Here is a 49,411-nt window from a genome sequence, read left to right on the forward strand (position 1 = left end):
CGGTCCAACCCCCGAACCCACCGCGGCGGAACTGGCGGCGCTGAGGGCGCTGGATCCCGATGGCACATTCGAAGCGGATGCCGCGGTCCGAATGCCGGAGCTGGCCGCATGAGTGATTTCGTTACCGACCTCGCCGAACAGGCACGACTCCGCCCGAATGCATGCGCCTTGAGTGCCGAAGGGCAATCACTGACCTTTTCCGAACTGTTCACGGCCGTCCTAAACCAAGCTGGGGGCCTGCTGGATGCCGGGGCGCGATCGGGACAAAGGGTCGCGCTGCTGCAGGATCGCCACGTCGGTCTCTGTACCGACCTTCTGGCCTGCCTTGTGGCTGGTCTACCGGTTACCGTGCTGAGCCGCAGCGAGGCGCCCAGATCGGTCATGGACAAGCTGAAAGATACTGGTTTTTCTTACATTCTCGCGGATGATGCCAACGCATCGGCCGCGGATGCGCTTGCGCAGTCGGGTGCACAAGCGGTTGTGCGCCGGAGCGCGCTTACCTCGCGGAAATTTTCCGGCTCGGCGCCGTCGCCTGACGACGAGGCGCTGCTGATCTTCACCTCCGGATCGAGCGGACGCCCCAAGGCCGTTCGCCTGTGTCACCGCAACATCGCGGCAAATACCGACGGGCTGGCCGCTCTTACGCCGGTGGGGGCCGATGACCACTACCTGCACATGATGCCGTTAAGTCATACCAATGGCATTCTGAACCAGCTGCTTTACCCGCTGTCGCAGGGAGCGCAGGTGACCTTGTTGCCGAGGTTCACGCCAGAGATCGCGATGGAGGCAATCGCGTTGCTGCGGCCAACGGTCGTTACCGGTGTGCCCACGATGTTCCAGCGGTTGCTGGATCATCCGGTGCCCGCGGGAGCGACCGATAGATTGCGGATGCTGCGCTGTGGCTCGGCGGCGCTTCCGGTGGAGATTCAGGACCGGATCGAGGCCCACTGGGGGTGCCCTGTCCTTGTGAGCTATGGCCAGACCGAATTCACCTGCACGTCGACGGCAAATCCGCCGGACGCAGCGGTGCGCGGTTCGGTCGGGCGTGCGCTTCCGGGGGGCGAGGTCGCGATTCTGTCGCCTGGCGGCGAGGATATACTGCCCACGGGTCAACGCGGTGAGGTTGCCTTTCGCGGTCCTTCGACCGCCCTTGGATATGTCGGCCATCCGCCGTTCGACCGGGACGGATGGGTGCGGTCGGGCGATATCGGGTATCTCGACGAGAGGGGGTACCTGTTTCTGACCGGACGTCTGAAGGAGATCATCATCCGGGGCGGTGAAAACCTGGCGCCCGTGCAGATTGAGGATGTCCTGCTGGCCTGTGGTGGCATCGAGGCGGCCTGTGTCGTACCGGCGCCGCATGCCGACCTGGGCGAGGTACCTTTTGCCTTTGTCGAGAAATCGGGCCAGATTGCTGAGCTCAGTGATCTTAACGCCCGTATCACCGAAGTGCTGGGACGTTCGCACTGCATCTCGGGTATCGAGGTACTGGAGCGGCTACCGGAAAACCATGTCGGCAAGATCGATCGCAAATCCCTGACCGCAGAGATGGCGCGTCGGGTGAACGCGCAGGAATTGCGGACCGGCTAGCGACCGGTCCGGGCGTCATATGCCGTCGATCACTGCAAGCAGGGCTTCCACGGCGCGGGTGCGGTGCCGTTCGGGATGCGGAAGAACCTTGAATGCCCACGTCGGCCGCAGCGCCTCGGCCGCCCGGGTCATGCGGTTTCGTTCCGCCACGGCCAGGGAAACCTGCAGTTGGTCCAGGGGCATCAATAAATTCTTTCAATTGGTTTAATCAAAGTCAGTGGATTTGTTGTCGCTGTGCAGGCGCGAAAAAGGCGGAAATCCCTGAAAGCGAGACAACACAATGCAGTCCTACGCGATATTTGCAGGCCGCGAGGCAATCTTCAGGAACCGCTTTGGCAGACATCTTACCGGCTTGGGGCTGGTGGCGCTGATCACGCTGATTGCGACTACCCTGCAGCGGGCGGCGGGATCGCGGCGCTCAGTCTGCTAGGTATAGCGCTGTTGCTGGGAGCGGCGGCCTGGATCTTCATCGCGGTGGTCGGGTTCGGTCTGGCGGTCTGGGACGTCACTGGCTGAGGTGGGCAGGGCTGACCACCGTCCGTGTTCGGGTCCCTGGGCGCAGGTCGCTGACGATGGCGTCCGAAGCCCATGGAACAGGGGAGAGGGGTCCTGAAGGGGCGTATCCCTGCTCTGACGGCTTGCGGATCGGGGCGGGCTCTACGGATACTCTCAAGGGATGAGTCCGCATAGCGGCTTGAATGGCGTCAAGGGTGCATCCAAGGCGATACTGGGTGTTTGGCAAATTGTCCCCGCGGCGGCCTTGGAAAGAGCCGCCGCGGGGCATGACTGTTATCCTACAGGAGCAGCAGACCGCCGCCAAACACCACGAACAGGAAGGCCATCAGTACGATCGTGTAGCCAAGGACCTGCCCTGCGCGCAGACCTGAAATTCCGAGAAGCGGGATCAGCCAGAGCGGTTGCGCGAGGTTTGTCAGAGACTCGCCCAGCATGACGCTCATTGCCGGGACGTCGATGGGCAGTCCGAGTTCCTGTGATGCCGTGACCGCAATCGGCCCCTGGACAGCCCACTGGCCGCCGGCGGACGGGATCGCGAAATTCAGGACGCCGGCGCTGATCATCTGCCAGAGAGCGAATGTGTTTTCGGTCGAGATCGCCACAAACCCGCTTGCGACGATGTCGACCAGCCCGCTGTCGCGCATCACCCCGAGGACGCCGCCGTAGAACGGGAAGAGCAGGACAATGCCTGCCGCCGCGAGGGCGCCTTTGGTCAGGGCGTTGGAATAGCTTTTCAGGGAGCCGTGCAGCAGTATCCCCAGCATCAGGAAGAAGAAGTTCAATACGTTCAACTGAATCCCGATGATGCCCTGTTCCATCATTTCCTGCAGGATGAACACGATACCCACGAGACCTATGAGCCAAGCGAGCATTGGCATATTGTCGAGCCGTTGGCCGGGCGTCCGGGCCGTTTCGCGCGTTTCGTCACCGCCGAAGGGCGACGATGCGTTCTCGTCCATTTCCTGCGTGTTCTTCTGACTGGGATGGAGATAGGTGAGCACGATGGCCGCCGTGAGCGTCGCGGCCACGACGATCATGATGTACTGTGGCCGGAAAATGGTGTCCGTAAGTGGAACGAGGCCGATCGAGTCTTCGAGAAAATGTCCGGGCGTGTTCATCAGCAGGGCTGCCGAACTGGACAGGCCGACCATTGCGACAGCCGTCCCGCTGTAGGCCGAGGCGACCAGCAAAGGAAAGTGGCAGCGGATGCCGCGGGTCTTGAAAGACTTCGCGATTTCGACGGCGAACAGGCAGGACAGGATCGTCCCGAGGCCCCAGTGGACGTAGGAAATGACTCCCGAAAGAAGGGCGGTGACCGCGATCGCCGCGCTTGCCGAGCCGAGCTGTGCCGCGATGCGCGCCAGAACGCGCTTGACGGGGGGCGCGACGGCCAGGGCATAACCAGTCACGACGATCAGGACCATTTGCATCCCGAATGTCAGAAGCGACCAGAACCCGCCGTACCAATACTCGACGATCTGAACGGGTCGGGTCTCGGTGCCAAGCCAGGCGCAGAGAAACACGATCACCGTTACCAGTACCGCGAAGGTGAATGTTTCTGGCATCCAGCGAATGCTGATTTCGGCGGATTTCTCGCCCAAGGACTGGGCCCGCAACTGAAGGCGTTCCCTGAATGGCTTGGGTTGTGTCTTGTCCGTATAGCTGTCCGTCATTTCCCGCGTCCTCCCAATATGCAAGTTATGAAAGCGGTCTCCTCAAACCACTTTGATCGATTGGCGTTCACTATATGGAAACGCCATTCAGGCATTACGGATACTAGTCACCCTATTTGTCCCATGTCAAGCGCGCGAACGTCTGTTTTTTAAAGCTCCGCACGGGGTGGCGCCGCTGGAAAGTTTGATGCGGTCACAATCACCTTGACGGCATATCCAATTGTAAATATCCCATACATGAATAGCGATCTGTATATGGGAACGGGAGTGAAGGGAGTTTCTGGCGCATACTTCGGCTGCGGATATGCCTCGGCGAGACGCGCTACAGAGAGGAGCAAGCGTGGCAGATTTTCTTTCGGTATTTGACCGGCCTTTCCCTGGTCGGGATGGCGCCTGCGCCTCCGGGTGAAAACAGCAACGTGTCATATGCAGTGATGATCCCGGCCTCACGGTGTCGGAAATTGTCGCTGCGCAAGCAAAGGGGGGGGAGATGACCCAGGAATACGACTTCATAATTGTAGGTGCGGGCTCTGCCGGATGCGTGCTGGCCAATCGTCTGAGCGAAAATGGGCGTCATTCCGTGTTGCTTCTGGAGGCCGGACCGGAGGACAAGTCGCCCTGGATCCATGTTCCCCTAGGATATGGAAAGGCCGTCTACGACGAGCGGATCGCGCGCCAGTTCACGACGGCGCCAGAGGTTTCGATGGCCGGGCGCGAAATGGTTTGGCCGCGCGGCGTCTGCATCGGCGGTTCGAGTTCGATCAACGGGCTGATTTGTATCCGCGGCCAGTCGCAGGACTATGACCGCTGGGCGCAGGCGGGCAACACCGGCTGGGGCTGGGATGACGTGCTGCCCTATTTCAAGCGCATGGAAACCAATACGCGGGGCGCCGACGACTTTCATGGCGGCGAGGGGCCGGTCACGATCTCCGACCCGGCCGGGCAGATCCCGTTTTTCGAGGATGTGTTTTCCGCGTCCGAGGCGCTCGGGATCCCGCGGAACCCGGATTTCAACGATGGGGACCAGGAAGGATGCGGATACTATCAGTTCTTCATCCGCAATGCGCGCCGGTGCAGCGCAGCCGTGGCCTATCTGAGGCCGGCGCGCAGCCGTGCCAACCTGACGGTCATCAGTAGCGCCTATGCCGAGCGGGTCATCGTGAAGAACGGCCGCGTGAGCGGTGTCGCCTATCGCAAGAATGGCCAGGCCCGGATAGCGCATGCCAATGGCGAGGTGATCCTGTCGGCGGGCGCGATCCAGTCGCCGCACATCCTTCAGCTTTCGGGGATCGGCCCGGGCGAGGAATTGCGTTCGAAAGGGGTCGAGGTCACGCATGAGCTGCGCGGCGTCGGAGGGAACCTGCAAGACCATCTGAACGCACGCAACGTCTACAAGGTGAACAAGCCGATCACCATCAATGACAGCATGAAGAGCTTGTATGGCCGGATGAAGCTGGGCTTGGACTATGCCCTGTTCCGCAAGGGGCCGCTGGCCTGTTCGGCCACCCCGGCGGGGATATTTGCCAAGGTTCTTCCCAATTCGGAAACACCGGACATCCAGTTTCACTGCGGTATGCTTTCGGCCGAGCAGGTGCGCTACAAGCCGCACGATTTCTCAGGCATCACGCTTTATACCTGCCAGCTTCGGCCCGAGTCGCGCGGCACGGTGCGGCTGTCCTCTCCCGACCCCAAGGCCCAGCCGGATATCCGCCCGAACTACCTGTCGACGGAAACCGACCGTATCTGCATGCTGGAAGGCCTCAAGCTGTCCCGCCGCCTGGCGCGGACAGAACCGTTGGCTTCGCATATCGTCGAGGAATACCAGCCCGGCGAGTCCGTGCAGGACGATGCCGCGCTTCTGGATTTCATCCGCGAGACGGCGGGGACGATCTTTCACCCTTCGGGGACCTGCAAGATGGGGCAGGACGCCGATGCCGTTGTCGATTCCCAGCTCCGGGTTCACGGGCTGGAGGGACTTCGCGTCGTCGATTGCTCAATCATGCCGACGTTGATCTCCGGCAACACCAACGCGCCGACGATGATGATCGCCGAAAAGGCCAGCGACATGATCCTCGCCGACGTAAATCTTCGCAAATCAGCCTGAGGAGAGAACATGTATCCTACTCAAAGCCTATTCATCGATGGTGAGTTCATCGGTCCGAGCAGCTCGCGCAAGGGGGAAGATATCCTCAACCCCGCTACCGGCGAGGTGCTGGGTCAGCTTCCCCATGTGACGGAAGCCGAGCTGGATCGCGCCGTAGACGCGGCCGAACGCGCCTTCAACGAATGGCGCACCACGTCGCCGATGTTGCGCAGCGAGATACTGCGTCGCGTGGGGCAGCTGGCCCGAGAGCGTGTCGAGGACATTGCGCGCAACATGACACTGGACCAGGGCAAGCTGCTGGCTGAGGCGCGGGCCGAGGTCATGGCTTGCGCGGAACATGCAGAATGGCACGCCGAGGAGTGCCGCCGCATCTATGGGCGTGTGATTCCTCCGCGATTTTCCAATGTGCGCCAGTACGTGATGCACGAGCCGGTCGGCGTTTGCGCCGCCTTCACGCCGTGGAACTTTCCGTTCAACCAGGCGATCCGCAAGATGGTCGCCGCGATCGGCGCCGGTTGTACGATCGTGTTGAAAGGTCCCGAGGACTCTCCAAGTGCGGTTACGGCGCTGGCGCAGCTTTTCAAGGATGCCGGACTTCCCGACGGGGTTTTGAACATTGTCTGGGGTGTGCCGGCAGAGGTGTCGACCCGACTGATTGAATCGCCCCGCGTGCGCAAGGTTTCCTTCACCGGGTCCAGCGCGGTCGGCAAGTCGCTGGCATCGCTGGCAGGCAAGCACATGAAGCGCGCGACGATGGAACTGGGCGGGCAAGCGCCCTTTATTATTTCTGAGGACGCGGACCTGGACAAGGCAGCGGACCTTCTGAGCGCGTTGAAGCTGCGGAATGCGGGGCAGGTGTGCGTCGCCCCCACGCGGGTGTTCACGCATGAAAGCCTTCATGGTGAGCTGGTCGATCGGATGGTCGCCAAGTTCGAGAAGGTGCGTGTCGGTGACGGTCTGGACTCCGAGTCGGGCATGGGACCTCTTGCACATGGGCGCCGGCTGTCTGCCATGACCGATTTCATCGCGGATTCTGTCCAGCGCGGCGGCAAGGTGGCCGTTGGCGGGGAAGCGATCCAGTCGCCCGGAAACTTTTTCAGCCCCGCCATCGTCACCGATCTCGACGACGACTCGCGGGTTATGAGTGAGGAAACCTTCGGACCCATTCTTCCCTTGGTCAGCTATCGTACGCTGGATGAGGTCATCGAGAGAGCCAATCGCTCGCCATATGGGCTGGCGGCCTATGCTTTTGCGCGGGACAACGCGATCGTGCGGCGGCTGGCGGACGAGATCGAGGTGGGGATGATGAATATCAACCATTTCGGCATGTCGCTTTCGGAAACGCCGTTCGGTGGCGTCAAGGACAGCGGCATGGGCCGCGAAGGCGGGGCGGAAACCTTCGAAAGCTATCTCAACACGAAATTCGTGACTGAGGCCGCCTAAGCGGGGACGCTTCGCCGTCTTTTTCAGCTTGTTTTGCCCGAAGCGGGCAAGGCGCCCGGTGGGGGATGACCCCGCCGGGCCGCACTCGTTCGGCCTGATGCGTCTTGCGAGGCCTGCAGGCCTTGTCCGTGAGGAAGCGGAAACCGGTCGGCTGTTCTGCAGGTCGCAGCCCGAAATTCAGTTCGGATGAAATATGGAAGTGAGCTGCGAGTTGTGCGGACGCCGCACCTCTCGGCTTGTCTAACGCGAAAATTCGGATCCGCGCGTTCAATTTAGGTGAACAAAATTCATAGGATAGAAATTTTCTTCTCAATCTGCGGCCTCGAGACCTTGACGGAAAATGTGCATTGTGGGAGCGTTCTATCTATTGGACCTGTGTTCACTATGTGTGAACAAAGTCAGGACCAAGATCCGGCGTTTTGAGGAGGACGCCGATAATCAGGGAGGAAAAAAATGCTGCAAAGACTTGCAGAGATATTCGCGGGCTTTGCCCGGCAATTCATGCCAACGCCATTCGCCTTCGCTATCATCCTGACCGGGTTGGTGTTCGGGCTCGGTGTCGCGTTGACGCCCTCAAGCCCGATGCAGATGGTCGACTACTGGTACGATGGCTTCTGGGGATTGTTACGCTTCACCACGCAGATGGTTGCCATCCTGCTTTTCGGCTATGTCTTCGCAGAAGCGCCGCCCATGAAACGGGCCATCCTGGCGCTTGGCAGCCTGCCCAAAAGTGCAACGGGCGTCGTCGCCATGGTCTGCGCACTGTCCATCAGCCTGTCTTTCCTGAACTGGGGGCTTGGCCTGATCGTCGGCGCCGTCGCGGCGCGGGAATTCTGTCGCCAGGCGCGGGACCGGGGCATCCAGGTGCACTATCCGCTGACTGTCGCCGCCGGCTTTGCCGGGGGTACGACGTCGCAGGGCGGGCTTACGTCCAGCGCGTCGTTGCTGGTTAATACGGAAGGCCATTTCCTGGCAGATCAGATTGGCTTGATCCCGCTCGTCGAAACGATATTTTCGCCGCTGAACCTGATCGTTGGCGCGACGTTCATGATCCTGCTGCCAGTGGCGGCGGCGCGCATGCATCCGGCCGAAAAGGTGCGCGAGATCAGCGACAGGGAAGCAGGGCTGGACGCCGACGATGCGCCGGAGGACGAACCCGTTGTTGCCACCGCGCCCGGCAAAGCCTCGCTAAGTGCCGCCGCAGTACCGGAAACCGCACCGACCGTTGCCGAGCGGATCGAGAACTCCCGCATTCTGACCGGGGTGATCCTGGCCATCGGCTTTACCTATGTCGGGAACTTCATTCTGCAGAACGGGCTGGACCTGAACCTCAACGTCCTGAACCTGACCTTCCTGCTGTTGGGGCTTCTGGCCTACGGGACGCCTATCGCCTATGTCCGTGCCATCGACCGCGGCATCCGCACCTGTAGCCAGATCATTTTGCAGTTCCCGTTCTATGCCGGGATCATGGGGATGATGAGCGCCTCGGGCCTGCTTGCCCTGTTTGCCAGCGGACTGGCGAGTATATCCAACGCGTACACCCTGCCTTTCACCAGCATGCTCAGCTCGGCATTCGTGAACCTGATGGTACCCTCGAACGGTGGCCAATGGGCCGTGCAGGGGCCGATGCTGGTCGAGGCGGCACAGATGCTCGAGGCCGACATCTCGACCGTGGTCATGGCGTTTTCCTATGGCGATCAGCTGACGAATGGAATTCAGCCCATGTGGATGCTGCCTCTGCTCGGGGTCACGGCGCTGAAGGCGCGTGACATCCTCGGGTACACCGCGGCGCTCATGCTCGTGTCCTTCGCGGTGGTCTCGATCGCCTTGCTGACCCTGCCGGCGGTCTTCGCGTGATGATCGCGCAACAAGGAGAGCTTCCATGCGAATAGAAGAGAACACGGTGGCCCTGGTCACAGGTGGGGGGAGCGGCATCGGCCGCTCCCTTGCCCGGGAGGTCGCCGCACGCGGAGCAACAGCGATTTGCGCCGACATGAACCAGGAGAGCGCGGAAGAAACCGTCACGTCGATCCGCGCCGACGGCGGCCGCGCGCTGGCGATATCCCTCGATGTCGCCGACCGGAAAAGCTGGGCGGGTGCCTGCGACGAGATCCTGGGCAAAGTCGGGCATGTCGACATCATTTTCAACAATGCCGGTGTGACTGTCCCCAAGACGGCGCTGAGCGAACTGCCGCCCGAGCAATGGGACCGGCTGAGGGCGGTAAACCTCGACGGTGTTTACAACGGGATTCATTACTTCATGTCGCGCCTGCACGGCGGAGGCCGGGGGAATATCGTCAACACGGCATCGATCTGTGGGCTGGTGACCTGCGCTGGTAGTGGCGCCTATATTGCGTCGAAATTCGCGGTGCTGGGCCTCAGCGAAGCGCTGAGGTTCGACCTGGAAGACAGCGACGTCGGCGTATCGGTGCTTTGCCCAGGCTTCGTTCGTACCGGATTGGCGGGCAGCGCGGGCGACGCCGCGGCGACCAACCATGCGGCGCTGGAAAACGGTATGGCCCCCGAAGATATAGCGCGGATCGCGCTCGACGGGGTGGAAGCCGACCATTTCTATCTTTTGACACATGGTGAGTATGCCGGTGTCGTGGCCAACCGCAACAGGACCATCGAATACGAACTGGCCGCTGCGACGCGCAGCGATGGACGCTGCGATGATGTCGATGTCCTTGCTGCTCATTGGAACCGGGAGAAAGCCAGTGTCTGATCAAAATTCTATCGACGGACGCGTGTTTGTCATCACCGGCGGGGCGCGCGGCATGGGTGCCGAGATGGCAAGACGGCTGGTTGCGCGCGGTGCCCGTGTCGTCGTAGGCGACCTGCGCGCGGATGAAGGCGCCCGCCTTGCCGAGGAGATCGGAAGCGCCTGCACTTACGTGACGCATGACGTGACCGATCCGGAAGGGTGGAACGGGATTGGCGAGGCTGTGGATGCGCTTGGGCGTTTCGACGGGATCGTGAACAACGCCGGGATATTTGATCCGCGCATCATAGACGAAACGGATGTCGAATTTTTCAACAAGACGGTCGCCGTGAACCAGCTCGGGACGTTCCTTGGTATTCGATTTGCGGCGGAGCGCGCCGGTGCAAGGCAGCTTTCGGTGGTGAACATGTCCTCGGTATCGGGGCTTCGGGGCAATGGCGGCATCGCCTATGTCGGGGCCAAGTGGGCCGTGCGCGGAATGACCAAGATGGCCGCCAAGGAGCTCGGACCGAAAGGCGTGCGCGTGAACTCTGTTCATCCAGGTCTGATCGACACGAGCATGATGGAGGCAATTCCGGCCGATCGCCTGGAAGAGCGTACTGCCACGATTCCCATGGGGCGCCGTGGCCAGCCGGAAGACGTCGTCGATGTGGTGATCTTTCTGCTGTCCGACGGCAGCCGGTACATGACGGGCGCCGAACTGACGGTTGATGGCGGGCTTACGGTCTGAGGGGATCGCGATGCTGAGTGAAGCAAGTAGCGCCGTACTCGACTATCGCATTGCCGAAGGGCTTGGCCCGTTCGAGGCGTATTCCGTGGCCGAGGCAAGGGCGATGGTCGAGCGCAAGATGCCCGGCCTGACCGATCCGGCGGAAGGCTGGGCCGATGGCGTGGTCCAGCGCCTCGGCCCGGACGGGGACGTTGCCGGATTTCTTTTTCGTCCGTACGCCGGAGACGCCGCCGGTGGGGCCTTGCCCGTGGTTGTCTACGTTCACGGTGGCGGCTGGGTGTTCGGCGAGCTTGCGTCGCACAGGCTGCTATGTGCCCGCATGGCGGCGGGGGCCAATTGCGCGGTGCTGTCGGTCGATTACCGGCTTGCGCCGGAGAACCGATGTCCCGCGCAACTGGAGGATTGCCAGCGCGCCATTTCCTGGGTCGTGAAGAACGGCCCCGCGATGGGGCTGGACCCGTCGCGCATGTTCCTGGCCGGTGACAGTGCCGGAGCGGGGTTGGCAGCCGCGATGGCCGCGGAGAAGTCGGGCGCGGGGGCAGGGTGTCCCGCGCCGCTTGGCCAGATCCTGATCTATCCCGCCCTTGATCAGGCGGGCGCCTATCCGTCGCACCGGATAGAAGAGCCCGGCATGGCGCTCACCGGGCGCACGATGGAATGGTTCCGGGACCACTATTTCCATGCCGACACAGATCGGGCCGATCCGGCGGTCTCGCCTCTTCGAGGAGGGCTGGAAGGGCCGCCGGCGTTGGTGATCACCGCGGGCTACGATCCCCTGCGGGATGAGGGGGCATCATATGTCCGCCTGCGCCGCGAGCGGGGCATGGAGACCGCCAACTGCGTCCATCTACATTATCCCGGCGAGTTGCATGGGTTCATGACCGTGACGCCGGACAGCCCTGCCGCAGCCGATGCGCTGACCGGGGTTCTGCGATTCATCAATAATCAAACGGGAGTAACTTAATGACTGACGATGTAGCCCAATTTGACGCCTTGATCGTGGGCGCCGGATTTGCCGGTATCTACGCGCTGCACAGGCTTCGCAAAATGGGCCTGGAGGTGTGTACGGTTGAAGCGGGGGCCGACGTTGGCGGCACGTGGTACTGGAATCGATATCCGGGTGCGCGGTGTGACACCGAGAGCATGCAATATTCCTATTCGTTCTCTGAAGAGATTCAGCAGGAATGGGAATGGACGGAACTCTACGCGGCGCAGCCCGAGATACTTTCCTACATAAAGTTTGTCGCCGACCGCCTGGAATTACGTCAGCACATTACCTTCAATACAAGGGTTGATGCGCTCAACTGGGATGACGATGCGTCGCTGTGGACCGCGACGTTCAGTGACGGGCGCAAAGTGCGCGCACGCTATTGCATCATGGCGACCGGTTGCCTGTCCGTGGCGAAAGAGCCCGACATTTCCGGTTTGGAGGACTACAAGGGGCGTCTTCTGAAGACCTCCGACTGGCCTGCGGAAGAGCCCGATTTTCTGGATGAGCGTGTAGGGTTGATCGGTACCGGGTCATCGGGCATTCAGACATCGACCACGATCGCGCCCGGTTGCGGCAACCTGACGGTTTTTCAGCGTACGCCGAATTACTCGGTCCCGGCCAACAACCGCCCAATGAGCGCGCATTACGTGGAGTCATGGAAATCCAACTATCCCGAACGCCGTGCCGCGCTGCGCCAGAGTCGGAATTACACGCTGTACAACAACCCCGGCATGCGGTCCGGTCAGGAGCTGACAGAGTGTCAGCAGAAAGCGCTTCTGGAGGCCGAATGGCAGATCGGGGGCATCGGTTTCATCTATACGTTCAATGACACGACGAAGGACCGTGAGGTCAACACGGCGGTGGCCGACTTTGTACGGCGCAAGATCCGGGAGACCGTCGAGGATCCGCAAACGGCCGAGGTGCTGTCCCCCGGAGACTACCCGATCGGAGCCAAGCGCATCTGCGTGGACACCGGCTATTACGAGATATTCAACCGGGACAATGTCGACCTGGTCGATATTCGCGCCGATCCGGTCGAGACCGCCACAGCGAATGGTCTGAAACTGAAAAGCGGACAGGAGATCGAGCTTGATACGATGATCCTGGCAACCGGGTACGACGCGATGACCGGAGCGCTCAATCGTATTGACATCAGTGGTCGCGAGGGGCGGACGTTATCGCAGGAGTGGGATGCCGGGCCGCAGACCTATCTGGGTCTCATGGTGGCCGGGTTCCCCAACATGTTCCTGGTGACGGGGCCGGGCAGCCCCTCGGTTCTGTCCAACATGGTTCCGTCGATCGAAGAACATGTCGAGTGGATTACTGATACCATAGGAGACCTTCACGACCGGAACGAGAGCGAACTTGAACCGGTGCGCGCTGCGCAACAGGATTGGATGGCGGAGGTCGACGCCGTCTCGCGCAAGTCCCTGATGCGCGAGGCCGCGTCTTGGTACATGGGGGCCAATGTTGACGGGAAAGCGCAGGTATTCATGCCCTACGCCGGTGGTTCGGTGACATATGCCCAGATCTTGGATCAGCGGACATCCGATGGAATGCAAGGGTTCGTTTACAGGTGACTCGAAAAACGCGGCTGTAGCTCCCGGCAAATTCTTCAAGCCATACGAAATCTTGAGAAAGAGCATGCACCTGATCAGCCCACCTGAGTGGGCTGATTTGATTGTTAGTGCATGACTGGACTTGGATCCATCTGGACGATGGTTTCAGGGGCCGGTGGTCGGCAGCCCGGAGCATTGTGAGGGCGTTTTTTTGTAATGTTTCCTCCCTCTTCGATCAGGATTTGGGCTTCTCGCAGGCTGTAGAAGACCTCACCGTTCAAGAACTCATCGCGGACCCGGGCATTGAAGCGTTCGCAATATCCGTTCTCCCAGAGGCTGCCTGGCTCGATGTAAGCCGTCTTTGCTGCTTTCGTTCTCTGGCGCTTGGCTCCTTGGCCCAGCGAGGGCGTCCGGATGCAGAAAGCCAGGAAAGTTTCCAAAGGTGGCCGGCCTTCGCGCCACCTATTCCCGAGTGGACTCCGAATTCTCCAGAAACAGAGAGATCAGCAGGCTTGAATCAGTGGGACGGTAAGTGAGTGGTCAAAGGATGAGACTCGCTTGTCGCTCCAAGTCTGCATCGTCTCTTTCCAGTCGGCATGCTCTCGTCTTCCGAAGGCTGCGGACGACTGTAAAAATGAATAGGTTCGGCCAAAAATCGCAGTGGGGGAAATTCCGGTGATCAGGCAGCAATCCCAAAAAAAGATACGCAGTCGCGCGTGGGAGAGCGATCCGATGCGCACGTTGCCGGGCTCATCTCATGTAGCGCCGTTTGCCCGTACGCACGTTTCGAATGTCATTGATTTAGCCATTTGCGCAGGCCGTCAGTCACAGGGTCAACGACACTAATTCACTGGCGAGTCAAAGTTGTTGGAGGATCTTTGTAAAGTAACGGGTACTTGCCACTCCATCTTTGCAACACTGAATCAGACCTCCCAGTAGTACGCGAAATATCCCTGGTCCGCATCAAGCCCGAGCTTGTGTCGAAACCTTGCTTTCGCATCTCGGACAAGGGATTTTTCGGCGGCGACCCAGACATACCGGTCGGGTCCCGGGGGCAAGGGCGCTTGCGACAGATGATCCCACAGCCTCTCGCGTCGCTGTCTGACGCACCAGGTCAGGTCGATCCCGTCGGGCCGGGCCAGGTCGCAGATGTCGTCGTCCGTGCCGACTTCGAGGATGGCGTGACCCCGCCGGTCGGGTGCCGATGTCTTCAGGATACGGCGGATCGCCGGAAGAGCCGTCTCGTCCCCGGCGATCAAGATGTTCCGCCCGTTCGGAAACCCGCCACTGCCGGGGCCACTGATGCCGACAATGTGGCCGGGCCGCGCCGTTCGGGCCCAACGTGTCGCCCGTCCGCCGTCGTGCTCGAACACGTCGAACGTGAACTGCCCCTTGCCCGGATCGAGCTCGACGAAGGTATAGGCCGCGCGATGCAACTGATCGTCGCCGACGGGCATCCTTGTACGTCCATTGGCGTCGAGGTGCGGCCAGATGGGCGTGCGGCCCTCCGGAGGCAGAAGAAGGGAGAAATGCATTCCTCTTTCCTCCGACAGGCGCAAGGTGTCGGCGCAGTCGAGCGTGACCCGCAGGAAATGCGGTCCGACGCGCCGGACATCTTGAACCGTGGCCTTGCAGAAGTTGAGCGGTGCGCGGTTGCGCTGGATATCGCCTTCCCACTTTGCGGATTGGGTCAGGCCGGGCGCGACGTGATCCAGAATGTGATGCAAGTAATCGCGAATGTTTTGCAATGCCGCCGCGTCCGCGGCCTCGACATGTACCTGCAGGCCCGCGCGGTTAACCTCGAGCGATACGGATGCGAGAGGTGGTCTCACCAGCAGGCCGGCCTCGGTCTCTTCCACGGGAAGTTCGACCTCGCGGGCATGGGCCGAGATGTGCGGAATGGCATCGTCCGGCAAGGTGCCCCGGAACAGCGCGTTGGCGTGCAGGATTTTACTCATGATGCGACCTCTTGACGTTCCGGTGCGGGGCTGGCCCGGTGGCGGCCCACTGGCAGCATCATCGGCTTGCCCGAGGTGGGGTCGGGCATGACCCGGCAGGCCACGCCGAAAACCTCCTGTACCATGCGTTCCGTCAGAACGGTGTCCGGTGCGCCCGCGGCGTATACATTGCCGCCGCGCATTGCGATCAGGTGGTCGGCATAGCGGGCGGCGAGATTGAGGTCATGCAGGACCATGATAATGGTCGTGCCGCGGGCCTGGTTCAGATCGACCAGCAGATCGAGGACTTCGATCTGGTGCGCGACATCCAGAAAAGTCGTTGGTTCGTCGAGCAGCAGGATATCCGTTTCCTGTGCCAGCGCCATGGCGATCCAGACCCGCTGGCGCTGTCCGCCGGACAGTTGGTCGACCTCCCGCTCGGCAATATCGGTGGTCCGGGTCGCATCCAACGCGGCGGCGATTGCCCTGTCATCGGCATGTGTCCAGCGCGACAGGAGGCCCTGATGGGGATGGCGGCCATGACTGACGAGATCCGCCACGGTGATCCCGTCCGGGGCGATGGGCGATTGCGGCAAAAGGCCCATGCGGCGGGCCAATTCGCGTGTCGGGATGTCGCGCACCGAGCGGCCATCAAGCATGACCCGCCCGGCGCTCGGTCGCAGCAGCCGCGAAAGGCATCGCAGCAGCGTGGATTTACCGCACGCATTGGCCCCGACAATCGCAGAAATGCCCCCCGGGGGCACCGCGACATCGAGACCGGTCAGAATCTTTCGCGTGCCGTATCCGGCCTCCAGTCCTGCCACGTTTAAAGTGCTCATGAACCGCCTCCGCTGCGATGGGATCGGATGATCAGATATACGAGGTATGGCGCGCCCAGGGCCCCGGTGACTACGCCCACGGGATAGCGCCCCGACAGAAGGTGCTGGCCTGCGTAATCGCCCAGCAGGACTAGCAAAGAGCCCACAATGGCGGAAGCCAGTAAGGGTGTCCGGCCGGTGCCTGCAATTCTCGCGGCAATCGGGCCCGACAGGAACGCGACGAAGGCGATCGGACCGGACACGGCCGTCGCCACCGCGATCAGCCCGACAGCGGCCATGACGAACACGAGCTTTTCGAAACGCAGAGGCACGCCAAGCGCCGCGGCGGTGTCATCTCCAAGTCGCATCGCCTCGAGATTGTCGCGCCGGACCAAAAGCGGTCCGCCCAGCAGGACCAGCGACAGCAGAACAGGCATCGCTTCGGACAAGGTCGCGCCGTTGACGCTCCCGGTCAGCCAGCGCAAGGCATCCTGCAGCGACCACGCCGGCGCGCGCGACAGGACATAGGCGATCATGCTGTCGACCATGGCAGAGATCCCGATGCCGATCAGTATCAATCGTGCGCCCGACACCCCGTCACGCCAGGCCAGCAGATAAATCAGCAGCGCTACGATCATCCCGGCAACGACTGCGGCGACCGAGACGGCCAGCCCGCTCCAACCGAGAACGACGATGGTAAACACGGCCGCCGCGCTGGCGCCGGCGCTGATTCCGATGATGTCGGGGCTCGCCAGTGGGTTGCGCAGCAACGTCTGGAAAATCACACCGCCAAGTCCGAAGCTCATTCCGGCAAGGATCGACAGCACCGCCCGGGGCAGGCGCAGTTCGAGGATGCTGAAACTTGCGCCCGGCACATCGTGCCCGGTCAGCACGCGCAAAAGGTCCGAGGGCGGGGTCATGGTCGGCCCGGTGACCAGCGTCAGCCCGACGCCCGCGACGACGATCCCCAGCATGATCGCAACAAGCCGCAGGCGGGCTTTGCGCCGCGACGCGCGCAACGCCCCGACCCACGCGGCCGCGTCGGTATGCGCGAGGTTGCTCATAAGTCCCGAACTCGCCGCTTGCGCACGATCCAGATGAAGACAGGCGCGCCGATAAATGCGGTGACAATGCCCACATCCATCTCGGACGGACGCGCCACGATGCGTCCGATGACGTCCGCACCGATCAGAAGAATCGCACCGGTCAGGGCCGCGAAGGGCAGGAGCCAGCGGTGGTCCACGCCCACAAGCAACCGGCAGACGTGCGGCACGACCAGCCCGACGAAACCGATCGGCCCGCAGATCGCTGTGGTCGCCCCGCAAAGCAGCACAGCCCCAAGTGCCGCGCTGGCCCGCGCTACAACAACATTCGCGCCCAGGCCGGCCGCCGCGTCGTCGCCCAGGGCCAGCAGGTTCAGGCTGCGAGCCGACAAGAGGCACAGGATCAGGCCGGCCAGCAGAACGGGCAGGCACGGCAGGATGGCGTCGAAGCTGGCCCCGCCGATGCCGCCGACCTGCCAGGACCGCACGCCTCCGGCAATATCGTTGCGTGGCAGGATGATCGCGATCGTGAACGAGGATGTTGCGATGGCCGTCGCCGCCCCGGCCAACGCCAGTTTCAGCGGTGTCGCGCCGCCCCGCCCGAGCGACCCGATAGCGTAGACGAAACAGGCCGCCAGTCCGGCCCCGAGGATCGCGGTCCAGAGAAACGCGTCGAGCGTCTGCATCCCGAACCACGCGATGCCGATCACCACGGCCATTGCGGCACCCGCGTTGACGCCCAGTATGCCGGGATCGGCCAGCGGATTGCGAGTGACGCCCTGCATGACGGCACCGGCCAGCCCAAGCGCCGCCCCGGCGAGGACCGCAAGCACCGTGCGGGGCACGCGCACGGCGACTACCGCCTGCGCAATCGTTTCGGTCGAGCCGGTCACGCCCGCCAGGATGTCGGCCCATCCAACCGCGCGCGTGCCGAGGCTGATCGATACGAGGCAGGCCATTCCAAGCACCGCCAGAACGACGATCAGCCAGGCAAGCCGGGTGCTCCGGGGGCGCCGCAAGGCGTCAAGGGTCGTCTCTTTGGGGACTGCGTCGGTCATTCCGCCTTGCGCGCTGCGTCTGCCAGCCGTGCAACGTAGTCCTCCAGCACGAAGGGAATCGACAGGGGCGTGGGGTTGGCGGCCGTCCCCACCGGATCGTTCCCCAGAAGCACGGCCGCTCCGGTCTTGATGGTCTTCATGCGCGAGGTCAGCGTGTTTTCCGCGACGCGCGCCATCAGGGTCTCGCCGCCGTAGGTGACAAGGATATCGACGTCATCAAACATGTCGATCTTCTCGGCGCTCACCTCTCCCGCATAGCGCCCGGGTTCGGTGGCATCCGCGACCGCCTGCGGCGAGGTCAGGCCGAGGTCTTCGAGGAAGCGGACACGCGGATCGTTCGCGGAATAGAAGCGGATCACGCTTAGGTCCCGGACATCTAGATGCGTGACGAACATCGCGCTCTTCCCTGCGATTTCGGGGTGGCGTGCGGACACCTCGGCGATGCGCGCCTCGAGATCGGCGACGAGCGCGTCCCCTTCGGTCGCCATGCCAAGTCCGGCGGCATTCAGGCGGATCATTTCGCGCCAGCCGGTCGACCAGGGTCCGTCCGTATAGGCGACGGTCGGGGCGATCCTGCTCAGGATGTCATACTCGGATTGCGACAGGCCGGAATAGGCTGCCAGGATGATGTCGGGGCGAGTGGCCGCCACCGCCTCGAAGTCGATGCCGTCGCCTTCGTCGAACAACTTTGGCGTATCGGCGCCCAACGCCTCCAACCGCTTGGCGACCCAAGGCAGGATCCCGTCTCCGTCGTCATCCCCGAAATTCGCCCGGGCGAACCCGACCGGAACGATGCCCAATGCCAGGGGCACTTCGTGATTGGCCCAGGCGACAGTTGCAACACGCTCGGGCCGCGACGGCACGGTAGTCGTGCCGAAGGCATGGTCGATCGTGACAGGAAACTCCTGCGCGGCCGCGGGCGGCACCAGGGCTGCGGCAAGCCATAGGGCAAGCACGGCGACACCGATTTTCATACGTCTGAGCATTGGATTGCTAAGCCTCCGGTCGCTGCAGTCAGGGGACGAGAACTGCCTTCGGCTAGTCGTTTCCGCTTCGTGCCGTCAAGCAGAGCACGTGGTCTGAAGCCGCAAATCCGACAAATTCTGTCAATTTTGCAGAGAATCTGACAAAAACAATCGGAAAATACAATACACCTCCGCACTATCCTGCTCTATGTGCCATCGACGCCTGACCCGGCCGGATGCATCCGGGCTGGGGTTTGGCAAAGAACAGCCAGCGGGACTCCGGGCACGTCCTTGGGTGCCTGCAGCACCATCGCAACGTCGCGGTGCACAGCACGCCAGCACGCAAGAAACGTCAGAAGAATGGAAGCACGTTATGGGGGCACTTTTGAGAACACATCGATCATCTTTTCCACGCCCGGCACGTGTGACCGCGGCACTCCTTGGCTGCACGGCGCTGGTGGCGTTCCCGTTAGCAGCCACGGCGCAGGACGGCACTGGCGGCGAACCCTACCGGCTTGGAACGATCTTCGTCGATGCCGGCGCCGAGGCGGATGACGACGCCAATTCAACCATCGCCAAGGAGCTTTGGACTGGCGGCAAGGTCGCGACCAGCGTTCTTGACACGCCCGCGTCGGTGTCGGTCATCACGCAGAAGGAATTCGAAGAACGCAACGTCGACAAGGTGGAAGACCTGCTGGAATATACCCCCGGCATCGTCACCGATTATTTCGGGACCGACGATCGCAATGACTACTACCTCGTGCGCGGTTTCCAAGCCTCCACCTATCGCGACGGCCTGACCCTCGGATCGATGCGCGGCGTCCGCGAGGAACCATACGCGTTCGAGCGGGCCGAGGTGATGAAGGGCGGCAACTCCACCTTGTTCGGCACGTCCGATCCCGGCGGCACACTCAATTTCGTGACCAAGACACCGAAATTCGAACGGTTCGGCGAGGTCTACGGCTCTTACGGCACCAACAATCACACCGAGTTGGGCTTCGACTTCGGCGATGTCCTGAACGAGGACCGGACGCTGGCCTACCGTTTCGTCGGGAAGGTGCAAGACTCAGAGCTGGATTATGATTTCTCTCGGGACGACGAGACGTTCTTGCTCGGATCTTTCGCGTGGTCGCCAAGCGAGGATACCAAGCTGACCTTCACGGTGGATTATCTCGACCGCGACTCCACACCGAACAGCGGCGGTTACCCGATAGACCGGGAATACGACCGCAGCCAGTTCTTCGGTGAGCCGGGTTTCAATTATCACGATGTAGAGCGACTGACGGTGTCGGCGGGGTTCCAGCACGATTTCCGCAACGGTCTGCGGCTGAACGCAAACCTGCGCTACAGCGACCTCACCGACGACTTCGGATATGTCTACATCTCCGACAACGCGGCGCGCGTCGGTACCATGGTCGATCGCTTCTATTTCGGCACTGACAGCACCGCGGAAGAGGTGATCGGCAACGTGATCCTGCAATACGACACCAGCTTCGGCAGTGTCGACAGCAGCACGCTGGCAGGGCTGGAGTTTCGTGACGCGTCGACCACCAGCGCGTCGATCTTCGGGGCCTACACGCCGATCGACGTCAGCAACCCGGTCTATTCCGGTGCGCCGACCGGGTTTGTACCCTACAGCGGCGAGGCCAACGATTTTGCCACCCAATCGGTGTTTCTGCAGCAGAACCTGTCGTTCGCGGACCGGTTCATCGTGACCGCGGGCGTGCGTCATGACTGGCTGGACATCACCAACACCGACCGCCTGACAGCGACGACCACCAGTGCCGATTTCTCGGAAACCTCATGGCGGGGGGCGCTGACCTACAAGATTACGGACCAGATTTCGACCTATGCGAGCTATGTCCAGTCGGTCGCACCGCCCGCCATCGGCACCGAGCCCGAACGTGGCGAGCAATACGAGATCGGGGTCAAGTACCAGCCGCAGAGCATCAACGCGCTGTTCACCGCATCGCTTTATGATTTGACCAAGAAGAACGTCGTGGTGCCGGTTGTCCTGCCCAGCGGCGTGATCGAGCGACAGACCATCGGCGAATCCCGCGTTCGCGGTCTGGAACTGGAAGCGCGCGCCGAGCTGACGCAGGGCCTGACCCTTTCCGGCGGATACAGCTATCAGGATTCCGAGTTCGTGCGCGGCAATGTCCGTGGCGTGACGGTGGACGGGAACCAGTTCGCTTCTGTGCCCGAGCACATGGCCTCGCTGTGGCTGACCTATGACATTCCGACCGGCGGATCGCTGGGGGACATGTCTGTTGGCCTAGGGGCGCGCTACGTGGGCAGCTACTATTACAATGCCTACAACAACAATGGCAAAAGCCCCGACCAGTTCCTGTTCGATGCGTCCTACTCATACGAGTTGGCGGAGAACACGGAACTGCAGGTCAATCTCAGCAACATCTTTGACGAGCAGTATGTCGTGGGACGAGGGACGGCGGATTTCTACAACCAGGGCCGGACAATCACGGCTGCCCTGCGCCGCAGTTGGTAATCGGTCAAGCACATCGGCGGCAGGGTCCGGCTCCCTGCCGCAGTTGGCTTCGGCCGTCAGCGCCTCTTCTGATCCCGCCGCCAGCTTCCGGGTGTTCTGCCGACAAGCTGGCGGAACGCGCGGGTCAGATGAGCCTGGTCGGAAAAGCCCAGCCGATCCGCGATGTCCGCCACGCTGAGATCGGTGTCGGCCAGAAGGGTCCGCGCCTGTTCAAGCCGCTTGTTCAGCTGCCACTGGTGCGGCGACATACCGGTCGTATTCTTGAACACCAGCGAGAACCAGCTTTCCGACAGGTTCACCGACTCGGCCATCTGCGCAATGCTGAGCCTGTGACCGCGCGCTTCCTCGAGGCGCAGCGCGACCCGGCGCATCTGCGCGGCGGTCAGTCGGGCGTTGCCGGTTTGCGTGCTGCGCCGGTCCATGTCCAGCAGAGCTGTAATCAGGCAATTGACCAGGCTTTCGACAAACAGTGCATGCCGGGTGGGACTGGATATTTCCGTGACCAGCAGTCGCGCCAGCGGCTCGATATCCGTGACATCGTCGCGCTCGACCGGATTTTCCAACACCTCGATCGCGGTGGACCGGGGGATCGCACTGGACAGGAACTGGATCGCCCAGGCGTAATCCATGTGAATATCGACATGGGTAAACCTGAGAGGTTTGGAGAAACGGGTGCGAAGTTCCATGCCCGCCGGCACGAAGATGGCGCGGGCCAAGCTGCCGGTGCCTTTCCCCGTCGTGGTCGAGATCGAGCTCATATCATCGAAGAAGATGCTCAGTCGTGGATTGGCCGAGACATAGCGCCCAGTGGCGCCCTGGTCGCCGCTGGCTTCCCAATGCGCGACCAGGGCGTTGTCGAACTGGCGCCACTGGACCGGGCGGATGCAATGCAGCTTTTCTGTGTGCCCGGAAAAGTCGTGACTATAGCCCATGCGTATCAGGCTCCGCGTGCGAGATGTCAGGATGTGGCTATCCGGTGCGAAAGGGCCGGGCCGTCACGCATGCCAGAATGGCTTGAGATCGCATTATGAGGTGCAAACTGCGCGATCACAAGCCACGGCTCCACAAGGTCCTCAAACTCCGCCTTGCTGGACGGCGGCGAGCACCTCTCCTAAACGGTATTTGCCGAGGCAATCTGCCGGGCGGCTCACCGGCAAAAACGCTCTGAAGGAAATTCCCATGCTGCGTCAGTTTTTCGAGTATTACCGCCCGCATATGGGCCTCTTTTGGCTGGACTTCGGCTGCGCGGTGATCTCGGGCTTGCTGGAACTGGCCTTTCCGCTGGCCGTGGCGGGATTCATCGACCATCTGCTGCCGCGCGGTGAGTGGGCGCTGACCATGTGGGCCGCAGTAGGGCTGGTGGTGGTGTACCTGATCAACGCGGGCCTCATGGCCGTGGTGATCTACTGGGGTCACAAGTTGGGCATTAACATCGAGACCGAGATGCGGGCGAAGGCCTTCGACCACCTGACACGCCTGAACTGGGGCTGGTTTGACAAGGCAGAGACCGGCAAGCTGGTGGCGCGCGTCACCCGCGACCTCGAAGAGATCGGCGAGGTGGCGCATCACGGCCCCGAGGATCTGTTCATCGCGATCATGACCTTCATCGGGGCCTTCGCCCTGATGCTGTGGCTGCATGTGCCGCTGGCGTTGATGACAGCCGTGATCGTGCCGGTGATGGTCGTGCTACTGGCCGTCTATGGTGGGCGTATGACCCGGGCATGGCAGGCGATCTATGGCCGGGTGGGCCAGTTCAACGTGCGGCTGGAAGAAACGCTGGGCGGTATTCGCGTGGTGCAGGCCTTTACCAACGAGGCGCATGAACGCGAACTTTTCGCGGATGCCAACCGCGGGTATCGCAAGACCAAGCTGGAGGCCTACCGCATCATGGCGGCGCTGACGACGCTGCATTACATGGGCCTGCGCTCGGTTCAGGTGATCGTGATGGTGGCGGGCGCGGGCTATGTCTTTTCCGGCTCGCTGTCGACGGGCAGCTTCGTGGCCTTCCTGCTGCTGGTGGGCGTGTTCTTCCGCCCGCTGGAAAAGATCGCGGCGGTGGTCGAGACCTATCCGCGCGGCATCGCCGGGTTCCAGAGGTTCCAGGCGCTGCTGGCAGAGCGGGCCGAGATTGCCGACGCGCCGGACGCCAGGCCAGCGCCGGACCTGACCGGACGGATCGAGTTCGACGACGTGACCTTTACCTACGACGGCGCGCGCGGCGTACTGCATGGCGTGTCCCTCTCCGTCGAGCCGGGCCAGACGGTCGCGCTTGTGGGGCCGTCCGGCGCGGGCAAAAGTACGCTGATGGCCTTGCTTCCACGCTTTTATGCACCGACGTCGGGCGAAGTCCGGATCGACGGCCAGGCCGTCGCGGACATGACCCTGGACAGCCTGCGGCGGCAGGTGGGATTGGTATCGCAGGATGTCTTCCTGTTCGGCGGCACCCTGCGCGACAACATCGCCTACGGGCGGCTTGACGCATCAGACGAGGAGATACTGCACGCCGTTCAGCAGGCACAGTTGTCCGAGATGGTGTCGGAGCTGCCCGATGGTCTCGACACGATGGTGGGCGAACGTGGCGTCATGCTCTCGGGAGGACAGAAACAGCGCGTGGCCATCGCGCGTGTCTTCCTGCGCGACCCACCGATTCTGCTTCTGGACGAGGCGACCTCGGCGTTGGACCGGGGCACCGAGCGCAAGGTGCAGGCGGCGCTGGATACGTTATCGAAGGGGCGCACGACGCTCATCATCGCGCACCGCCTACAGACCATCCGTCACGCCGACCGCATCGTCGTTCTGGACGAAGGCCGGATTGTGGAGGCGGGCACGCATGAAGAACTGGTGGATCGACAGGCGAATTACTTCTCAATGATGGACTGAACCGTTTTGATGCGGGAGATCACCAGGCCTGACAGCCTCGACCACGATGACCTTGCACAGGCGCTCTGCATTGAGACAACGCCTTTCGGGCGACGACGCTTGTAGGACGACAGATCGTTGGATAAGCTCGGCGCACTGGTGGAATACTAGGCATCAGGCTGGCCCCTGAAACCCGCAGCACCGAACCCTAAGCCGTTTCTCGCGCTTGAAAGACTAATCCTATGGGGCTGCGATCTCCTGTCATGATTCCGTTCACCAAGAGTTCTTTCGGCGCCACGCGTCGCAGCTTTATTCTCGGAAGCTTTGCGACGCTGGTGGCGCCGCGCGTCGCCAGAGCACGTCAGGCAATCAGGATTCCCCATGTCTGGGGCGAAACGGTTCTAGAGCGTCCGGCCGAGCGGGTCGTGTCCTTGGGATACACCACTCAGGACCCGTTGCTGGCACTCGGGGTGGTGCCGCTGGCAGTCCGTTACTGGTTCGGAGACCAGCCGCATGCAGTCTGGCCATGGGCGCGGGAGCGACTGGGCCACGCGGAGCCGACCGTTCTGACCGGCGAAGTGTCGATGGAACTCGTCGCGGGGTTGTCGCCCGATCTGATCGTTGCCATCGGGTCGGGTATCTCACGGGCCGAATACGCGTTGCTGAGTGAGATCGCGCCGGTGCTGATGCAGGGGGCCGACGACCCCGTCTTTGGCACGCCTTGGCAGACCGATACCAGGCGCATCGCGCGCGCATTGGGCACGCCGCAGCGGGCCGAGGCGTTGATCGGGGACGTCGAAGGGCAATTCGAGAGCGTAAGGGCCGCGCATCCGGATTGGCAGGGCAAGACGGCGGCGGCGGCCTGGCAGAACGGCAGCGAGACCGGCGCCTTCATGGCCCAGGACAACCGGGCGCGGTTTCTGCATAACCTCGGGTTCCAGATGCCGGAAAAGCTGCGCGACACGGCGGCTGCAGACGGATTCTACACCACGTTTTCACCTGAGGACATTTCGCCGATAGATGCGGATCTCCTGCTGTGGATCTCGTCTATCGGCGGGGCGCGGGAAATCGCCCGGCTACCGATGCGGCGGACCTTGCGTGCCGAGCAGGAAGGGCGGGAGGTCTATGCCGACACCCTGATCTCCGGAGCGTTGTCCTTCGGCAGCGCGCTGTCGCTGCCCTATGCGCTTGAACGCCTGGTCGGGGAGTTCGAGCTGGCGCTCGACGGGAGACCGGAGACGGTCGTGCCCTCGGCGCTGAAGGCGGGGCTGGTGCGCTGATGCGGGGGCTGTTCCTCGCCTGCCTTCTGATCGGAGCCGTGGCCATGTCGCTGGGCGTTGGCGTCAGACCGGTTGCGCCCGGCGTGTTCCTGGAGGCGTTGCTGGGATACGATCCGCGCGACCCGGCCCATGTGACGATCGCGGCGATCCGGTTGCCGCGCACTGTGGCGGGCCTGGCGGCGGGTGCGGCGCTGGGCATCGCGGGGACGGTGATGCAGTCGCTGACCCGCAACCCGCTGGCCGATCCGGGCATTCTGGGGATCAACGCGGGTGCTGCCTTTGCGCTTATCCTCGGGGTTACGCTGTTCGGACGATCCGACCAGGCGGCGGTGGCTTTGTTCGCCTTTCCCGGGGCCGCGCTGGCGGCGCTGGCGGTGTTTGCCTTGGGTGGCGGGTTCCGGGGCGATTCCGGACCGGTGCGCCTGACGCTGGCGGGGGCCGCCCTGAACGCGCTGCTGTTATCCCTGGTCACGGCGGTTGTCCTCGTCCGGCAGGAGTCGCTGGATGTCCTGCGGTTCTGGGTGGCCGGCTCGCTGACCGACGCGGCCTTCAGGCCGGTTGTGGAAATGACGCTGGTCATCGGGTTGGCCGCTGTGCTCGCGTTTGCCATCGCTCCGCTGATCGAGGCGCTGTCGCTTGGTTCCGACCTTGCGCGGGGGCTTGGAACCCGGCCGTTGAGAGCGCAGGCCGGCGCGCTGACGGTGGTCACCTTGGCGACCGGGGCGGCGGTGGCCATTGCCGGACCGATCGCTTTCCTGGGGCTGATGGCGCCGCACCTGGCTCGGATGTCGACAGGATATGCGCTGCGGCCGCGGCTGGCGGTGTCGGCGGCCTATGGCGCCCTGACACTGACGTTGGCGGATACGGTGGGACGGCTGGTTCTGAGCAGTGGAGAAGTGCGCGCCGGGATCGTCGTGGCGATGATCGGGGGGCCGGTCTTCATCTGGGTCGCGCGCAGGCTGAGACCGGGTGCGATGGCATGAAGGGGTACGTGCCGTTGTCTCTTCTGATCTTTCTCGCCACGAGCGCGGCGCTCTTGACCGGCCAGGTGGATGCGAGCCCCGGTGTGTTGTGGTCCGGCCTGGTGACAGGTGAAGGGCCCGGGGCGCTGATCCTGGACACGATCCGGGGGCCACGGGTGGCGACCGCGCTGGGGGCGGGCGCGGTGCTGGGGATGTCGGGGGCGCTTTTCCAGATGCTCTTTCGGAACCCGCTGGCGTCACCGGATATCCTTGGATTCAACGCCGGTGCGGGATTGGCGATCATCGCCGGCATCGCATTCGGCATTGCGATGCCGACAGCGGTGATGGCGGCGCTTGGCGGCGTGGCGATGGCGCTGGTGATCGGTGGGCTGGCCTTTCGCGGAGGCGGTGGGACGCCGGTGTTGACGATCATCCTGATCGGAATTGGCGCGGGTTTCACGGCGACGGCGGTGTCGACCTTCCTGATGACGATCTTGCCGGGAACGACCGCGTCCGAGGCGCAGCGCTGGTTGACGGGCTCGCTCGCGGCGCGCGATTGGAGCCATGCCGCGCAAGTTCTGGGCATCGGGGCGATGCTGGCAAGCCTGGCCCTCGGGCAGGCACGGATCCTGTCGGCGCTGGAACTGGGCGACGGGCTGGCGGCAGGGCTGGGGCAAAGGCCCGAGGCGGCCCGGTGGTGGCTTTCGGCAACGGGCGTGTTGCTGGCCGCCACGGGCGTGGCCGTGGCGGGGCCGGTGCCCTTCGTGGCGCTGATGGCCGGGCCCCTGGGGATGCGTTTGACCGGTGCCCTTACGTCGGCGGGGCGCATGGTCTCGGGTGCAGGGGCCGGCGCACTGGTGTTGGTGTTGTCGGACCTTCTGGCGCGCGTGGCCGTGCCCGGCCTGCAATTGCCCGCCGGGGTCGCGACCGGCCTTCTGGGCGCGCCCTACCTGCTGTGGCGGCTGTCGCGGGAAATGGAACGAGGAGACTTGTGATGCTGAGAACGGAGGCGCTGAGCCTGTCTTATGACGATGTGCCCGTCATCAGCGACCTGGACCTGGAGCTGCCCTGCGGGCGTGTCACCGCGATCATCGGTCCGAACGGCTGCGGGAAATCCACGTTGCTGCGTGCGCTGGCGCGGCTGATGCCGCCGGCATCCGGCCGGGTGACGCTGAACGGCGAGGACATCAACCGCATTCCGCCCAAGCGCCTGGCGCGGCAATTGGCCATCCTGCCGCAAACATTGCGCGCGCCGGACGGGATCAGGGTTTCGGATCTTGTCATGCGGGGCCGAATCCCGTGGCGCACGTTCCTGAGCCCGTGGAACGAGGCGGACAAGACGGCCTGCGAGGCCGCGCTGGAGGCGGTCGGAATGACCGGGTTTGCCGACCGGGAACTGTCGGAGCTGTCGGGCGGGCAGCGGCAGCGGGCGTGGCTGAGCCTTGTGCTCGCGCAGCAGACGCCTTGCCTGCTGTTGGACGAGCCGACGACCTATCTGGACCTGACGCACCAGATGGACGTTCTGGCCCTGCTGCGGCGGCAGAACCGGCAGTCCGGGCAAACGATCGTCAGCGTGCTTCACGATCTGAACCTTGCGGCCCGCTATTCGGACAACCTTGTGCTGTTGGCGAACGGTCAGGTGGTCGCTTCGGGCGCGCCCGAGCAGGTCCTGACGCCTGATAACCTGTTGTCGGCTTTCGATCTGGAGGCACGGGTCATTCCGGATCCGGTGACGGGGACGCCGATGGTTGTGCCGCTGGAGCCGGCAGAGCCTGTCCTCTCCGCTGGAGTGTGACCTCCGCCCGAGCGCGGAATGAAAAAAGATGCGGCATCGCTGCCGCATCTCCATCCTTCGGATTCGGTTCCGGTTCTCAGAAGCGGGAGGTGACCGACAGGCTGATCTCGCGCCCGGAGCCGTAGGAGCAGGTATAGAGATCCTGGCAGCCGGTGACGTAGCGCTTGTCGCCGATATTGGTGACGGCAAGATTGGCTTCGAGTCCGTCGCGTACCTGGTAGGTTGCGAAAGCGTCGTAGAGGGTTGCGCTGGACACCTTGAACGTGTTGGTCGGGTCGGCAAAGCTTTCGCCCTGGTGACGCACGCCGGCCCCGACTTTCAGGCCGTCAAGCGGACCCGCGAAATCGTAGCTGGCAAAGAGCGACAGCTCGGTCTCGGGAATGAGCGTCGGTGTCGTGCCGACAAGGGCCGGGTTCGCGTCCTCGCGGATTTCCGCGTCGATGAAGCTTGCGGCAGCCTGGAGGTAAAGCCCGTTGCCGAAGTCGTATTCCGCCTCGAACTCGAGGCCGCGCGAGCGCACCTCGCCCAGCTGTGTCTGGTTGGGCGCGACACCGACGACAACCCCTTCGCGATCGATCTGGAACGCCGCGCCGGTGAACGAGAAATTGCCGTCCAGAGGCGCCCATTTGAACCCGAGCTCGACCTGGTCGCCGGTTTCCGGGCGGGTCACGCCGGCGGCGGGCGATGCGATCAGCGGATTGAAGAACGTCGAGTAGGAGAGATAAGGTGTGAAGCCCGACGCGGCTTCATAGGAGATGGCCACGCGCCCGGACGTTTCGCTGTCGCTGCGGCTGAAGTTGGTCGAGCCACGCTGCTTGGTTTCAACGAAGTCATGCCGCAGGTTGAGTGTGCCGATCCATCCACTGCCCCAGCGCATCTGATCCTGCACGTAGAAACCGATCTGACGCTGGGTGGTCGTGGCGTCCTGGTAGGGCGCGCCGATGACCGGCGTTCCGGGGGGCGTCGGATTGACCACGGTATTGCTGCCAAGGCCCGAGGCCTGGATTTCGTCGATCTCGTAGTAACGAGCGTCAAGGCCGAAGAGGAGGTCATGATCGACCGACCCGGTCGAGACCGTTCCGTAGTAGCGCAGATCGGTCTGGGCGGTGTAGACCTGCGTGTCGTGCTCGAAAGCTATGAGGCTGAGCGTGCCCTGCGGATCACTGGGCGCGGTGGCAAACCCATTGTACCCGAAGGGATAGTAGTAGCGCTCGTGGACATCGGCATAGCCCAGGCGCCCGATGCCGGTGAAGGTAAAGCCGTTGTCGAGTTCGCGTTCCACGATGGCAGAAAACGAGGCTTGCCGCCGTTCGTACTTGTCCCAGTCCGGGTCCGAGAAGTTCGCGTCGGGATCGATATAGCCGAATTGCGGGGTGGGCACGACCGTGCCCTGATAGGGCAGGAACGTGCTTCCGTTGTGGTGTTCGTCGGCGATGTGGATGTTGGCCAGCAGGGTGACCTCGGTGCCACCATCGGTCCTGAACCGATAGGCCGGCGCGAAGGTGCCGCGCACGCCATCATTGAACGCATCGTACTTGTCGCCGCCTTCGAGGCGCCCGGTCAGGCGATAAGAGCTCGAGTCGCCGATGTCGTCGCCGTAGTCGAACTCGACCCAGCCGGCGGTCGCGTCGTTGACGCCGAATGTCAGTTCCCGGATCCGGCCGCCCGGGCGCTTGGACACGTAATTGACGATGCCGCCCGGGTTCGAGCCACCGTAGAGAGCCGAGGATGCGCCACGCAGGACCTCGACGCGTTCCAGCGTGTAGGGGTCGATGAAGAAGGAGCCGAAGGCGAATGAGAGGTTCTGCGCGTTGTCGAGATAGATCCCGGTCTGGTCGGCCTGGAAGCCTCGAATGCGCAGCCAGTCATAGTCATTGTCGTCGCCGAACACGTCCGCTGTCACACCCGCGGAATAGCGCAGGGCCTCGCTGACGCGGTTGGCGCCGAAACGCTCGATCTTCTCGCGCCCGAGAACAGAGACCGACTGCGGTATCTCGTTCACGGTGAGCGGTACCTTGCTGCCCGTGACGGTTGGCGGGTTCTTGTCCTCGCCCACGGGACCGGTGGCGTCTTCCTGGTTGCGCAGGGTGATCGTCCCGAGATCCAGCGTTTCATCAGCGGGCTGGGCGTTTGAAACCGCAGCGGTTCCCAGCAGCATCAGCGCTGCGCTGCTGAGCCTGGCCATGCCAAGGCGGCGGTTTATCGTTTTGGCCATATCGGCATCCTTCTCTTTCAGATGTCACGTCGGGTCACCCATCCTCCCGGGCGGGGAAGAGGGAGCGCGCAAAGTGCTTCAGGATACCCGATTAAAATTATCAGGAAGAATTGTCTTGAATAATCGGACCATCCTGCCCGGGCGGATTCGCCTTTGCCCATGCTCCCGGTGATTGGCCGGTTCCCAGCTTGAAACTGCGGGAAAAGTGGGCCTGGTCGGCGAACCCGGTTACGTTTGTCACCTCGGCAAGCGGCAGTCCGCGGCACAGGAGGCGCTTGGCGTAATCGATCTTGATCCCTGTGACCCAAGCATGTGGCGACATGGCTGTGCGTTTGCGGAAGACCCGGTTGAAATGCGTCCGGGACAGGCCGGACAACGCGGCCAGATCATCCACAGCGATCCGATTTTCCATTCGTTCGAAGACATGCGCGCGCATGGCGTGGAGCCAGGCGTCCCCCTTGTCGCCATCGCCAAGGCCGGCCCGGTCGATCAGGCATACCTCTTGTACGATGGCGCTGACCAGCCTGTCGACGCGGTGCATGGACGGGCGGATCGACACGCATTCGTCCTGTAGGACGCGCACGAGCGGGGCCAGCGGCCCGAGCGATGGGAAAACGAGCATCCTGTCGAGGGGCGCGCCGGCCCCTGCAAGCGACTTGAGGCGCGGCATCGAAAGATGAATGTCGATGTGTCTGAGATCGCCAGGTTCGTCGAGGCTGGCCCAGACCTGCACGCCTGCCGGAATGTAGCATGCGGCGGCGGCGCTGGATGCGGCGTCTTTCCCGCGTGAGAGGGACAGTGCACGGTCATCGAGGACAAGAACAAGGCGTGGGTACATCGAGACATACCGTCCGGTGGCGCGGGACTGTCCTTGCACATGCCAATAGTCGACGACCATGTCGTCGAACCGTAGGCAGCGCATTTCGTCCAGCGGGTCGAACCCGCGGACAGCAGCATACATTCTGGGATGAAAGGACATCGCTCCGCCATTGATACGTATTGGCTGGGCACTGCCTCGCTACCCGTAAACTATTCTCATCCGGAAAGATTATCAACTGTCCTTGACCGACGGTCCTGTACCGGGGCCGCTCCGCACTTGCATCGCCGGGTGCCTGCCGTATCCGGGTCGCCGGAATAGACCGGACCTTTCGAGACCTGCATGTCGAATCATCGGAACCAGCACCTCCAGGGTAAGTACGGCGAGAATCCCGGAGAACATCGGGGAAATATTTAAGTACTTGTGAGGGCTACGATTCCAGTGGATTGACAATTCCGACTAAAAAAGTCAGATTAGACAAATCCAGCCAATCCCGAAGGCTTGTCCGAGGGACCGCCCGATACATTCGAGTTTCAGGAGGGGCACCGGAACCGCTTTGGCAACCAGGTCGAAGCATCCCGATCCTCCGACGTCGTGCCCGGCAGCATTTACAGGGCGCGGAAACCACGGAAAACAGGAGGGCGGAATGGGTGCCTTAGACAACAAATTGCTCATCGGCGCGACCGAGGTCGATACGATCCCGCTGCACTATGCGAGCAAGCTGACCGATGGCGGCGGGCTGGCGCATATCCAGCTCTATGATCAGGTTTACACGCTGCGCATCACGCGCGCCGGCAAATTGATCCTTACGAAATGATGAATCCATCTGAACGCCGTGGCGGCGCACCCGTCGGTATCCTTCAAGATCTCGATCCGGTCGAGGCGAGCGCCGTAATCTATTTGCGCATGTGGTGCGACGGGCCGGAAGCGCAAAGCCTTGTCTGGAATGATTTCGCAACGGCTCTCGGCCCCAGGGCGGGACGCAGGGAATTGCAGAATTTTGAACAGCTGTGCAGCATGTGTGCCAAGCATGGCCGCCGCCCATTGGTGCGGCACCACGCGCAGTGCAGGTGCCTGGGCGGCGACGAGGCGACGTTCGCCAACATCGTGGCCCACGCTGCGGATGGCGAGCGCGAGGATGCGTTTTTGATGGCTGCGAACCTTGTCCGGCCCGATATGGCCGCTGTCATTGTGGCGCTTGCGCAGGAGTTCGGCCTGACACTGCGGCGCATGATGGGCATGTCAGGTTACCATCCGGCCACGTTGCCGACACCGATCGACCACCCCGATCCAACGAAGCTCCACTAAAAAAGTGGAGAGCAAGAATAGGCAACCCAGTCACGAATATGTCCGCGCTTCGCTGGTCACGATGCGCTCTGCTATGGCGGAAGGTCAGACGGGACAAGGTAGCCAATGCGGGCAGGAGGCATTCGAGCAAGGGGGCCGGGGTCTGAACGATCCCGGTCTCCGCGCAGGCCAGGCAAGCGGATCGGGCATGCCGGCTGCATCAGGTTTGCGCAAGAGGAGACTGCGACCGCCACGCATTCAGGACGGACGCGGTTCTCGAGCACGTATTTAAGAAAACCACTTACAAGGGTCCGCCTTGTGGTTCCTGTCACGGCAAGAGCTCCACGTCCTTGCAGACACTGTGGCATGGTTGATTGCCTGCAATCGGCAGGAAGTGCTTTCGTTCTTCAATCGAGGTAGAGACCGCTTTCATCGCGTATTTTTTCAATCTCTCTTAGCCGAGCATCTGAACTTACGTCGGCAACGGACGCTGCTGCCGCAAGCAAAGTTTCGATCATGAACAGAACGGAAACCAGAGACGGGTAATAGTGCGGGCTCGTTGTCGGTGCGTAGAATGTCGTATCGGCATATGGCACGAGCGGTGAACTGGGCCGATCGGTCACGGCAAATATCTTTGCACCTTTCGAGTGTGCATATTGAACGGCGCGCGTCGTCTGAACGGCGTAGGGGGAAACTGAAAACACCAACATGCTGTCCGCCTCGTCAATGACGGCCAAGCGTTCGGTCAAATCGACAAGGCCCCCGTGCAATGCCACGAAATTCGGAAGCGCCATGCTGCCGGTGACTTCCATAAGTCCCGAAAGCCAATACAGCGATCCGGACGCAAGAAGATAGGTGCACCTGCTTTGGTGTACCGATTTGGCGAAAGCGTCGATCGCTTCCGCATCGAGAAGGTCGGCCGTTGTCGCGAGGTTGCCGTGCACCGACTCTGTCAGGTCTCGGATCAGTTCGCTGCTTGAGCTGTCGCCGAAAGAGTTCCGGAGCCTGCCCACCCGGGCACCAAACCCCCTGCCGTTGGAAACGCTGGCCTGAAACGCGGCTCTCAATGCGGCGTAGCTCTCGTAATCCAGTGCCTTGGCCAGTCTTTGCAGCGTTGCCGGAGAAACATCGCAATCTGACGCAATTGCGCGCATCGAATCGAATGCAATTCTGTCAGGGTTGTCGAGCGCGAAGCGGGCGACATGCGTCAGCTTCTTCGACAAATCGGGTAGACGGTCGCGAATGGTATCCTTCGGGTTGTCCAACTTCGGCCTCTCTTGATGCGAAAAAATACAAAGTAATTTTTTCCACCAAAATTATTACATTTGTTTCACGAGATGGGTAGACAAAACATTCGAAATCACCTTCAGTGCTTCAAATATCACGGCATCGACCGTGCTCAAACACAACAGGAGGACGTACAATGAGTCGTTACATCACAACGACGTTGGCCAGCGCGGCGCTGGCGCTGGTCTGTGGTCAGGTGCAGGCCGATCAGCTGGAAGACATCAAGGAAGACGGCGAAATCGTCGTCGGCGTAAAGCAGGACTACAAGCCCTGGGGCTACCTGACGTCCGACGGTGAACTGGCCGGGCTGGAGATTGACCTGGCCCGCGACGTGGCCGAGCGTCTCGGGGTCGAACTGGAACTCGTCCCCGTGGTTGCATCGAACAGGATGCAGTTTCTCAGCCAGGGCCGCATCGACCTGATCATTGCAACGATGGGTGACAACGAGGATCGCCGCGAGGTCGTCGGTATGATCCAGCCGAACTACTACGCCGGGGGCACCAATGTTCTGGCACCGAAGTCCGTCGGGCTCGAAGAGTGGTCGGACCTGGAGGGGCGTGACGTCTGCGCGCTTCAGGGCTCCTATTACAACAAGCGCGTGACGCAGCTTTACGGCCCGAACCTCGTGGCGTTCGCCGGTATTCCCGAGGTTACCTCGGCCTTGCAGAACGGCAACTGCGTGGCGTTCCTTTACGACAACACGTGGATCGAGTCGCAGCTGGCGTCGGACGAACAATGGGCAGATTACGAGATGCCATTCGAGACCGAGGATCCGCAGGCCTGGTCCATCGCCGTTCCGCTTGAAGAACTGGACGGAGCCTATGGCGAGAAAATGAGCGAGATCGTCACGGACTGGCACAAGACCGGTTTCCTCATCGAGCGGAACGAGGCGAATGGTATCGCACCGAGCCCGTTCCTTCAGGAAATGCACGAAAAGTTCAAATAACCCTTTTCGCCATTTGACTTTCCGGCGGCGAGCGCTTCGCCGCCGGTTCCATTTCAGGACGACGACGAGCAATGGATTCTACAAGTGTCATAGAGTGGTTGCGACCGGACTGGTTTTTCAACCTCACGGTTGTCAGCGATGAATACAACCGCGGGCGGTACCTGGCAGGTTTGTGGATGACCGTTCAACTTTCGGTCATCTCAATCGTCCTGTCGCTGGTCGTCGGCGCTGTGGGTGCGGCAGCGCAAGGCGCGCAGTCCCGTACCGTGCGGGTGCTTGTAGGTTTCTTCGTGGCCTTCTTTCGGAACACGCCGCCGCTGGTCCAGCTCTACTTTTTCTATTTCGCCATCGGCACGGTCCTTCAGATCACGGGCGACGATGGGCGGCCTGAACCACTGGTCAGCAATTTCGGTTGGGCGATCATTTCTCTGTCGCTCTTTGCCGGCGCTTTGAACGTCGAGATTTTCCGGGCCGGCATCGAGGCTGTTCCGAAGTCCACAATCGAGGCCGCAGAGGCACTGGGATACAAGAGGCTGCAGATCTACAAGGACATCGTGCTGCCTCTGGCGGTGCGCATTTCGCTGCCCGCGCTTGGCACGAACCTCGTGAACCTGGTCAAGACGACCACGCTTGCCTATGCCATCGCGGTCCCCGAACTCCTTTACGTGGCTGCCCAGATCTGGTCGGAAGACCTGAACGTCCAGGAAATGATGAACGTTCTGCTGCTCTCCTACGTGGGAATTGTCGCCGTACTCGTCTGGGTGCTGCACCATTGGGAGAAGAAGCTGCGCATTCCGGGCTACGGGAGGTAATCATGCTGTATCCGACAAGACCCACCGTACCCGTCAAAGGGCATCTGCCCGTACTTCTCCCGATGCGCAGTACCGGAGAGCCGCTGCCGCTGACCGACAGGGTATTCAATCTCTGGACGGCCGCTCTTCTGTTCGTGGCATGTGCAGTCGCGCTTGTGACTCCGGCGCTCGCGCAGCAGGACGGTGAAAGCCAACGCAGCATTATTGAAATTCTTCTGGAATGGACGCCGACGATTGGGTCCGGCTTCGCCTTCAACGTGCTGATCTCGATCTGCTCGATGGCCGTCGGAACGGTGCTTGGCGTCGGGCTGGGTATCCTGCAGGTCTCTCCGTTGCGGTTCGTGCGCCAGGTCTCCTGGGCCATCACGCAGTTCTTTCGGAATTCGCCCTGGCTGGTCCTGTTGTTCTACTGCATTCTGTTGATCCCGTTCCAGATAGAGATATTCGGTACCGAAGTGCCGTTTCCGGGCTGGATCAAGGCTGTGTTGGGGCTTTCCCTTCCGGTCATGGCCTACATGTCGGAATATGTCCGGGGTGCCATCATGTCGATCCCGGAGGGTCAGTGGGAGTCGGCGGAATCTCTGGGGTTCAACCGGGCACAGACGATGCGGGAGATCATCCTTCCGCAAACCGTCAAGCGAATCCTGCCCTCCTGGATGAACCTTTATGCCGTTCTGACCATGGCGACACCGCTGGTTTCGATCGTCGGCGTGAATGACGTGATGGCGCTGACGCGCGCTGCGCTCAGTGCCGAAGGCCGCGTGGACCTGCTGATACCGATGTACCTCTACATCCTCTGCTGGTTCTTTATCTATTGCTATCCAATCAGCGCGTTCACCCGGCGGCTGGAACGCAAATTTTCCGTGCAACTCTGAAGCGAGGAACTCATGGCCTGGACAAGTGATCAACCGATCATTTCCCTGAAGGACGTTCACAAATCTTTCGGGAACACCGAAGTCCTTCGTGGAATCACGATGGACGTTCGAAAGGGCGAAGTCGTCTGCATCATCGGGCCATCCGGCTCGGGCAAGTCGACCCTCATCCGGTGCATCAACGCGCTCAACGACATTCAGTCGGGATCTATCTCCGTCGAGGGCCAGGAGGTCAGTGACCCGAAGCTGGACAAGCTCGAGCTTCGCAAGAAGGTCGGCATGGTGTTCCAGCAATACAACCTGTTTCCACACAAGACGGCGCTTCAGAATGTCATGATGGCGCCGATCAAGGTGCTCAAACAGGATCGCAAGGCAGTCGAGGAACGTGCGCGAGCCCTGCTCAAGAAGGTGCGTCTTGAAGGCAAGGAAGACAGTTTTCCAGGAGAGCTTTCAGGGGGGCAGCAGCAGCGGGTGGCGATCGCACGCTCACTTGCCATGAACCCGGACGTGATGCTGTTCGACGAGGTCACCGCGGCATTGGATCCCGAGACGGTCAAGGAAGTCCTCCAGACCATCAAGACACTCGCATCGGAAGGTATGACCTGCATCCTCGTCACGCACGAAATGGGCTTCGCCCGCGAGATTGCGGACTGTGTCTATTTCACGGACAAGGGCGTGATCGTCGAGTCCGGTCCGCCGGCCACTTTCTTTGACCAGGCAAAAGACCCGCGCACCCGCGAGTTCCTCAGCCAAATTCTCTGACGGACGATCAAATGCTGGAACGTGATGTGATCATGAAAGAGGTCGCCGACAGTCTCGGTCGGCTCGAAGTGCCCGCAGATGCGCTCTACGGAGCGAACGCTGCGCGTGGAGCGGAGAATTTCCGCGGGTTCGGTCCGGCCCTGTCGGCCTATCCGGAATTCATATGCGCCATGGCCAAGGTCAAGCGGGCCGCCGCACTGGCCAATCGCCGGGCGTCCGGTTTGCCCGTGCGCGAGGCAGACGCCATTATAGCGGCATGCGATGAAATTGCGGCCGGAGAACACTGGTCGCAATTCGTTGTTCCGATGGCGGAAGGCTCTGGCGGCACGTCGCTGAACATGAACTTCAACGAGGTGATAGCGAGCCGCGCGAACCAGATACTGGGCGACGAGCGGACTGGACCGATCCGGTCCAACGATCACGTCAACCGCAGCCAGTCGACCAATGACGTGATCCCTACCGCGATCAAACTGGCTGCCGTCCTTCTGTTGCCGGGTCTGAAATCCTCGGTGGGGGAACTCGTCTCGGCGTTTCGCGCACAAGCGGAGGTGTCACGGGACGTGCTGAGAACAGGCCGGACCTGTATGCAGGCCGCGCAACCGATGACATATGGCCAGTTGTTCGACGGCTATGCGGCGCTTTTGGAAGGCGCCCTGAGGACGCTGGAGCGTGCGGTCGACGATCTCCAGACGGTGCCGATGGGCGGCACTGCCATCGGCACGGGGCTTGGCCGTGTTGATGGCTATGAAGCGGAAATCTTACCCGCGCTAAAGGAAAGCTTCGGCTTCGATGTTCGAGGACCAAGCGATATGTTCGCTGCAATGCAGGGCACAGACGGGTTCCAGCGCCTGTCGGGTGAACTGGCAGGGCTTGCCACCAATCTCGGCCGCATCGCCGCCGACCTGGTCATCCTCAGCAGCGATGCGGCGTCCGGGATCGGCGAGATTCACCTTCCGCCGGTCCAGCCGGGGTCGTCCATCATGGCCGGAAAGGTCAACCCGGTCATCCCGATGCAGGTTCAGCAGGTCTCGTTCCAGGTTCACGGGTTGAACGGCACCATCACGATGGCCTGCCAGGCGGGACAGATGGAAATCAACCATTTCGAAACGGTCATTGCGCAATCGCTGTTCGACCAGTTCGGGCTGCTGACCCGCGCCAGCACTGTTTTTGCGCGCACGTGTGTGTCCGGGCTTAGTATTGACCAGGACCGATCCTACGAAAACCTCGCCTCGTCATTCGGTGTTTCTACCGTATTCCTGCACCGTCTTGGGTACGAAAAGGTCGCGCAACTTGCCAAACGCTCTCTGAAAGAGAAAAAATCACTGGCTCAGATCGCTATAGCGGAGGGTCTTTTGGCCGAAGAGGGGCTCAGAGATGTTCTGAAAGATGCGACTCGACCCTGAGGCGTGGTCCTGAAGTGAGACGCGGGCATAATTTGGAACGCCAAGCGGAACGAACGCATGCGACATTGCGACCGGCTGGAGATTCCGATGAAACTGAAAAAGCTGAATAGGCTTCGCTCAATTACAGGTCATGCGTTCGTCTGCCCCTAAGTGCCGCAATCATGTATACCGTGCGACGCCGCCCGGGAAGGCGTGAGTGTCATGATTGCATGCTCAGGGTAGCATCGGCCCTAAGCCGCCGTTGGTCGCCAGACTCTTGAATGGCCGGCAAGGGCCTGGAACCGACTTGGTCGAAAAGGGCGGGAAGCCGTCGTTCTCTGCACGTAGCTCCAACGTCCGACATGTATGTAAAAGTGCAGTCGATCAAATGTAGAAAGGTAGTTACAGCCTGTCTGGATGCCATCGGTCAGTTGGAGTGGGAGTTTCTAATGCTCTTCCAGTACCGATCGGTGGCTCAAAGGCACAGCGTTTCAATGAAATGGGCTCAATACGGGTTGAACTTTCAATAGCTTCCCCTGGGGAGAGTTGGGGAAAGCTTGACAAGCGAGGCCCGAACTGGCGCGTTTTGCGCCAGATCGGTGCGGTTCGTTAACTGGACTGCAAATAGCCCAAGATGTCCGCGTTGATCGCTTCAGCCATCGTCGCCGCCATGCCATGAGAGGCGCCGTCATAGACCTTGAGCGTGGCGTTAGGCATGATCTCGACCGTCCTCGCGGCAGAGGACTTTTTGGGCACGACCTGATCGTCGCTGCCATGCATCACCAGCGTCGGCAGTTGGATCGCCTTGAGGTCCTCGGTGAAGTCGGTTTCGGAGAAGGCCTTGATGCAGTCGAAGTGCGCCTTGGCGCAGCCCTGCATCCCCTGCCGCCACCAGTTGCGGATCAAGCCTTCGCTGACCTCCGCGTCCGGGCGGTTGAAGCCATAGAACGGGCCCGATGCCACGTCGAGGTAGAATTGCGGCCGGTTCGCGGCAAGCGCCTCGCGGAAGCCGTCGAACACGTCCAGCGGCGTGCCGTCGGGGTTGCTGTTCTTCTTCACCATGACCGGCGGCACGGCACCGATCAGCACCAGCTTCGAGACGCGTCCGGGCTTGGCACGGGCGGCGTAGTGCACGACCTCTCCACCGCCGGTGGAATGGCCCACATGCACGGCCGCCTTGAGGTCCAGCGCGTCGGTCAGGGCGATGACATCGGCGGCATAGGTGTCCATTTCGTTACCGGTTTCGGTCTGGTCCGAGCGGCCGTGTCCGCGCCGGTCGAAGGCGATCACGCGAAAATCCTTGTCGAGGAAATAGAGCATCTGGGCGTCCCATTCGTCGGCCGTCAGGGGCCAGCCGTGGTGGAACACGATGGGTTGCGCGTCGCGCGGGCCCCAGTCGCGGTAGAAAATCTGCGTGCCGTCGTCGGCGGAAATGTAGGTCATGGTCTGAGGTCCTTTGATGGAGGGAGATGTTTCGGCCCGCAGGCCCGAAGCGGTCAGCAGCGGTGTGGTCGCTGCAATCAACAGGCCCGTGCCACCGGCAATCGCGCAGCGACGGGTGAGCCGGATTGGTTCAGGTCCGGACATGGCGATTTCCCGAGATGACCAATTGACACGGGTCGGATTTTGGGAGCTTGCAGGTACGGTTGGCCTGGACGTGACCGCCGGTGAAACTGTCTACATTGATGATCCAAGAGGCGACGGCAACGGCCGCGACCGAGATGAGAAATAGGATCGCGCTCCAAGAAAGTATGGATTTCACTTTCACATGGGACATGGTTGGCTCCATTGCTGGGGTGATTTCCCCAAGTGAGATTTTCTGTGAACAGGTTTCGGGTTCCTGCGGCGAAGCGGGCCCTGCCGCAGGAGATTGCCAAATCAGCTGCCGCCGGCGGCGCGGGCCGCCGTATCGATCACGTCGGCGACTTCGTCGGGCTTGGTCAGAAACACGACATGGCTGCCGGGTACGTCGACAGACACAGCTCCGATCCGGTCGGCGGTGTGGCGCAGCAGTTTCGGGTCGATGGCCTTGTCCTCGCTTGCGATTACGGCCCAGCTCGGCTTTTCCTTCCACGCAGCGTGTTTCACCGGCGTTCCGAAGATTTCCATGTTGATGGGCACCTGGCTGTCCCGCAGGAAGGCAGCGTCCGCATCGGCGGTGTCGCCGGCAAAGCCAATCTTGAACTCTTCGAGGTTGACGAAGCCGAACCCGTCATCGCCGGTCTCGATGATGAATTCTGGCGGGGCGGGGATGTCAGAGAATTGGTCGCCCGTGGTCTCGCCCACGTCTGGGGCCAGCGCGGAGACATAGACGAGGCCTGCAACCTTGGGGTTGATGCCCGCCTCGGTGATGACCGTTCCGCCGTAGGAATGCCCGACGAGTATAGCCGGACCGTCCTGACGGTCAAGGATGCGGTCGGTGGCAGCCACGTCATCTGCGAGAGAGGTCAGCGGGTTCTGAACGATGCTGACACGGTAGCCGCGCGCGGTGAGGATGTCGTACACGCCGCGCCAGCCCGACCCGTCTGCAAAGGCGCCGTGAACGAGGACGACGGATTTGACCGGCTGTTCAGACAGGATCGTCTCTTGCGCGTTTGCGCTGGTCGTGATGGTCGCGGCGGCGGCAGCGGCGGCGACGGCAGTTCTGAGTTTCTTGGACATTTGAATGTTCCTTTGGTTGATATTGGCAGAGGTCCATAAAGGCCGTGGGAGGGCGGCTCTCCGGTCTGTTTTACTGGATGGCATCCCTGTCGCAGGCGTCGGCATCGTAGCGTTTTGACGCTGACGGGTGCTTGCAACTTTGGCGTATGGTTTGCTGGATACGCTGCAGCATGATTGAAGATTGGCGTTTTTTCGGCCAAGGCTTACCCAATATTTGAAAGAATATTTCATGTCCGGCTCGCTCGAATCAGCGCCGGTTCGGGTAAGCTTTTGTGCTGTCTGCTCCTTTCGGTCAGTTGATGCGTGACCGTAAATTATGCTTTTGACGCCGTTTTGATAATTAGGATAAAGTGAGATGTTGAATTGCGGAATTCAGGACAATGAAAAACTACAAGCTGACCGACTTCGATGCCGTGCTCGCGATCAGCCGCAGAGGATCGTTCCGGGCTGCGGCACTCGACATGGGAATGTCAACGAGCGCGCTCAGCAATGCGATTTCCAAGCTGGAAGGACAACTGGGCGTGCGCCTGTTCAATCGCACGACGCGCAGTGTCTCACTGACCGAGGCGGGGCACAGGTTTGTCGATCAGGTCAGCCCGGCGGTGCGGGATATCCACCAGGCTCTGGACACGGTCCGATCGCAACAGGAAACACCTTCCGGCACCGTGCGTATCAACACCTTCGTCACCGCTGCGCAGGAGATTCTTGAACCACTGATCCTGGAGTTCCTGAAGCGGTTTCCCCAAGTTCAGGTCGATCTCGTGACCGAAGGGAGTCTTGTGGACATCGTGGCGGACGGGTTCGATTTCGGGGTGCGCAGCAAAACCCTCGTACCGTCGGACATGATCGCGATTCCATTGGGGCCAGCGCGGCGGCATGCCGTCGTCGCCGCACCGTCCTATTTTGCGAACCGGGATGTGCCGCGCGTTCCGGCCGACCTGAAGGCGCATACCTGTATTCGCGTCCGCCTGCCGAACGGCGCGCTGTATCGCTGGCAGTTCGAATCCGAGGGCCAGCCGGTGCATGTGGACGTGGACGGGCCACTGACTCTGGACGAGGCCAGCCTGGCGCGCACCGCGGTCCTCGATGGAGTGGGCATCGGCTATTTCATGGAGTCGAACGTGCGCGCGGATATCGCGGCGGGCCGACTGGTGCGGATCCTAGACGATTGGACCCCGCCGGTTGCGCCGCTGTGCCTGTATTACCCCAGCCGGCGCAACCCGCCGGCCGCGTTCAAGGTATTCGTTGATCTTGCACGCGAGCTGGCCCGCTCGGCCCGGGCGGTGTGAAGATTGGCCGGGCTATCGCCGGAATGGGGCGATGGCGAAGGCGCTGGCAAGGTGGTCGATGAAGGCGCGAAGCGCCGAGGCCCTTGCGGTGTCGCGTGAGAACACGGCGTAGATCGTGCCCTCGACGGTCGAGATGTCGGGCAACACTCGCATCAGCTGGCCGCCTACAATATCCGGCATACAGGCATGTTCGGGCAGCAGCGCGACGCCCAGCCCCCTGATTGCAGCGTGCCGCAGGGTGGCGATGTCGCTCGTGACCAGCCGTGGAGAGACGTCGATGGTATGGGCTGTGCCATCCCGGTCGAAAAGCTCCCATACGCGGTTGTCGCCGGGCAGGCACAAGGTCGGTATGGTCTGCAGATCCCGAGGCGTCCGCAGTTGGCTCGTACCGGCAAGGGACGGCGCGGCAACAAGGATGCCACGCGACACGCCGAGCCGCCGCACGACGTGAGAGGCGCCGGCCTCGACCTGCGACCGCGCGCGGATCGTAATATCCACATCGTCCCTGACGAGGTCGAGCGGGCCCGCCATCGCGACCAGTTCGATCCGGACCTTGGGAAAGTCGATGAGAAAATCGGCTACGACTTCATCCAGCAGATCATCCAACAGGCCCGGCGGACACCCGACGCGGATGCGGCCCGACGGCCCGTCGGTGTCGCTTGCCGCGTGCCGGGCCGCATCGAATGCGTCGACCATCGTCTTGCCGTGATCCGCCACGATCCGCCCGGTTTCGGTGGGCCGCATGTTGCGCGTCGTTCGCTCGAGCAGGCGCACGCCCAGATCCTGCTCCAGCCGTGCGATGGCTTTGCTGAGGGTGCTTTTGGGAATGCCGAGATCCCGGGCGGCGGCTGCGAAAGAGCCTTTGTCGACGACTTTCCTGAAGCGGGCGAGGTCATCGAGGCTGGGCGTCTTAGACATGTGATTGTCCATCCGGGCAGACAGTGAAATGAAATTTGACGCCGTAGTGCAGACTGGTGCGCGCACATAGCTTTCCACGCGTCAAACAAAGGAAAGCGACATGACAGATCAAGATCCCGTCCGGCTGGCAATCGTCTATTACAGCAGTACCGGCAACACATTCACGATAGCACAGGAAATCGCCGCCGGCGCCGAAAAGCTCGGCGCCGCGGTCAGGATACGGCGGGTGGCGGAACTGGCACCCGACGCGGCAATAGATGCCACCCCGGCATGGCGGAAACACCTTGAGGCAACGCGTGAAGTTCCCGTTGCCACCCACTCGGATCTGGAATGGGCGGATGGCTTCGTTTTCGGCACGCCGACGCGTTTCGGCCTGCCGGCGGCGCAGTTGAAGCAGTTCCTGGATACCTGCGGCGGCCTGTGGATGAACGGGAAGCTGACCGACAAGGTCGTGAGTGCCTTCACAGGGGCCGGGAACGTGCATGGTGGGCAGGAATCCACCCTTCTGGCGCTGCACAACGTGTTCTATCACTGGGGCGCAATCATGGTGCCTCCGGGGTATACGGATCCTGCGATTCATGCCGCCGGGGGAAACCCGTACGGCACCAGCTTCACCGACGGACAAGGTGCGCCCCTTCCCGAGACGACGTTGCATGCGGCAAGGCACCAGGGGGCGCGGATGGCCACATGGGCGCAGGTGGTGCGTCGGGTCAGGGCGGCGTGACGGTGGGCGTGCGATCCGGTGGCCGCCGGGTCGCCAGCGTTGCGGGACGCCGGCCACGGGGGGCTCTTTCAGAATGCCAAGGGCGCGTTGTCCTTGACCTCTTTCAGCACGAAAAAAGTGCGGATCTGGCGAACGCCCGGCAGGGTGATGAGTTTGCGGCCGTGCAACAGGTTGAAACCTTCCATGTCCCGTGTCCTGATCTTGAGCAGATAGTCGAAATCCCCGGCTACCAGGTTGCAATCCAGGACCTCTTTCATTCCTCCGACGGTCTTCTCGAACTCGGAAAAGCTTTCGGGGGTGGACCGGTCCAGCACGACTCCGACCATCACGAGCGTCCCGAGCCCCACGCAGGCCGGAGCTATCTGCGCGCGGGCGGACGAGATGTATTTCTGTTCGATCAGACGCTGGGTGCGGCGGTGGCATGTCGCGGCGCTGACGTTCACCAGTCGAGCCAGGTCTGAATTGGCCATCCGCGCATCTTTCTGAAGCGCACGCATAATGTTTCGATCGATCCGATCGAGGTCCGGGCTAAAAGAATCTTCCGGCATTGTTCGGGTTTCCGCAGGTCTCGGGCGTTCTGATGCGCCTTGCTGCATCATCTAAGGCACAGTTCCGGATTCGAAGAAAGCGGGTTGTCGGTGCGTGGCCTTGCGGCATGGAGGGCGATGTCGGCTGGCGCAGTCCGGACTCAGGCGGTGTCATTGTACGTTTGATTTGGATGCGCCGGATCATGCGGACCGGAGGATGTCGTGCCCCCGATCCGCGGCGGGGATTGTTCATGCCCCGGCTGCCAGGGGTAGTTCGGCTCGCGCCAGACCGTGTTGCTGGCGGATCATGTCGGCGGCACGCTCTCCGATCACCACGCAGGGGGCCATCGTGTTGCCGGTGGTGATGCGGGGCATGATCGAGGCATCAGCGATGCGCAGGTTGTCGATGCCATAGACCTTGAGCTGATGGTCGACGACCGACATCTCGTCCCGTCCCATCTTGGCGGTGCAGGACTGGTGCCAGTATGTGACTGCCGATTTGCGGATGAAATCGGCCATCGCCTTTCGATTTCGGCCGCCGGGCGCGACCTCCTGCCGAACGAGCGGACTAAAGGCCGCGTGGTTGCCAATCTCGCGGCACATCTCGACGGCGGCAAATGCGGTTTCGAGGTCCTCGGGTTCGCTGAGCGCATTCGGCTCGATCAGGAGCGGATCGTCGGCATCTGGCCCCGACAGCCGCAGGCGGCCCCGGCTTTTCGGCTGGGCCAGGCCCGCGAACATGGTCCAGCCATGGGGCGGCGTTTCGATGCCCGCTTCATCTGGCGCGGGCACCGGGAATTCGAGCTGGCATTGCAGGATATCGGGCTGTTGGAGGCGCGCAGAACTTTGCCAGTAGAGCGTGGCCTCGCACCCGCCGCCGCCGACGCCCTCGGGCTTGTGATAGGCCCAGGTGCAGCCGAAGGCGAGGTGGTCCTGGTGGTTGCGGCCGACGCCGGGAAGGTCGCGCACGGTCCGGATGCCATGAGCGGCAAGCTCGTCCTCGGGGCCGATGCCCGATTGCATTAGGACTTTCGGGGTCTGGATGGCGCCAAGCGACAGGATGGTCTCGCAGCGCGCGCGGAACTGCCGGGGCTTGCCGTCGAGCAGGACTTCGACGCCTGTGGCCGACGTGCCATCCAGCAGGATGCGGTAGACGAGGGCGCCAGGCAGAACGGTCAGGTTGGGCTGGTGCATCACGCGGTGGGTGTAGGAGAGGAACACCGACTGGCGCCAGCCGTCGCGGATGCGAAGATCCGCGATAGCGGCCCCGCCGACGCCTTCCATCATCGCCCCATTCGGGCTGTCGAAGACCGGGATGCCCATGTGCCTGGCAGCCTCGAGCATCGCGCGGGCGACGGGCTGGGGCGAGGCGGGTTGTTCGACGTGGACAGGGCCACCCGTGCCGCGCCGTTCGGCGTCGGGCGCGCCTTGCCAATCCTCGATGCGGCGGTAGTAGCCGAGGATGGACCGGTACCCCCAGGCGGCGTCGCCGGATTTGGCGGCGAAGTGATCCCAGTCTTCCTTGTGGCCCCGGGCCCAGACCATGACGTTGATACTCGATCCACCGCCCAGGCCCTTGCCCATGCTGAGCGGAAGCCTGCGGCCATTGAGGGTCGGGCAGGGTTCGCCCGAGAACCCCCAGTCGCGCTGGCTGCCGAGGTTCAGGGGCCACAGGGCCGGGTTGGAGACCGTGTCTGCCGTATCGTCGCCGCCGGCCTCGAGCAGGAGAACGCTGACTTCCGGCTGTTCGGCCAGCCGAGCCGCGACGACCGAGCCGCTGGACCCGGCGCCACAGACGATGAAGTCATATTCGGGGCGAAGCGCTCGGCGCAGGGCTTTCTGGTTGTCCAAGACGGCGAGGTCGTGCCGCGTCAGGGTCGGATTGGTGTCCATGCAGGGTTCTCCGTGGGATGGCTGTGGTGGTTGTTGCGGCACACAGCGAACAGACCACCATCGGTGGTTTCACCGTTCACCGGAATGGACGATGCGACGCCGCAAGTTGGCCATTCGGCCCGGCGCCGGGGTTATGGGTTCCGACGCGCAAAGAGACGGGCGCTCAAACGGTCGGAACGGTACCGCCGTCGATGGTGTACTCGGCGCCCGTGATCGTGGCCGCGCGGTCCGACGCCAGGAAGGCGATCAGGCTTGCGACCTCTTGCGGTTTGGTCGGGCGGCCGATGGGAATGCCACCGAGCGACTGCATGATGATCTGCTTGCCGCCTTCGAAGTCGGTTCCTTGCTCTTCGGCGAGGCGCTGGGCGAGACGCACCGATGCCTCGGTTTCGATCCAGCCGGGAGAAACGCGCAGGACCCGGACGCCTTTCGGAGAGACCTCCTTGGACAGACTTTTGCTGTAGGCGGAAAGAGCGGCTTTGGCCGCGGCATAGGCTGTCGTCGCCTCCGGCAGAGGCAGGACGCGTTGGATCGAGGTGACGTGGATGACGACACCATGGCCTTGGGCCACCATCTCGGGCACCAACACTCGGTCAAGCCGAACCGAAGGAAAGAGGTTCAGGTCGAGCTCTGTTTGCCACTGATCGTCATCGAGCGCCGCGTGGCCGCCGCCCGGCGCGGATGACCCGCCGACCATGTGGACGACGATGTCGATGCCGCCCAGTTCTTCCCGGACCGCATCGGCAACCGTCTTGCAGCCTTTCGGTGTCGTCAGGTCTGCGGCGACGAATGCGTCTGCATTCATCAGCTCAGGGCGCGAGCGCGCGGTCGTCAGGACTTTTGCGCCGAGCGTTTGCAGCAGTTCAACAGTCGCGGCTCCGGCACCTTGGGTGCCCCCGGTCACGAGTGCGCGCTTACCAGTAAGGTTGAGAAAATCGGTCATGATCTGAGCTCCAGATTTATTGCTGAATGTTTCTTTCTGGAAAATTTAAGGGACGTCGTGTGTTTGGAAAATATGGATTAAATGGCATGCGCTGTCTTGAAAACCGGGATAATGTCCGGGAGGTTACGGCAGACTGATTATCCTGAATTCTGGAATTCGGCGTGTAGTTTTATCCCTATTATCGAATTTTCATCTTCACTTAGGTTACCTGTTGGCGCGGCCGTCAGAGGGTTGTCGCGCCTTGGACCGCAACAGGAGAATGATGATGAAGCTCGAACTACCGGCAGTGATCGCCCAATATTTCTCGGCCGACAAAAAGGGCAACGCGCACGCGCTAGCGGAATGCTTTACCGATAACGCGATCGTTGTCGATGAAGGCAATACGTACAAGGGTCGGGAGGCGATACGGCAGTGGATGGCCAACGCCTCGACGCAATATACCTACACCGTGGAACCATTCTCGCTGACCGAGGAAGGAGATCGCATTATCGTAACCAGCCATCTCGTTGGCAATTTCCCGGGGAGTCCGGTCGATCTGCGGTATCTGTTCCGTCTGGAAGGAGACAAAATAGCTGAGTTGGAAATAATTCCCTGACGCGACTTGTTGCCCGGAGCGGTACAACCGAACGCCGTGGAATTGGGGGTCCGGTCGTGATGCCTGCACTGGATTGGAGCTGACCGGACCTTCGCAACATATACCATGAATGTCCGCTAATGGGATGTACCGGCTGCTTCACCCAGCAGGTTAGGCTCTGCCTATTTCTGCAGATAGGAGAAGTAGCATGGCGAAGATAGGCTTTGATGGACTGATGTCGATTGGTGTCGATATCGGCAAGGACACATTCCATTTGGTGGGTTTCGATCATTTGGGGCAGCGGGTTCTGCGAAAGCAGATCAAGCGATTAGCGTTGGTGGCAACCTTTGAGAAGTTGCCACGTTGTATTGTGGGCATGGAGGCATGCCTGAGCGCACACTTTGTGAGCCGGACATTGCGCGAGATGGGCTTTGAGCCAAGGATCATCCCTGCGATCTATGTGAAGCCTTTCAACAAAGGGCAGAAGAACGACTACAACGACGCTGAGGCAATCGCCGAAGCCGCGCTTCGGCCCAACCTGCAGACGGTTTCCGAGAAGAGCCAGGACCAGCTCGACCTGCAAGCACTGCACCGCGTCAGATCACGGCTGGTGTCTCGTCGAACAGCGACGATCAATCAGATCCGCGCGTTTCTGATTGAGCAAGGCATTACTGTTCGAAAGGGGCTGCGCGCCTTGAAGAACTCGTTCGAGACGATCCTGGAAGAACGCAAAGACGAAATATCGCCGCGTATGCGGTCTATTCTGATCGGTCTCTACGGTGACTGGATGTGGATGGATGATCGGATCGAGAAGGTGACGCAGGAGATCGAAGAGATCAGTCGAACCGAAGAGAACTGCGTGAATGTCATGACGGTGCCCGGTATCGGTCCAATGATCTCAACAGCGATGGTAGCAGCAATCGGTGAAGGTGAGGCGTTTGATCGCGGGCG

Annotated in this window: 42 protein-coding genes and 1 pseudogene; 25 read left to right on the forward strand and 18 right to left on the reverse strand. The window is 61.9% G+C overall.

The features are described 5' to 3' along the window. Positions 1-108 precede the first annotated feature (108 nt). Complete coding sequence (locus C2I35_RS21405) at positions 109-1,590, forward strand: class I adenylate-forming enzyme family protein (RefSeq protein WP_103765079.1); 1,482 nt, start codon at positions 109-111, stop codon at positions 1,588-1,590. 15 nt (positions 1,591-1,605) lie between these two features. On the opposite strand, the gene C2I35_RS22265 is transcribed toward C2I35_RS21405, so the two are convergent. Both C2I35_RS22265 and C2I35_RS21410 read right to left on the reverse strand, forming a co-directional pair. Further along, positions 1,606-1,773, reverse strand: coding sequence for a hypothetical protein (locus tag C2I35_RS22265; protein ID WP_170067278.1), 168 nt, complete (start codon positions 1,771-1,773; stop codon positions 1,606-1,608). A gap of 611 nt (positions 1,774-2,384) precedes the next feature. Then, on the reverse strand, positions 2,385-3,779 hold the full coding sequence (locus C2I35_RS21410) for a short-chain fatty acid transporter (protein WP_103765080.1): 1,395 nt from the start codon (positions 3,777-3,779) through the stop codon (positions 2,385-2,387). 490 nt (positions 3,780-4,269) lie between these two features. Between C2I35_RS21410 and C2I35_RS21415 the strand changes: the two genes are divergently transcribed. The 7 genes from C2I35_RS21415 (at position 4,270) to C2I35_RS21445 (ending at position 13,349) form a co-directional block, all read left to right on the forward strand. Next, positions 4,270-5,883, forward strand: coding sequence for a GMC family oxidoreductase (locus C2I35_RS21415; protein ID WP_103765081.1), 1,614 nt, complete (start codon positions 4,270-4,272; stop codon positions 5,881-5,883). 9 nt (positions 5,884-5,892) lie between these two features. Then, positions 5,893-7,326, forward strand: a complete 1,434-nt coding sequence (locus tag C2I35_RS21420; protein WP_103765082.1) for an NAD-dependent succinate-semialdehyde dehydrogenase — start codon at positions 5,893-5,895, stop codon at positions 7,324-7,326. Between the two features lie 453 nt (positions 7,327-7,779). Beyond that, entirely contained in the window at positions 7,780-9,183 is a 1,404-nt protein-coding gene (locus C2I35_RS21425) for a short-chain fatty acid transporter (RefSeq protein ID WP_103765083.1), read from the forward strand. A gap of 46 nt (positions 9,184-9,229) precedes the next feature. Further along, a complete protein-coding gene (locus C2I35_RS21430; RefSeq protein WP_170067279.1) occupies positions 9,230-10,051 on the forward strand; it encodes an SDR family NAD(P)-dependent oxidoreductase in 822 nt (273 codons plus the stop codon). Continuing rightward, positions 10,044-10,778 carry an SDR family NAD(P)-dependent oxidoreductase gene (locus C2I35_RS21435; protein WP_211286212.1) on the forward strand — a complete coding sequence of 245 codons (735 nt, stop codon included), beginning with the start codon at positions 10,044-10,046 and terminating at the stop codon, positions 10,776-10,778. The genes C2I35_RS21430 and C2I35_RS21435 overlap by 8 nt, the downstream gene beginning before the upstream one ends. A 10-nt stretch (positions 10,779-10,788) precedes the next feature. Then, entirely contained in the window at positions 10,789-11,742 is a 954-nt protein-coding gene (locus C2I35_RS21440) for an alpha/beta hydrolase (RefSeq protein WP_170067280.1), read from the forward strand. After that, positions 11,742-13,349: a flavin-containing monooxygenase gene (locus C2I35_RS21445; RefSeq protein ID WP_103765086.1), complete on the forward strand. Its 1,608-nt coding sequence runs from the start codon at positions 11,742-11,744 to the stop codon at positions 13,347-13,349. The genes C2I35_RS21440 and C2I35_RS21445 overlap by 1 nt, the downstream gene beginning before the upstream one ends. Before the next feature lie 104 nt (positions 13,350-13,453). Here the strand turns inward: C2I35_RS21445 and C2I35_RS21450 are convergent. The 6 genes and pseudogenes from C2I35_RS21450 to C2I35_RS21475 all read right to left on the reverse strand — a co-directional run. Next, positions 13,454-13,693: pseudogene (locus C2I35_RS21450) on the reverse strand (integrase core domain-containing protein); the annotation flags it as partial. A gap of 558 nt (positions 13,694-14,251) precedes the next feature. Further along, positions 14,252-15,286 (reverse strand): siderophore-interacting protein, encoded by a 1,035-nt coding sequence (locus C2I35_RS21455; RefSeq protein WP_103765087.1) that lies wholly within the window; start codon positions 15,284-15,286, stop codon positions 14,252-14,254. Next, positions 15,283-16,104, reverse strand: a complete 822-nt coding sequence (locus tag C2I35_RS21460) for an ABC transporter ATP-binding protein (RefSeq protein ID WP_103765088.1) — start codon at positions 16,102-16,104, stop codon at positions 15,283-15,285. The genes C2I35_RS21455 and C2I35_RS21460 overlap by 4 nt, the downstream gene beginning before the upstream one ends. Beyond that, on the reverse strand, positions 16,101-17,147 hold the full coding sequence (locus C2I35_RS21465) for a FecCD family ABC transporter permease (RefSeq protein ID WP_103765089.1): 1,047 nt from the start codon (positions 17,145-17,147) through the stop codon (positions 16,101-16,103). The genes C2I35_RS21460 and C2I35_RS21465 overlap by 4 nt, the downstream gene beginning before the upstream one ends. Further along, complete coding sequence (locus C2I35_RS21470) at positions 17,144-18,184, reverse strand: FecCD family ABC transporter permease (protein ID WP_103765090.1); 1,041 nt, start codon at positions 18,182-18,184, stop codon at positions 17,144-17,146. Before C2I35_RS21470 ends, C2I35_RS21465 begins: the two co-directional genes overlap by 4 nt. Further along, positions 18,181-19,158 (reverse strand): iron-siderophore ABC transporter substrate-binding protein, encoded by a 978-nt coding sequence (locus C2I35_RS21475; protein ID WP_245890591.1) that lies wholly within the window; start codon positions 19,156-19,158, stop codon positions 18,181-18,183. Before C2I35_RS21475 ends, C2I35_RS21470 begins: the two co-directional genes overlap by 4 nt. A gap of 364 nt (positions 19,159-19,522) precedes the next feature. Between C2I35_RS21475 and C2I35_RS21480 the strand changes: the two genes are divergently transcribed. Continuing rightward, positions 19,523-21,655: a TonB-dependent siderophore receptor gene (locus tag C2I35_RS21480; RefSeq protein ID WP_103765092.1), complete on the forward strand. Its 2,133-nt coding sequence runs from the start codon at positions 19,523-19,525 to the stop codon at positions 21,653-21,655. Between the two features lie 56 nt (positions 21,656-21,711). Here C2I35_RS21480 and C2I35_RS21485 read toward each other — a convergent pair whose 3' ends face one another. Next, positions 21,712-22,587, reverse strand: a complete 876-nt coding sequence (locus C2I35_RS21485) for a helix-turn-helix domain-containing protein (protein WP_103765093.1) — start codon at positions 22,585-22,587, stop codon at positions 21,712-21,714. A 247-nt stretch (positions 22,588-22,834) separates the two neighbouring features. On the opposite strand from C2I35_RS21485, the gene C2I35_RS21490 reads away from it, so the two are divergent. The 5 genes from C2I35_RS21490 to C2I35_RS21510 all read left to right on the forward strand — a co-directional run bounded on the left by C2I35_RS21490 (position 22,835) and on the right by C2I35_RS21510 (position 28,551). Beyond that, positions 22,835-24,535: an ABC transporter ATP-binding protein gene (locus tag C2I35_RS21490; protein WP_103765094.1), complete on the forward strand. Its 1,701-nt coding sequence runs from the start codon at positions 22,835-22,837 to the stop codon at positions 24,533-24,535. Positions 24,536-24,756: 221 nt separating this feature from the next. After that, positions 24,757-25,794, forward strand: coding sequence for an ABC transporter substrate-binding protein (locus tag C2I35_RS21495; RefSeq protein ID WP_245890592.1), 1,038 nt, complete (start codon positions 24,757-24,759; stop codon positions 25,792-25,794). Next, positions 25,794-26,777 (forward strand): FecCD family ABC transporter permease, encoded by a 984-nt coding sequence (locus tag C2I35_RS21500; RefSeq protein ID WP_103765096.1) that lies wholly within the window; start codon positions 25,794-25,796, stop codon positions 26,775-26,777. The genes C2I35_RS21495 and C2I35_RS21500 overlap by 1 nt, the downstream gene beginning before the upstream one ends. After that, on the forward strand, positions 26,774-27,751 hold the full coding sequence (locus tag C2I35_RS21505; RefSeq protein ID WP_103765097.1) for a FecCD family ABC transporter permease: 978 nt from the start codon (positions 26,774-26,776) through the stop codon (positions 27,749-27,751). The genes C2I35_RS21500 and C2I35_RS21505 overlap by 4 nt, the downstream gene beginning before the upstream one ends. After that, positions 27,751-28,551, forward strand: coding sequence for an ABC transporter ATP-binding protein (locus C2I35_RS21510; RefSeq protein ID WP_103765098.1), 801 nt, complete (start codon positions 27,751-27,753; stop codon positions 28,549-28,551). Before C2I35_RS21505 ends, C2I35_RS21510 begins: the two co-directional genes overlap by 1 nt. 76 nt (positions 28,552-28,627) lie before the next feature. On the opposite strand, the gene C2I35_RS21515 is transcribed toward C2I35_RS21510, so the two are convergent. Further along, complete coding sequence (locus C2I35_RS21515; protein WP_245890593.1) at positions 28,628-30,766, reverse strand: TonB-dependent siderophore receptor; 2,139 nt, start codon at positions 30,764-30,766, stop codon at positions 28,628-28,630. Positions 30,767-30,866: 100 nt separating this feature from the next. Continuing rightward, positions 30,867-31,745 carry a helix-turn-helix domain-containing protein gene (locus C2I35_RS21520; protein WP_103765099.1) on the reverse strand — a complete coding sequence of 293 codons (879 nt, stop codon included), beginning with the start codon at positions 31,743-31,745 and terminating at the stop codon, positions 30,867-30,869. Between the two features lie 484 nt (positions 31,746-32,229). On the opposite strand from C2I35_RS21520, the gene hemP reads away from it, so the two are divergent. Further along, positions 32,230-32,400 (forward strand): hemin uptake protein HemP, encoded by a 171-nt coding sequence (gene hemP, locus C2I35_RS21525; protein ID WP_103765100.1) that lies wholly within the window; start codon positions 32,230-32,232, stop codon positions 32,398-32,400. Continuing rightward, positions 32,397-32,891 (forward strand): hypothetical protein, encoded by a 495-nt coding sequence (locus C2I35_RS21530; protein WP_245890594.1) that lies wholly within the window; start codon positions 32,397-32,399, stop codon positions 32,889-32,891. The genes hemP and C2I35_RS21530 overlap by 4 nt, the downstream gene beginning before the upstream one ends. Before the next feature lie 386 nt (positions 32,892-33,277). On the opposite strand, the gene C2I35_RS21535 is transcribed toward C2I35_RS21530, so the two are convergent. Beyond that, positions 33,278-34,135, reverse strand: coding sequence for a MurR/RpiR family transcriptional regulator (locus tag C2I35_RS21535; RefSeq protein ID WP_103765101.1), 858 nt, complete (start codon positions 34,133-34,135; stop codon positions 33,278-33,280). Between the two features lie 158 nt (positions 34,136-34,293). Here C2I35_RS21535 and C2I35_RS21540 point away from each other — a divergent pair, with 158 nt between their 5' ends. The 5 genes from C2I35_RS21540 (at position 34,294) to C2I35_RS21560 (ending at position 38,952) form a co-directional block, all read left to right on the forward strand. Further along, the gene (locus C2I35_RS21540; RefSeq protein WP_103765102.1) at positions 34,294-35,103 is read left to right on the forward strand and encodes a transporter substrate-binding domain-containing protein; all 810 of its coding nucleotides are present in this window, start codon (positions 34,294-34,296) and stop codon (positions 35,101-35,103) included. A gap of 71 nt (positions 35,104-35,174) precedes the next feature. Next, on the forward strand, positions 35,175-35,915 hold the full coding sequence (locus C2I35_RS21545; RefSeq protein WP_103765103.1) for an amino acid ABC transporter permease: 741 nt from the start codon (positions 35,175-35,177) through the stop codon (positions 35,913-35,915). 2 nt (positions 35,916-35,917) lie between these two features. After that, the gene (locus C2I35_RS21550; protein ID WP_170067281.1) at positions 35,918-36,790 is read left to right on the forward strand and encodes an amino acid ABC transporter permease; all 873 of its coding nucleotides are present in this window, start codon (positions 35,918-35,920) and stop codon (positions 36,788-36,790) included. A 12-nt stretch (positions 36,791-36,802) separates the two neighbouring features. Beyond that, a complete protein-coding gene (locus C2I35_RS21555; RefSeq protein ID WP_103765105.1) occupies positions 36,803-37,549 on the forward strand; it encodes an amino acid ABC transporter ATP-binding protein in 747 nt (248 codons plus the stop codon). Positions 37,550-37,581: 32 nt separating this feature from the next. Next, complete coding sequence (locus C2I35_RS21560; protein WP_245890597.1) at positions 37,582-38,952, forward strand: lyase family protein; 1,371 nt, start codon at positions 37,582-37,584, stop codon at positions 38,950-38,952. 588 nt (positions 38,953-39,540) lie between these two features. Here the strand turns inward: C2I35_RS21560 and C2I35_RS21565 are convergent. Together C2I35_RS21565 and C2I35_RS21570 are read right to left on the reverse strand one after the other, a co-directional pair. After that, entirely contained in the window at positions 39,541-40,518 is a 978-nt protein-coding gene (locus C2I35_RS21565; protein ID WP_103765106.1) for an alpha/beta fold hydrolase, read from the reverse strand. A gap of 291 nt (positions 40,519-40,809) precedes the next feature. Further along, positions 40,810-41,592 (reverse strand): alpha/beta fold hydrolase, encoded by a 783-nt coding sequence (locus tag C2I35_RS21570; protein WP_103765107.1) that lies wholly within the window; start codon positions 41,590-41,592, stop codon positions 40,810-40,812. A 380-nt stretch (positions 41,593-41,972) separates the two neighbouring features. Here C2I35_RS21570 and C2I35_RS21575 point away from each other — a divergent pair, with 380 nt between their 5' ends. Then, a complete protein-coding gene (locus C2I35_RS21575) occupies positions 41,973-42,881 on the forward strand; it encodes a LysR family transcriptional regulator (protein ID WP_103765108.1) in 909 nt (302 codons plus the stop codon). 12 nt (positions 42,882-42,893) lie between these two features. Here the strand turns inward: C2I35_RS21575 and C2I35_RS21580 are convergent, their stop codons facing one another. Next, positions 42,894-43,799: a LysR family transcriptional regulator gene (locus C2I35_RS21580; protein ID WP_170067282.1), complete on the reverse strand. Its 906-nt coding sequence runs from the start codon at positions 43,797-43,799 to the stop codon at positions 42,894-42,896. Positions 43,800-43,899: 100 nt separating this feature from the next. Between C2I35_RS21580 and wrbA the strand changes: the two genes are divergently transcribed. Next, positions 43,900-44,523 (forward strand): NAD(P)H:quinone oxidoreductase, encoded by a 624-nt coding sequence (wrbA, locus tag C2I35_RS21585; RefSeq protein WP_103765110.1) that lies wholly within the window; start codon positions 43,900-43,902, stop codon positions 44,521-44,523. A gap of 68 nt (positions 44,524-44,591) precedes the next feature. Here the strand turns inward: wrbA and C2I35_RS21590 are convergent, their stop codons facing one another. The 3 genes from C2I35_RS21590 to C2I35_RS21600 all read right to left on the reverse strand — a co-directional run bounded on the left by C2I35_RS21590 (position 44,592) and on the right by C2I35_RS21600 (position 47,886). After that, complete coding sequence (locus tag C2I35_RS21590) at positions 44,592-45,122, reverse strand: Lrp/AsnC family transcriptional regulator (RefSeq protein WP_342749731.1); 531 nt, start codon at positions 45,120-45,122, stop codon at positions 44,592-44,594. 177 nt (positions 45,123-45,299) lie between these two features. Beyond that, positions 45,300-46,943, reverse strand: a complete 1,644-nt coding sequence (locus C2I35_RS21595) for a GMC family oxidoreductase (RefSeq protein WP_103765112.1) — start codon at positions 46,941-46,943, stop codon at positions 45,300-45,302. 163 nt (positions 46,944-47,106) lie between these two features. After that, positions 47,107-47,886 carry an SDR family oxidoreductase gene (locus tag C2I35_RS21600; protein WP_103765113.1) on the reverse strand — a complete coding sequence of 260 codons (780 nt, stop codon included), beginning with the start codon at positions 47,884-47,886 and terminating at the stop codon, positions 47,107-47,109. Between the two features lie 265 nt (positions 47,887-48,151). Here C2I35_RS21600 and C2I35_RS21605 point away from each other — a divergent pair, with 265 nt between their 5' ends. Together C2I35_RS21605 and C2I35_RS21610 are read left to right on the forward strand one after the other, a co-directional pair. Beyond that, positions 48,152-48,481, forward strand: coding sequence for a nuclear transport factor 2 family protein (locus tag C2I35_RS21605; protein ID WP_103765118.1), 330 nt, complete (start codon positions 48,152-48,154; stop codon positions 48,479-48,481). Positions 48,482-48,668: 187 nt separating this feature from the next. Continuing rightward, the coding region (locus C2I35_RS21610) for an IS110 family RNA-guided transposase (RefSeq protein ID WP_103765114.1) at positions 48,669-49,411 on the forward strand (743 nt) is incomplete at its 3' end.

It is taken from the genome of Roseovarius confluentis (genome assembly GCF_002917925.1).
Taxonomy (GTDB): Bacteria; Pseudomonadota; Alphaproteobacteria; order Rhodobacterales; family Rhodobacteraceae; genus Roseovarius; species Roseovarius confluentis.

Coding starts and splice junctions, on each gene's coding strand:
- C2I35_RS21405 (WP_103765079.1), top strand. CDS start 109: ATGAGTGATTTCGTTACCGACCTCGCCGAACAGGCACGACTCCGCCCG.
- C2I35_RS22265 (WP_170067278.1), bottom strand. CDS start 1,773: ATGCCCCTGGACCAACTGCAGGTTTCCCTGGCCGTGGCGGAACGAAAC.
- C2I35_RS21410 (WP_103765080.1), bottom strand. CDS start 3,779: ATGACGGACAGCTATACGGACAAGACACAACCCAAGCCATTCAGGGAA.
- C2I35_RS21415 (WP_103765081.1), top strand. CDS start 4,270: ATGACCCAGGAATACGACTTCATAATTGTAGGTGCGGGCTCTGCCGGA.
- C2I35_RS21420 (WP_103765082.1), top strand. CDS start 5,893: ATGTATCCTACTCAAAGCCTATTCATCGATGGTGAGTTCATCGGTCCG.
- C2I35_RS21425 (WP_103765083.1), top strand. CDS start 7,780: ATGCTGCAAAGACTTGCAGAGATATTCGCGGGCTTTGCCCGGCAATTC.
- C2I35_RS21440 (WP_170067280.1), top strand. CDS start 10,789: ATGCTGAGTGAAGCAAGTAGCGCCGTACTCGACTATCGCATTGCCGAA.
- C2I35_RS21445 (WP_103765086.1), top strand. CDS start 11,742: ATGACTGACGATGTAGCCCAATTTGACGCCTTGATCGTGGGCGCCGGA.
- C2I35_RS21455 (WP_103765087.1), bottom strand. CDS start 15,286: ATGAGTAAAATCCTGCACGCCAACGCGCTGTTCCGGGGCACCTTGCCG.
- C2I35_RS21460 (WP_103765088.1), bottom strand. CDS start 16,104: ATGAGCACTTTAAACGTGGCAGGACTGGAGGCCGGATACGGCACGCGA.
- C2I35_RS21465 (WP_103765089.1), bottom strand. CDS start 17,147: ATGAGCAACCTCGCGCATACCGACGCGGCCGCGTGGGTCGGGGCGTTG.
- C2I35_RS21470 (WP_103765090.1), bottom strand. CDS start 18,184: ATGACCGACGCAGTCCCCAAAGAGACGACCCTTGACGCCTTGCGGCGC.
- C2I35_RS21475 (WP_245890591.1), bottom strand. CDS start 19,158: ATGAAAATCGGTGTCGCCGTGCTTGCCCTATGGCTTGCCGCAGCCCTG.
- C2I35_RS21480 (WP_103765092.1), top strand. CDS start 19,523: ATGGGGGCACTTTTGAGAACACATCGATCATCTTTTCCACGCCCGGCA.
- C2I35_RS21485 (WP_103765093.1), bottom strand. CDS start 22,587: ATGGGCTATAGTCACGACTTTTCCGGGCACACAGAAAAGCTGCATTGC.
- C2I35_RS21490 (WP_103765094.1), top strand. CDS start 22,835: ATGCTGCGTCAGTTTTTCGAGTATTACCGCCCGCATATGGGCCTCTTT.
- C2I35_RS21495 (WP_245890592.1), top strand. CDS start 24,757: ATGGGGCTGCGATCTCCTGTCATGATTCCGTTCACCAAGAGTTCTTTC.
- C2I35_RS21500 (WP_103765096.1), top strand. CDS start 25,794: ATGCGGGGGCTGTTCCTCGCCTGCCTTCTGATCGGAGCCGTGGCCATG.
- C2I35_RS21505 (WP_103765097.1), top strand. CDS start 26,774: ATGAAGGGGTACGTGCCGTTGTCTCTTCTGATCTTTCTCGCCACGAGC.
- C2I35_RS21510 (WP_103765098.1), top strand. CDS start 27,751: ATGCTGAGAACGGAGGCGCTGAGCCTGTCTTATGACGATGTGCCCGTC.
- C2I35_RS21515 (WP_245890593.1), bottom strand. CDS start 30,766: ATGGCCAAAACGATAAACCGCCGCCTTGGCATGGCCAGGCTCAGCAGC.
- C2I35_RS21520 (WP_103765099.1), bottom strand. CDS start 31,745: ATGTCCTTTCATCCCAGAATGTATGCTGCTGTCCGCGGGTTCGACCCG.
- hemP (WP_103765100.1), top strand. CDS start 32,230: ATGGGTGCCTTAGACAACAAATTGCTCATCGGCGCGACCGAGGTCGAT.
- C2I35_RS21530 (WP_245890594.1), top strand. CDS start 32,397: ATGATGAATCCATCTGAACGCCGTGGCGGCGCACCCGTCGGTATCCTT.
- C2I35_RS21540 (WP_103765102.1), top strand. CDS start 34,294: ATGAGTCGTTACATCACAACGACGTTGGCCAGCGCGGCGCTGGCGCTG.
- C2I35_RS21545 (WP_103765103.1), top strand. CDS start 35,175: ATGGATTCTACAAGTGTCATAGAGTGGTTGCGACCGGACTGGTTTTTC.
- C2I35_RS21550 (WP_170067281.1), top strand. CDS start 35,918: ATGCTGTATCCGACAAGACCCACCGTACCCGTCAAAGGGCATCTGCCC.
- C2I35_RS21555 (WP_103765105.1), top strand. CDS start 36,803: ATGGCCTGGACAAGTGATCAACCGATCATTTCCCTGAAGGACGTTCAC.
- C2I35_RS21560 (WP_245890597.1), top strand. CDS start 37,582: ATGAAAGAGGTCGCCGACAGTCTCGGTCGGCTCGAAGTGCCCGCAGAT.
- C2I35_RS21565 (WP_103765106.1), bottom strand. CDS start 40,518: ATGTCCGGACCTGAACCAATCCGGCTCACCCGTCGCTGCGCGATTGCC.
- C2I35_RS21570 (WP_103765107.1), bottom strand. CDS start 41,592: ATGTCCAAGAAACTCAGAACTGCCGTCGCCGCCGCTGCCGCCGCCGCG.
- C2I35_RS21575 (WP_103765108.1), top strand. CDS start 41,973: ATGAAAAACTACAAGCTGACCGACTTCGATGCCGTGCTCGCGATCAGC.
- C2I35_RS21580 (WP_170067282.1), bottom strand. CDS start 43,799: ATGTCTAAGACGCCCAGCCTCGATGACCTCGCCCGCTTCAGGAAAGTC.
- wrbA (WP_103765110.1), top strand. CDS start 43,900: ATGACAGATCAAGATCCCGTCCGGCTGGCAATCGTCTATTACAGCAGT.
- C2I35_RS21590 (WP_342749731.1), bottom strand. CDS start 45,122: ATGATGCAGCAAGGCGCATCAGAACGCCCGAGACCTGCGGAAACCCGA.
- C2I35_RS21595 (WP_103765112.1), bottom strand. CDS start 46,943: ATGGACACCAATCCGACCCTGACGCGGCACGACCTCGCCGTCTTGGAC.
- C2I35_RS21600 (WP_103765113.1), bottom strand. CDS start 47,886: ATGACCGATTTTCTCAACCTTACTGGTAAGCGCGCACTCGTGACCGGG.
- C2I35_RS21605 (WP_103765118.1), top strand. CDS start 48,152: ATGAAGCTCGAACTACCGGCAGTGATCGCCCAATATTTCTCGGCCGAC.